General features: G+C 70.1%; 66 protein-coding genes (1 of these 66 only partly in view). 57 read left to right on the top strand and 9 right to left on the bottom strand.

The genetic code is table 11. The features are described from left to right. Positions 1-456: 456 nt before the first annotated feature. The gene (locus tag ABT122_RS09590; protein WP_351547894.1) at positions 457-756 is read right to left on the bottom strand and encodes a WhiB family transcriptional regulator; all 300 of its coding nucleotides are present in this window, start codon (positions 754-756) and stop codon (positions 457-459) included. Positions 757-938: 182 nt separating this feature from the next. Between ABT122_RS09590 and ABT122_RS09585 the strand changes: the two genes are divergently transcribed. From ABT122_RS09585 to tuf, 6 genes are all read left to right on the top strand, one after another. After that, positions 939-1,388 carry a helix-turn-helix domain-containing protein gene (locus ABT122_RS09585; protein ID WP_351547891.1) on the top strand — a complete coding sequence of 150 codons (450 nt, stop codon included), beginning with the start codon at positions 939-941 and terminating at the stop codon, positions 1,386-1,388. Positions 1,389-1,541: 153 nt separating this feature from the next. Continuing rightward, on the top strand, positions 1,542-2,420 hold the full coding sequence (locus ABT122_RS09580; protein ID WP_351547888.1) for a hypothetical protein: 879 nt from the start codon (positions 1,542-1,544) through the stop codon (positions 2,418-2,420). Between the two features lie 382 nt (positions 2,421-2,802). Continuing rightward, positions 2,803-3,174 (top strand): 30S ribosomal protein S12, encoded by a 372-nt coding sequence (gene rpsL / locus ABT122_RS09575; RefSeq protein WP_003948652.1) that lies wholly within the window; start codon positions 2,803-2,805, stop codon positions 3,172-3,174. Between the two features lie 2 nt (positions 3,175-3,176). Continuing rightward, complete coding sequence (gene rpsG, locus ABT122_RS09570) at positions 3,177-3,647, top strand: 30S ribosomal protein S7 (RefSeq protein WP_351547885.1); 471 nt, start codon at positions 3,177-3,179, stop codon at positions 3,645-3,647. Between the two features lie 38 nt (positions 3,648-3,685). Next, the gene (gene fusA / locus ABT122_RS09565; protein ID WP_351547882.1) at positions 3,686-5,812 is read left to right on the top strand and encodes an elongation factor G; all 2,127 of its coding nucleotides are present in this window, start codon (positions 3,686-3,688) and stop codon (positions 5,810-5,812) included. 163 nt (positions 5,813-5,975) lie between these two features. Further along, positions 5,976-7,169, top strand: a complete 1,194-nt coding sequence (tuf, locus tag ABT122_RS09560; RefSeq protein WP_190121711.1) for an elongation factor Tu — start codon at positions 5,976-5,978, stop codon at positions 7,167-7,169. 137 nt (positions 7,170-7,306) lie between these two features. Here tuf and ABT122_RS09555 read toward each other — a convergent pair whose 3' ends face one another. Next, a complete protein-coding gene (locus ABT122_RS09555; RefSeq protein ID WP_502976123.1) occupies positions 7,307-9,448 on the bottom strand; it encodes a PIG-L family deacetylase in 2,142 nt (713 codons plus the stop codon). A 204-nt stretch (positions 9,449-9,652) separates the two neighbouring features. Then, the gene (locus tag ABT122_RS09550; RefSeq protein WP_351547914.1) at positions 9,653-10,117 is read right to left on the bottom strand and encodes an ATP-binding protein; all 465 of its coding nucleotides are present in this window, start codon (positions 10,115-10,117) and stop codon (positions 9,653-9,655) included. A 149-nt stretch (positions 10,118-10,266) separates the two neighbouring features. On the opposite strand from ABT122_RS09550, the gene ABT122_RS09545 reads away from it, so the two are divergent. From ABT122_RS09545 to truA, 37 genes are all read left to right on the top strand, one after another. After that, complete coding sequence (locus tag ABT122_RS09545) at positions 10,267-11,112, top strand: helix-turn-helix domain-containing protein (protein WP_351547879.1); 846 nt, start codon at positions 10,267-10,269, stop codon at positions 11,110-11,112. Continuing rightward, on the top strand, positions 11,109-11,381 hold the full coding sequence (locus ABT122_RS09540; RefSeq protein WP_351547875.1) for a DUF397 domain-containing protein: 273 nt from the start codon (positions 11,109-11,111) through the stop codon (positions 11,379-11,381). Before ABT122_RS09545 ends, ABT122_RS09540 begins: the two co-directional genes overlap by 4 nt. Before the next feature lie 103 nt (positions 11,382-11,484). Then, entirely contained in the window at positions 11,485-11,916 is a 432-nt protein-coding gene (locus ABT122_RS09535; RefSeq protein ID WP_351547872.1) for a hypothetical protein, read from the top strand. A 7-nt stretch (positions 11,917-11,923) separates the two neighbouring features. Further along, on the top strand, positions 11,924-13,711 hold the full coding sequence (locus ABT122_RS09530; RefSeq protein ID WP_351547869.1) for an alpha/beta hydrolase: 1,788 nt from the start codon (positions 11,924-11,926) through the stop codon (positions 13,709-13,711). A gap of 58 nt (positions 13,712-13,769) precedes the next feature. Further along, positions 13,770-14,240 carry a hypothetical protein gene (locus ABT122_RS09525; protein ID WP_351547866.1) on the top strand — a complete coding sequence of 157 codons (471 nt, stop codon included), beginning with the start codon at positions 13,770-13,772 and terminating at the stop codon, positions 14,238-14,240. 42 nt (positions 14,241-14,282) lie between these two features. Further along, the gene (locus tag ABT122_RS09520) at positions 14,283-14,804 is read left to right on the top strand and encodes a hypothetical protein (protein WP_351547863.1); all 522 of its coding nucleotides are present in this window, start codon (positions 14,283-14,285) and stop codon (positions 14,802-14,804) included. A gap of 471 nt (positions 14,805-15,275) precedes the next feature. Beyond that, positions 15,276-15,584 carry a 30S ribosomal protein S10 gene (rpsJ, locus tag ABT122_RS09515; RefSeq protein WP_003948644.1) on the top strand — a complete coding sequence of 103 codons (309 nt, stop codon included), beginning with the start codon at positions 15,276-15,278 and terminating at the stop codon, positions 15,582-15,584. Positions 15,585-15,598: 14 nt separating this feature from the next. Beyond that, positions 15,599-16,243, top strand: a complete 645-nt coding sequence (rplC, locus tag ABT122_RS09510) for a 50S ribosomal protein L3 (protein ID WP_351547860.1) — start codon at positions 15,599-15,601, stop codon at positions 16,241-16,243. A gap of 5 nt (positions 16,244-16,248) precedes the next feature. Continuing rightward, positions 16,249-16,899 carry a 50S ribosomal protein L4 gene (gene rplD / locus ABT122_RS09505; RefSeq protein ID WP_351547857.1) on the top strand — a complete coding sequence of 217 codons (651 nt, stop codon included), beginning with the start codon at positions 16,249-16,251 and terminating at the stop codon, positions 16,897-16,899. Further along, positions 16,899-17,219, top strand: a complete 321-nt coding sequence (gene rplW, locus ABT122_RS09500; protein ID WP_351547854.1) for a 50S ribosomal protein L23 — start codon at positions 16,899-16,901, stop codon at positions 17,217-17,219. Before rplD ends, rplW begins: the two co-directional genes overlap by 1 nt. A 37-nt stretch (positions 17,220-17,256) precedes the next feature. Further along, positions 17,257-18,093, top strand: a complete 837-nt coding sequence (gene rplB / locus ABT122_RS09495; protein ID WP_351547851.1) for a 50S ribosomal protein L2 — start codon at positions 17,257-17,259, stop codon at positions 18,091-18,093. 12 nt (positions 18,094-18,105) lie between these two features. Continuing rightward, on the top strand, positions 18,106-18,387 hold the full coding sequence (gene rpsS, locus ABT122_RS09490; protein ID WP_030351437.1) for a 30S ribosomal protein S19: 282 nt from the start codon (positions 18,106-18,108) through the stop codon (positions 18,385-18,387). Positions 18,388-18,429: 42 nt separating this feature from the next. After that, positions 18,430-18,777, top strand: a complete 348-nt coding sequence (gene rplV, locus ABT122_RS09485; RefSeq protein WP_351547911.1) for a 50S ribosomal protein L22 — start codon at positions 18,430-18,432, stop codon at positions 18,775-18,777. Beyond that, entirely contained in the window at positions 18,777-19,607 is an 831-nt protein-coding gene (gene rpsC / locus ABT122_RS09480; RefSeq protein ID WP_351547847.1) for a 30S ribosomal protein S3, read from the top strand. The genes rplV and rpsC overlap by 1 nt, the downstream gene beginning before the upstream one ends. Positions 19,608-19,612: 5 nt before the next feature. Continuing rightward, a complete protein-coding gene (gene rplP, locus ABT122_RS09475; RefSeq protein WP_072485538.1) occupies positions 19,613-20,032 on the top strand; it encodes a 50S ribosomal protein L16 in 420 nt (139 codons plus the stop codon). Then, a complete protein-coding gene (gene rpmC, locus ABT122_RS09470) occupies positions 20,032-20,256 on the top strand; it encodes a 50S ribosomal protein L29 (protein ID WP_153486748.1) in 225 nt (74 codons plus the stop codon). The genes rplP and rpmC overlap by 1 nt, the downstream gene beginning before the upstream one ends. Continuing rightward, positions 20,256-20,540 carry a 30S ribosomal protein S17 gene (rpsQ, locus tag ABT122_RS09465; protein ID WP_067283945.1) on the top strand — a complete coding sequence of 95 codons (285 nt, stop codon included), beginning with the start codon at positions 20,256-20,258 and terminating at the stop codon, positions 20,538-20,540. The genes rpmC and rpsQ overlap by 1 nt, the downstream gene beginning before the upstream one ends. Positions 20,541-20,643: 103 nt before the next feature. After that, complete coding sequence (gene rplN, locus ABT122_RS09460) at positions 20,644-21,012, top strand: 50S ribosomal protein L14 (protein WP_003956455.1); 369 nt, start codon at positions 20,644-20,646, stop codon at positions 21,010-21,012. Positions 21,013-21,014: 2 nt separating this feature from the next. Beyond that, positions 21,015-21,338, top strand: a complete 324-nt coding sequence (rplX, locus tag ABT122_RS09455; RefSeq protein WP_351547841.1) for a 50S ribosomal protein L24 — start codon at positions 21,015-21,017, stop codon at positions 21,336-21,338. Then, positions 21,338-21,895, top strand: a complete 558-nt coding sequence (gene rplE / locus ABT122_RS09450; RefSeq protein WP_323449569.1) for a 50S ribosomal protein L5 — start codon at positions 21,338-21,340, stop codon at positions 21,893-21,895. Before rplX ends, rplE begins: the two co-directional genes overlap by 1 nt. A gap of 3 nt (positions 21,896-21,898) precedes the next feature. Further along, positions 21,899-22,084 (top strand): type Z 30S ribosomal protein S14, encoded by a 186-nt coding sequence (locus ABT122_RS09445; protein WP_003956452.1) that lies wholly within the window; start codon positions 21,899-21,901, stop codon positions 22,082-22,084. A gap of 207 nt (positions 22,085-22,291) precedes the next feature. After that, positions 22,292-22,690: a 30S ribosomal protein S8 gene (gene rpsH / locus ABT122_RS09440; RefSeq protein ID WP_005313538.1), complete on the top strand. Its 399-nt coding sequence runs from the start codon at positions 22,292-22,294 to the stop codon at positions 22,688-22,690. Between the two features lie 21 nt (positions 22,691-22,711). Continuing rightward, positions 22,712-23,251, top strand: coding sequence for a 50S ribosomal protein L6 (gene rplF / locus ABT122_RS09435; RefSeq protein WP_351547836.1), 540 nt, complete (start codon positions 22,712-22,714; stop codon positions 23,249-23,251). 3 nt (positions 23,252-23,254) lie between these two features. After that, positions 23,255-23,638 (top strand): 50S ribosomal protein L18, encoded by a 384-nt coding sequence (gene rplR, locus ABT122_RS09430; protein ID WP_153486742.1) that lies wholly within the window; start codon positions 23,255-23,257, stop codon positions 23,636-23,638. 46 nt (positions 23,639-23,684) lie between these two features. Next, a complete protein-coding gene (gene rpsE / locus ABT122_RS09425) occupies positions 23,685-24,290 on the top strand; it encodes a 30S ribosomal protein S5 (RefSeq protein ID WP_005313527.1) in 606 nt (201 codons plus the stop codon). After that, positions 24,290-24,472 (top strand): 50S ribosomal protein L30, encoded by a 183-nt coding sequence (gene rpmD, locus ABT122_RS09420; protein ID WP_005313525.1) that lies wholly within the window; start codon positions 24,290-24,292, stop codon positions 24,470-24,472. The genes rpsE and rpmD overlap by 1 nt, the downstream gene beginning before the upstream one ends. Position 24,473: 1 nt before the next feature. Continuing rightward, on the top strand, positions 24,474-24,929 hold the full coding sequence (rplO, locus tag ABT122_RS09415) for a 50S ribosomal protein L15 (protein WP_351547833.1): 456 nt from the start codon (positions 24,474-24,476) through the stop codon (positions 24,927-24,929). 257 nt (positions 24,930-25,186) lie between these two features. Next, complete coding sequence (secY, locus tag ABT122_RS09410; protein WP_351547831.1) at positions 25,187-26,506, top strand: preprotein translocase subunit SecY; 1,320 nt, start codon at positions 25,187-25,189, stop codon at positions 26,504-26,506. Next, positions 26,506-27,165: an adenylate kinase gene (locus ABT122_RS09405; protein WP_351547829.1), complete on the top strand. Its 660-nt coding sequence runs from the start codon at positions 26,506-26,508 to the stop codon at positions 27,163-27,165. Before secY ends, ABT122_RS09405 begins: the two co-directional genes overlap by 1 nt. 194 nt (positions 27,166-27,359) lie before the next feature. Then, positions 27,360-28,196, top strand: coding sequence for a type I methionyl aminopeptidase (gene map, locus ABT122_RS09400; protein ID WP_351547826.1), 837 nt, complete (start codon positions 27,360-27,362; stop codon positions 28,194-28,196). A gap of 209 nt (positions 28,197-28,405) precedes the next feature. Continuing rightward, entirely contained in the window at positions 28,406-28,627 is a 222-nt protein-coding gene (infA, locus tag ABT122_RS09395) for a translation initiation factor IF-1 (RefSeq protein WP_003956442.1), read from the top strand. A 66-nt stretch (positions 28,628-28,693) separates the two neighbouring features. Then, on the top strand, positions 28,694-28,807 hold the full coding sequence (gene rpmJ, locus ABT122_RS09390; protein WP_003956441.1) for a 50S ribosomal protein L36: 114 nt from the start codon (positions 28,694-28,696) through the stop codon (positions 28,805-28,807). A gap of 194 nt (positions 28,808-29,001) precedes the next feature. After that, positions 29,002-29,382 (top strand): 30S ribosomal protein S13, encoded by a 381-nt coding sequence (gene rpsM / locus ABT122_RS09385; protein WP_266659690.1) that lies wholly within the window; start codon positions 29,002-29,004, stop codon positions 29,380-29,382. A 99-nt stretch (positions 29,383-29,481) separates the two neighbouring features. Next, positions 29,482-29,886 carry a 30S ribosomal protein S11 gene (rpsK, locus tag ABT122_RS09380; protein WP_003956432.1) on the top strand — a complete coding sequence of 135 codons (405 nt, stop codon included), beginning with the start codon at positions 29,482-29,484 and terminating at the stop codon, positions 29,884-29,886. A 226-nt stretch (positions 29,887-30,112) separates the two neighbouring features. After that, complete coding sequence (locus tag ABT122_RS09375; RefSeq protein ID WP_003956430.1) at positions 30,113-31,135, top strand: DNA-directed RNA polymerase subunit alpha; 1,023 nt, start codon at positions 30,113-30,115, stop codon at positions 31,133-31,135. A 128-nt stretch (positions 31,136-31,263) separates the two neighbouring features. Further along, positions 31,264-31,770, top strand: coding sequence for a 50S ribosomal protein L17 (gene rplQ / locus ABT122_RS09370; RefSeq protein ID WP_351547822.1), 507 nt, complete (start codon positions 31,264-31,266; stop codon positions 31,768-31,770). A 110-nt stretch (positions 31,771-31,880) separates the two neighbouring features. Continuing rightward, the gene (truA, locus tag ABT122_RS09365; RefSeq protein WP_351547820.1) at positions 31,881-32,768 is read left to right on the top strand and encodes a tRNA pseudouridine(38-40) synthase TruA; all 888 of its coding nucleotides are present in this window, start codon (positions 31,881-31,883) and stop codon (positions 32,766-32,768) included. On the opposite strand, the gene ABT122_RS09360 is transcribed toward truA, so the two are convergent. Continuing rightward, positions 32,739-33,677, bottom strand: coding sequence for a hypothetical protein (locus ABT122_RS09360; RefSeq protein WP_351547817.1), 939 nt, complete (start codon positions 33,675-33,677; stop codon positions 32,739-32,741). The two genes, truA and ABT122_RS09360, sit on opposite strands and share 30 nt — an antisense overlap. Positions 33,678-33,732: 55 nt before the next feature. Here ABT122_RS09360 and ABT122_RS09355 point away from each other — a divergent pair, with 55 nt between their 5' ends. From ABT122_RS09355 to glmM, 4 genes are all read left to right on the top strand, one after another. Next, positions 33,733-35,355: an ABC-F family ATP-binding cassette domain-containing protein gene (locus ABT122_RS09355; protein ID WP_351547814.1), complete on the top strand. Its 1,623-nt coding sequence runs from the start codon at positions 33,733-33,735 to the stop codon at positions 35,353-35,355. A gap of 330 nt (positions 35,356-35,685) precedes the next feature. After that, positions 35,686-36,129 (top strand): 50S ribosomal protein L13, encoded by a 444-nt coding sequence (gene rplM, locus ABT122_RS09350; protein WP_351547811.1) that lies wholly within the window; start codon positions 35,686-35,688, stop codon positions 36,127-36,129. Positions 36,130-36,170: 41 nt separating this feature from the next. Continuing rightward, positions 36,171-36,692, top strand: a complete 522-nt coding sequence (rpsI, locus tag ABT122_RS09345; protein ID WP_351547808.1) for a 30S ribosomal protein S9 — start codon at positions 36,171-36,173, stop codon at positions 36,690-36,692. 204 nt (positions 36,693-36,896) lie between these two features. Beyond that, positions 36,897-38,255: a phosphoglucosamine mutase gene (gene glmM, locus ABT122_RS09340; protein ID WP_351547805.1), complete on the top strand. Its 1,359-nt coding sequence runs from the start codon at positions 36,897-36,899 to the stop codon at positions 38,253-38,255. A 369-nt stretch (positions 38,256-38,624) separates the two neighbouring features. Here glmM and ABT122_RS09335 read toward each other — a convergent pair whose 3' ends face one another. Continuing rightward, positions 38,625-38,993: a holo-ACP synthase gene (locus tag ABT122_RS09335; protein WP_351547802.1), complete on the bottom strand. Its 369-nt coding sequence runs from the start codon at positions 38,991-38,993 to the stop codon at positions 38,625-38,627. 4 nt (positions 38,994-38,997) lie between these two features. Then, positions 38,998-40,845, bottom strand: a complete 1,848-nt coding sequence (gene glmS, locus ABT122_RS09330) for a glutamine--fructose-6-phosphate transaminase (isomerizing) (protein WP_351547799.1) — start codon at positions 40,843-40,845, stop codon at positions 38,998-39,000. A gap of 90 nt (positions 40,846-40,935) precedes the next feature. Here glmS and coaA point away from each other — a divergent pair, with 90 nt between their 5' ends. Further along, complete coding sequence (gene coaA / locus ABT122_RS09325; protein ID WP_451066874.1) at positions 40,936-41,967, top strand: type I pantothenate kinase; 1,032 nt, start codon at positions 40,936-40,938, stop codon at positions 41,965-41,967. A gap of 13 nt (positions 41,968-41,980) precedes the next feature. Next, entirely contained in the window at positions 41,981-42,943 is a 963-nt protein-coding gene (locus ABT122_RS09320) for a DUF389 domain-containing protein (RefSeq protein ID WP_351547796.1), read from the top strand. Positions 42,944-42,973: 30 nt separating this feature from the next. Here the strand turns inward: ABT122_RS09320 and ABT122_RS09315 are convergent, their stop codons facing one another. Both ABT122_RS09315 and ABT122_RS09310 read right to left on the bottom strand, forming a co-directional pair. Next, entirely contained in the window at positions 42,974-45,133 is a 2,160-nt protein-coding gene (locus tag ABT122_RS09315) for an endoglucanase (protein ID WP_351547794.1), read from the bottom strand. Positions 45,134-45,135: 2 nt separating this feature from the next. Then, positions 45,136-45,708, bottom strand: a complete 573-nt coding sequence (locus ABT122_RS09310; RefSeq protein ID WP_351547792.1) for a hypothetical protein — start codon at positions 45,706-45,708, stop codon at positions 45,136-45,138. A gap of 270 nt (positions 45,709-45,978) precedes the next feature. On the opposite strand from ABT122_RS09310, the gene ABT122_RS09305 reads away from it, so the two are divergent. The 5 genes from ABT122_RS09305 (at position 45,979) to ABT122_RS09285 (ending at position 51,684) form a co-directional block, all read left to right on the top strand. Next, positions 45,979-47,421 (top strand): NAD(P)H-hydrate dehydratase, encoded by a 1,443-nt coding sequence (locus tag ABT122_RS09305; protein WP_351547789.1) that lies wholly within the window; start codon positions 45,979-45,981, stop codon positions 47,419-47,421. Positions 47,422-48,078: 657 nt separating this feature from the next. Next, on the top strand, positions 48,079-49,239 hold the full coding sequence (gene alr / locus ABT122_RS09300) for an alanine racemase (protein WP_351547786.1): 1,161 nt from the start codon (positions 48,079-48,081) through the stop codon (positions 49,237-49,239). Between the two features lie 55 nt (positions 49,240-49,294). Continuing rightward, the gene (locus tag ABT122_RS09295; protein WP_351547783.1) at positions 49,295-50,509 is read left to right on the top strand and encodes an alpha/beta fold hydrolase; all 1,215 of its coding nucleotides are present in this window, start codon (positions 49,295-49,297) and stop codon (positions 50,507-50,509) included. Beyond that, positions 50,481-50,990, top strand: a complete 510-nt coding sequence (tsaE, locus tag ABT122_RS09290) for a tRNA (adenosine(37)-N6)-threonylcarbamoyltransferase complex ATPase subunit type 1 TsaE (RefSeq protein ID WP_351547780.1) — start codon at positions 50,481-50,483, stop codon at positions 50,988-50,990. The genes ABT122_RS09295 and tsaE overlap by 29 nt, the downstream gene beginning before the upstream one ends. A gap of 520 nt (positions 50,991-51,510) precedes the next feature. Continuing rightward, positions 51,511-51,684 (top strand): hypothetical protein, encoded by a 174-nt coding sequence (locus ABT122_RS09285; protein ID WP_351547777.1) that lies wholly within the window; start codon positions 51,511-51,513, stop codon positions 51,682-51,684. Positions 51,685-51,766: 82 nt separating this feature from the next. On the opposite strand, the gene ABT122_RS09280 is transcribed toward ABT122_RS09285, so the two are convergent. After that, positions 51,767-52,315: a hypothetical protein gene (locus tag ABT122_RS09280; RefSeq protein ID WP_351547774.1), complete on the bottom strand. Its 549-nt coding sequence runs from the start codon at positions 52,313-52,315 to the stop codon at positions 51,767-51,769. 112 nt (positions 52,316-52,427) lie between these two features. Here ABT122_RS09280 and tsaB point away from each other — a divergent pair, with 112 nt between their 5' ends. The 3 genes in view from tsaB to tsaD are tightly spaced (at most 29 nt apart) and all read left to right on the top strand, a layout consistent with a single transcriptional unit that may run on beyond the window. After that, entirely contained in the window at positions 52,428-53,087 is a 660-nt protein-coding gene (tsaB, locus tag ABT122_RS09275) for a tRNA (adenosine(37)-N6)-threonylcarbamoyltransferase complex dimerization subunit type 1 TsaB (protein WP_351547771.1), read from the top strand. Between the two features lie 29 nt (positions 53,088-53,116). Continuing rightward, complete coding sequence (gene rimI / locus ABT122_RS09270) at positions 53,117-53,569, top strand: ribosomal protein S18-alanine N-acetyltransferase (RefSeq protein ID WP_351547905.1); 453 nt, start codon at positions 53,117-53,119, stop codon at positions 53,567-53,569. Beyond that, a protein-coding gene (gene tsaD, locus ABT122_RS09265; RefSeq protein WP_351547768.1) for a tRNA (adenosine(37)-N6)-threonylcarbamoyltransferase complex transferase subunit TsaD crosses the window boundary here: on the top strand, positions 53,569-53,774 show its 5' portion. Its footprint extends 910 nt past the window's final position; only the first 206 of its 1,116 coding nucleotides appear in the window; its start codon is at positions 53,569-53,571; the stop codon falls past the right edge of the window. The genes rimI and tsaD overlap by 1 nt, the downstream gene beginning before the upstream one ends.

Below are 53,774 nucleotides of genomic sequence, written 5' to 3'. Positions count from 1 at the left end.
ACGGACCTTGGTCCACGGGTGGCCCGGGCGAACTCAGCCCGTCCGGCGATTGAGGACGGACCCTGGGCCGCAGGTGCCCGCACGGTGCGGGCTGCGGTCGGGGGCCAGCCCCCGAGCCCCCGCGCCTCAATCGCCGGCGGGGCTGGGTTTGCTCGGGTTTCCCGGCGGGGCCGGGTGGGTGCGTCTCGATCGGCGGTGGGGGCGGGTTTGCTCGGGTTTCCCGGCGGGGCCGGGTGGGTGCGTCTCGATCGGCGGCGGGACCGGGTTTGCTCGGGTTCGCTGGCGGGTCTGGACGGGTGCGCCTCGATCGGCGGCGGGGCGGAAGGTGCTCGGGTTCGCCGGCGGGGCCGGGTTTGCCGGGACCCGGGGTGCGCGAGGGCGCTCGGAGGGCCGTACGCGCCACGCAGGGCCCCGCAGCCGCCCCCGGCGTAGGGCGAATACTCGCCGCGCGGGGGTTTACATCCCGCCGTCCCCGTACGCCCCCACCCCACTAGCGCGCGAGCCCGCAACACCCCCACCCCGCAACCTCACCACCCGCCCATTGCGCCAGAGCCGCCCCGCGCTCACCCCGTCGAAGAAGCTCGCGGCCGGTGCCACGCTCTCCTCGCAGCGCCGGGTCACCGGACACCGTTCGCAGGCCTTCAGCGCAGGTCGGGCCTCCGACTCTCGCCGTGCGAAGACAATGTGCGGGGGCAGTCCCGCACACGCCGCGGCGGCGCGCCAGCCGGCGGACTCCAGGGAATCGGGGAGGGGCATAACGGCAACTCCTGACTCTGCGGGGGTCGTTGCGGTTCCGCACACTGACACGTTGCGCGCGCACGCGCAACCAAAGCAAGGGGCATCTCCGCAGAATCCCCACTGTGCGCGCGCGGAATCACGTAATTCCGTGCGCGCAAGCGCGATAGTCTGAGGTCCGCTTCGGAGGGAGGCGACCACCCGTGACCGCCAATGATCTGGATCAGTTCGCCGCCTGGGTCGAGGAGCTCATCCGTGCCCGCGGCTTCGACATCGACAGCCCGCGGGGTGGCGGCAAGTCGCGGCTCGCCGACGAGGCCGGGGTCCACCGCGCCGCCATCACCCGGCTGCTCCAGCGGCAGAGCATGCCCGACCTGGAGACGACCCGGCGGCTGGCCCATGTCCTCGACGTGCCGGTGCGCGACATGCTCATCCGCTCCGGCCGGCTCACCGAGGACGATCTGCCCCTGCCCCTGGAGGCCGACTCGGCCGCCGGGGCGGCGCCGGCCGCCCCGGGAGGCCGCAGACTCACCCTGGAGGAGGCCGCCGCCGGGCTCGGCATCCCCGATGACCAGCGGGAGATGTTCATCCGGGTCGCCGGCCAGTTCCTGCCCCCGGCCCCGGCCCGCCGCGCCCCCCTCGCCAAGGACTGACCGGGCGGCGGAACGGGCCCCCGCACTCGTTTTCGGCCCCCAGTAAGCTGTCACGGCCTGTACTTCACCTTCACACAGGCCGTACGTACGCCCCCAAGGATCAGAGGTGTTGCCGAGGCCTGCTCTCCGATCGCGTGGGCGGGATGGGCAGCGATGGGACGCGAGCGAGAGATGCGGCGAGAGATACGGATGGCCGAGGGCGACGAGGCACGGCACGGCGCGTCACAGGTCCCTGCCCGTCCCGCCGCGTCCCCGGAGGACCTTCCGGGGCTGCTCGCCCTGCTCGGCCGGCTGCTGGAGGACCGTGCACCCGCCGAGGTCGCGGTGCTGCTGCGGGAGGAGCTGGACCGGCGCGAGATAGCGGCGTACGCCAGTGGGTGGCGGGACGCGGTGGCCGAGTACGGCCCCGCGCTGGAGGAGGCCCGCGCCGCCGCCGCTGCCGCCAGGCCCCTCCGGCTGGTGGGCCGCACCCCCGGTCAGGCGGCGGTCATCCCCTTCCCGCAGGACGAGCGCGGGCGGTACCCGGCGGACGGCGGCGCCGGGGACGACCCGGCCGGCCGGCACCCTCCGGACCCCCGCACGGCCGCCGGCGGCCCGGAGCGCGACCACCCGGCCCGCGACAGCCCCCGGCACCCGCACCCCCGGTCCGACATCAAGGACATGAAGGACGGCATGGACGGCGAGGACGCGATACGCGAGGCCCGGCACGACCAGCACGACCAGCACGACCAGCGGGCCCGGCAGAACCGCGAGAACCGCGAGAACCGCGAGGACCACCAGCACCGCCAGGACCAGGACACCGGAACCCCCACCACCCCGCCCCCCTCCCTCGCCCCCAAGAGCCGCAAGTCCAAGGTCCCCACCATCCCCCGGCTCGACTCCCCCTCCACCCCCGCCGCACGGTCCCGCCGCCCCCGCCGCGAACCCCCCGACGCACCGGACGCACACGCCCCACCGGAGGCCCCGGTCCCCCCGGTCCCCCCGGACCCCCCTGCGGCCCCGCCCACCCCGCCCGACGGTGACCCGGCGTAACGGTGTAGCCTTCGCCCTCTCCGGCCCGTGCGGCCCCCGGTGCCGCACCCCCGGAGCCGCCCGCCCCGGGGCTCCCCTCCCAGGCCCCCCGGCGCCCCGCCCCCCGAACGGGCCCTTCCCCGGGGAACGGCCCCCTCTCCCGTGCGTGGGCATTTGTTTTGACCGCAGCCCATGCGGTAGGTACGCTCTGACCTTGTGCCTGGGGTGTGCCTGGGCTCCTGTGCGTGTCCTCAACCGCACAGCGAGTCCGATCACTGGCCACCGTATTCTGCGCCTTCTCTCGTCGTACGGCGAGAGCCTCGCAGCTTCGACACACCCGACCGCGTGGGTCGGTGGCGTTCCAGGTTAGTTTCACGAACGGCACACAGAAACCGGAGAAGTAGTGCCTACGATCCAGCAGCTGGTCCGGAAGGGCCGGCAGGACAAGGTCGAGAAGAACAAGACGCCCGCACTTGAGGGTTCCCCTCAGCGCCGTGGCGTCTGCACGCGTGTGTTCACGACCACCCCGAAGAAGCCGAACTCGGCCCTGCGCAAGGTCGCGCGTGTGCGTCTGACCTCTGGCATCGAGGTCACGGCCTACATCCCGGGTGAGGGACACAACCTGCAGGAGCACTCGATCGTGCTCGTGCGTGGCGGCCGTGTGAAGGACCTGCCGGGTGTTCGCTACAAGATCATCCGCGGTTCCCTGGACACCCAGGGCGTCAAGAACCGCAAGCAGGCCCGTAGCCGCTACGGCGCCAAGAAGGAGAAGTAAGAATGCCTCGTAAGGGCCCCGCCCCGAAGCGCCCGGTCATCATCGACCCGGTCTACAGCTCTCCTCTTGTCACCTCGCTGATCAACAAGCTTCTGCTTGACGGCAAGCGTTCCACCGCCGAGCGGATCGTCTACGGCGCCATGGAAGGCCTCCGCGAGAAGACCGGCGCCGACCCGGTCATCACGCTGAAGCGCGCGCTGGAGAACGTCAAGCCCTCCCTCGAGGTCAAGTCCCGCCGTGTCGGTGGTGCGACCTACCAGGTGCCGATCGAGGTCAAGCCCGGTCGCGCCGCCACCCTCGCGCTGCGCTGGGTCGTGGGTTACTCCCGCGCCCGCCGCGAGAAGACCATGACCGAGCGCCTCATGAACGAACTGCTCGACGCCTCCAACGGCCTCGGCGCTTCGGTCAAGAAGCGTGAGGACACGCACAAGATGGCCGAGTCCAACAAGGCCTTCGCGCACTACCGCTGGTAGTCGCTTACCCCATCGAGACCGAGAGAAGACTGAGCCATATGGCCACCACTTCGCTTGACCTGGCCAAGGTCCGCAACATTGGGATCATGGCCCACATCGACGCGGGCAAGACGACGACCACCGAGCGCATCCTGTTCTACACCGGTGTGAGCTACAAGATCGGTGAGGTCCACGACGGCGCTGCCACGATGGACTGGATGGAGCAGGAGCAGGAGCGCGGCATCACGATCACGTCCGCCGCGACGACCTGTCACTGGCCGCTCGACGACGTCGATCACACGATCAACATCATCGACACCCCGGGTCACGTCGACTTCACCGTCGAGGTGGAGCGTTCGCTCCGCGTCCTCGACGGCGCCGTCACCGTGTTCGACGGTGTCGCCGGTGTTGAGCCGCAGTCCGAGACCGTCTGGCGTCAGGCGGACCGCTACGGCGTCCCGCGCATCTGCTTCGTCAACAAGCTCGACCGCACCGGTGCCGAGTTCCACCGCTGTGTCGACATGATCAGCGACCGCCTCGGCGCGACGCCGATCGTGATGCAGCTCCCCATCGGCGCCGAGATGGACTTCAAGGGTGTCGTCGACCTCGTCACCATGAAGGCCTTCGTCTGGTCCGCCGAGGCGTCCAAGGGCGAGATGTACGACGTCGTCGACATCCCGGCCACGCACACCGAGGCTGCCGAGGAGTACCGCGGCAAGCTGCTGGAGACCGTCGCCGAGAACGACGAAGAGCTGATGGAGCTGTACCTGGAGGGCGTCGAGCCCACCGAGGAGCAGCTGTACGCGGCGATCCGCCGTATCACCATCGCCTCCGGCAAGTCCGAGGGCGTCACGGTCACCCCCGTCTTCTGCGGCACCGCGTTCAAGAACAAGGGCGTCCAGCCCCTGCTCGACGCGGTCGTGCGCTACCTCCCCTCCCCCCTGGACGTCGAGGCCATCGAGGGCCACGACGTCAAGGACCCGGAGGTCGTGGTCAAGCGCAAGCCGTCGGACGACGAGCCCCTGTCGGCCCTCGCGTTCAAGATCGCGAGCGACCCGCACCTGGGCAAGCTGACCTTCATCCGGATCTACTCCGGGCGCCTGAACTCGGGCACCGCGGTCCTGAACTCCGTGAAGGGCCGCAAGGAGCGCATCGGCAAGATCTACCGTATGCACGCGAACAAGCGTGAGGAGATCGAGTCGGTGGGCGCCGGCGACATCGTCGCCGTCATGGGCCTCAAGCAGACCACCACCGGTGAGACGCTGAGCGACGAGAAGAACCCGGTCATCCTGGAGTCCATGGACTTCCCGGCGCCGGTCATCCAGGTCGCCATCGAGCCCAAGTCCAAGGGCGACCAGGAGAAGCTGGGTGTCGCCATCCAGCGTCTCGCGGAGGAGGACCCCTCCTTCCAGGTGCACACCAACGAGGAGACCGGCCAGACCATCATCGGTGGTATGGGCGAGCTTCACCTCGAGGTGCTGGTCGACCGGATGCGCCGTGAGTTCCGCGTTGAGGCCAACGTGGGCAAGCCGCAGGTCGCGTACCGTGAGACGATCCGCAAGGCCGTCGAGCGCGTGGACTACACCCACAAGAAGCAGACCGGTGGTACCGGTCAGTTCGCGAAGGTGCAGATCGCGATCGAGCCCATCGAGGGCGGCGACTCGGCGTACGAGTTCGTGAACAAGGTCACCGGTGGCCGCATCCCCAAGGAGTACATCCCCTCGGTGGACGCGGGCGCGCAGGAGGCCATGCAGTTCGGCATCCTGGCCGGCTACGAGATGACGGGCGTCCGTCTGACGCTCCTCGACGGTGGCTACCACGAGGTCGACTCCTCCGAGCTCGCCTTCAAGATCGCCGGTTCGCAGGCGTTCAAGGAGGCCGCGCGCAAGGCGAGCCCCGTGCTCCTGGAGCCGATGATGTCGGTCGAGGTGACCACGCCCGAGGACTACATGGGCGATGTCATCGGTGACATCAACTCCCGCCGTGGCCAGATCCAGGCCATGGAGGACCGGGCCGGCGCCAAGGTCGTCAAGGGCCTGGTGCCGCTCTCGGAGATGTTCGGCTACGTCGGAGACCTCCGCAGCAAGACCTCGGGTCGCGCAAGCTACTCGATGCAGTTCGACTCCTACGCCGAGGTTCCGCGGAACGTCGCCGAGGAGATCATCGCGAAGGCCAAGGGCGAGTAACTCACCCGAGTACACGCTTTAGGCTTGTCACCGGAGCCTGCCGCGGACATTCCAGTCGAATACCTACGTATACGGTTGGGGTGTCCCGGGCCCCGGCATTCCAGCAAAGATCACCTGGCGCCGATGAAGCAAGGCGTACAGAACCACTCCACAGGAGGACCCAGTGGCGAAGGCGAAGTTCGAGCGGACTAAGCCGCACGTCAACATCGGCACCATCGGTCACATCGACCACGGTAAGACGACCCTCACGGCCGCCATTACCAAGGTGCTGCATGACGCGTACCCGGACCTGAACGAGGCCTCGGCCTTCGACCAGATCGACAAGGCTCCCGAGGAGCGCCAGCGCGGTATCACGATCTCGATCGCGCACGTCGAGTACCAGACGGAGTCGCGTCACTACGCGCACGTCGACTGCCCGGGTCACGCCGACTACATCAAGAACATGATCACGGGTGCCGCGCAGATGGACGGCGCCATCCTCGTGGTCGCCGCCACCGACGGCCCGATGCCGCAGACCAAGGAGCACGTGCTCCTGGCCCGCCAGGTCGGCGTTCCGTACATCGTTGTCGCGCTGAACAAGGCCGACATGGTGGACGACGAGGAGATCCTGGAGCTCGTCGAGCTCGAGGTCCGTGAGCTCCTCTCCGAGTACGAGTTCCCGGGCGACGACCTGCCGGTCGTCAAGGTCTCGGCGCTCAAGGCGCTCGAGGGCGACAAGGAGTGGGGCCAGTCGGTCCTGAACCTGATGGCCGCCGTCGACGAGTCCATCCCGCAGCCCGAGCGCGACGTGGACAAGCCGTTCCTGATGCCGATCGAGGACGTCTTCACGATCACCGGTCGTGGCACCGTCGTCACCGGCCGTATCGAGCGTGGTGTCCTCAAGGTCAACGAGACCGTCGACATCGTCGGTATCAAGACCGAGAAGACCACCACCACGGTCACCGGCATCGAGATGTTCCGCAAGCTGCTCGACGAGGGCCAGGCCGGTGAGAACGTCGGTCTGCTCCTCCGTGGCATCAAGCGCGAGGACGTCGAGCGCGGCCAGGTCATCATCAAGCCCGGTTCGGTCACGCCGCACACCGAGTTCGAGGCCCAGGCCTACATCCTGTCGAAGGACGAGGGTGGCCGTCACACCCCGTTCTTCAACAACTACCGCCCGCAGTTCTACTTCCGTACCACGGACGTGACCGGCGTGGTGACCCTCCCCGAGGGCACCGAGATGGTCATGCCGGGTGACAACACCGTCATGACGGTGAACCTCATCCAGCCCGTCGCCATGGAAGAGGGCCTGAAGTTCGCCATCCGTGAGGGTGGCCGGACCGTCGGCGCCGGCCAGGTCACCAAGATCCTTGCCTGATTCTCCGGCAGATCCGACCTGGTAGCTCCGTAACAGGGCACCAAGCGAGAGGCCCCGCACCGTACGGTGCGGGGCCTCTTCGCGTTCCGCTTCAGCAGATCTCGCGGACGGGCCCGCCCCGCCCGCCCCGATGACCGTCAGATCTTGCGGGCGGGTCTGACCCGCTCGCCGCGCCGCTCCGGACGCCAGATCCACGGCCGGGCGTCCGCTCCCATCCCGACGGCCGTGGCCCCGTGCGGACCGGCCAGCAGCGCGGGGGAGGCCAGGGCGGGGGCGCCGCCCTCGCGGGCCGGCACCCCGCCCCCGGTGCGCAGCCGGACCCGCCCGTCCTCGCCGAGCGAGAGCAGCGCCGTCGCCCCGCGCGGACCGGCGGCGGCCGACACCGGCCCGTACCCGGGCATTCCGTCCGGCCGTGCGGTCACCTCACCGGACCCCGTCACCGACACGGCGGTGACGGTCGAGGTCGCCGGTGTGCGGTAGTGCAGCCGTACGCCGCCGTCGCGGCCGGGCAGCGCGGCGACGGGCCCGCCGGGCACCGGCCCGATGCCCTCCGGCCGGAAGGACACCTCGCCGCCGGGCACGCTCTGCGCCCAGTGGCGCACGGAGTCCCGGCCCGCGCCGAAGACATGGACCAGGCCCGCGGTGTCGGCCACGGCCGACAGACCGTCCTGGACCGGGGCGCCGCCCAGGTCCCGCCAGGGGCTCCAGCGCCCGCTGACCGCCCGTACCCGGGTGGCCACCTGCCGGTCCGCGGTGCGCACGAAGAGATGGACCCGGCCGTCCGGCGCGGTCACCGCCACCGGGACGCCCATCCGCCGGCTCCGGTCGTCGGTGTGCTCCGGGGTGCCGAGCCCGGTCCAGGGGAGGAACCGGCCGCCCGGAGTGGACTGCTCCAGCAGCACGATCTCCCGCCGGTTGGCCGCGCCCCGGCCGCCGAGCGCGGCGATCCGCAGCCCGAACAGCAGCTGCCGGCCGTCCCTGAGCGCCGCCGCCCCCAGCGCGGGCGCCAGCGGCCCGCCGCCCAGGTCGTCGGGGAGCCCCCACTGCCCGCTGCCGGCCTCGGTCTCCCGCCACCGGACCGCGCGCAGCCCCAGCACCCCGTACGCCGCGAGCCGGTCGCCCGGGTCCACCGAGACGGCCGGCCGGGCCCCGGGGAAGCGGTGGTGGGTGGAGCGCACCCACCCCTTCTTGTTCTGGAGCGGGCGCCCGCCGCCGACGCCGTAGTCGCCGCAGCCGGCGTCGTTGCCGCACTGCCAGGCGGGGTCGCCGCCGTAGGGGACGAGGTGCCCCGCCTTCTCCTGGAGGACCCGGGGAGGGAGGTTCTTCGGCCAGTGCCGGCCGTAGTAGCCCCGGAAGGCATGGGTGACGAAGCCGGGCACCTGGCCGCCGTTCTCGGTGGCCTCCGCGACCCAGCGCACCATCGCGGCCCAGCCGAAGCAGGCGGCGGCGGTGTGGTCGCCGTGGTCGGAGTAGCCGCGCTGCTCGCTGTCCCTGCGGCGGGTGGACTCGTCGCTGAGCTGGATGTCCGGGTCGGGGTCCAGGGTGTGGACGACGGTGGGGCGGTACTGCTGCATCAGCCCGACGAGCACGCCGAGAAGTCCCTCGTAGTCGTACGCCACCGTCTCGCGCACCGGGGAGTCCTGGGCGAGCACGGTGTGGACGCTCAGCGAGCGGTCGTTCCAGAGGCTGGGGAGGGCCGCCCAGCGGCGCCGGGTGTGCTCGGGGAGGTTGAGGAAGATCAGCTCGACCCGGCGGCTGCCCTGGGTGAGGGTGTTGATCTCGGCGACCCGGTCGCCCCGGAGGGTGGCGATGCCCTTGCTCCACGGGGTGAACTTGTCGAGCCCGAGCAGGGTCGCGTACGCCTGCCGCAGGCCCTGGTGCCGGGCCGAGGAGTACGCCCGGGTGTCGGCGCGGACCTCGCCGCGCTGCCCCGGGACGCGGTTGACACCGGTGTGCTCGCCGGCCGTGACATAGACGCAGACCAGCGGGACCCCGGCGTCCAGCATCCGCTGGGTGTCCGGGTTCATGAAGTAGAGGTCGTCGTCCGGGTGGGCCAGGATCTGCATCAACTGGGCCCGTCCGGAGGTGGCGATACGCAGCCCGGGCGCGGGGTCGGCGGCCGGGACGGGCCGCTGCGGCTCGGGCACCGAACACCCGCCGACGGCGGTGGCGGTCGCCCCGAGTGCGCCGAGTGCCCCGATGGCACCGAGAACGGCGCGGCGGCGCGGGGTCGGGCGTGCGCCGCCCTCGGGTATTCGGGCAGCGCTGATCGTCTTCACTTGTCTGGGTGCTCCGTCCGCTTTCCCCCGCAGCGGACGTTCTGTCGCTGAGGTGTGAGGGTGCGAACGGGCTGGTCAGACCCGTTCGCGTTCAACTAGACGGATTATCGTCCCGCCGGGTTGCCTCGGTTCGCCCGGGTGCGGGCACCACCCGGTGATAGTGCGGATGGTCCCCGCCGGGTGGTGCCGGCGCCTCGGCCGCCCTCAGCCGTGGGGGGCCGGCACGACCGCATTCCGTGCGGCGGGTTCTTCAGGCTGATCCAGTTCGGCCCAGACCCGCTTCCCGGGCGCGGGCCCGGAGGCCACCCCCCACCGGTCGGCGAACGCCTCCACGAGCAGCAGCCCCCGCCCGCCCTCGTCCTCCTCCCCGGCGGCCCGCCGCCCGGGAAAGCTGTCCCCCCGGGTGTCGGTGACCTCGATACGGAGGGTCCGCGCGGTCTCGGTGAGGGTCAGCCGGAAGTCCCGCCCGGCGACCCGCCCGTGGGTGGCGGCGTTGGCGGCCAGCTCGGCGACGATGTGCGCCGCCGCCTCGAAGTCGTGCCCCCAGGACTGGAGCTGCTGCACGGCGAGCAGCCGGGCGAGCCGGGCGCCACGGCGGGTGGAGGAGAGCCGCACGCTGAACTGGCGTGTGGGGACGGTGGTTTGGGTGGTGTGGTTCACATCACTCAGCGTGGCGAGATGTGTGCTGCCTGAATAGTGGCTCGCGGAGTACGCGGGGGTTTTGTCTCGCGCTTGTCTCGTCTTGTCCCGGCTGTCTCGCGTGACGGCCGGGTACGGCGGGCGTTGAACATGGCCAACGCGTCGAAGGTGGGTGCGGCATGGACGATACGACGGATGAGCCCGGGTGGGACGTCGATCCGCAGGACGAGATCGCGCCGGCGGTGGAGATGGCGGGCGCGCAGCTCAAGGCGTGGAGGGAGGGTGCGGAACTGTCGGTGGCGGAGCTGGGCCGGCTGATCGGCTACAGCGAGGACCTGATCCGGAAGGTGGAGCGGGGGGCGAGGATTCCGCGCCCGGAGTACCTGGACAAGGCGGACAGGGTGCTGGAGGCCGGGGGCAGGATCGCGGCGATGAAGAAGGTGATGGCGGAGGCGAGGTACCCGAAGAAGATTCGCGAGCTGAAGAAGATGGAGTCGCAGGCGGTCGAGCTCCAGATGTACAACAACCACAACATCCACGGTTTACTCCAGACGCGGGCGTACGCCCGAGCGCTGCTCGGCACTCAGCGCCCCGCGTACACGCAGGACGAGGCGCAGCGGATGGTGGACGCTCGAATGGACCGACAGTCGATTTTCGACCGGTCACCCGCACCCGAGTTGAGCTTCATCCAGGAAGAGGTAACGCTTCGGCGCCCGATCGGGGGCAGAATGGTGTTGCGTCGACAGCTCGAACGCCTGCTTGAGGTGGGTCAGTTGCGGAACGTCGAGATCCAGGTGATGCCGACCGACCGTGAGGACCACGCCGGTATGAAGGGGCTGATGGAGGTGCTGAAGTTCGGGGACGGTAGGGCGCTGGGCCGCTGTGAGGGCGACTTCAACGGACGTCCGGTCTCTGATCCGAAACAGCTCCAGATCATCGAGCTGCGGTATGGCATCATCCGGGGCCAGGCTCTCACGCCTCGGGAGTCGATGGCCTTCATCGAGCAAGCGCTGGGAGAGACATGACCCGTAAGCCCTCTGCCGGGAACGGTTCCGAGCCGGAGTGGTTCAAGAGCAGCTACAGCAGCAGCAGCGACGGCAACGACTGCGTCGAGGTCGCCTGGTTCAAGAGCAGCTACAGCGACAGCAGTGACGGCAATGACTGCGTCGAGGTAGCGGCCACCCCCTCCTGCGCCACCGTCCACGTCCGCGACTCCAAGAACCTCCAGGGCCCCCAGCTCGGCTTCACCTCCGGAGCCTGGTCCGACTTCATCGCGTACGCCCCCATCAACTGACCTCAACTCCCCTCGCCCCGCACCCGTTTCCGGTTGCGGGGCGCTCTGCTGCGGGCGATAGGGTCCGGAGTCGTCGAGGTGGACACGGGGAGGAAGAACGCGCATGGCGTGGGACGAGTGGGAGCAGCTCAAGGCGGGTGTGGCCGAGCGTCAGTCCGCCGGGATGCGGCTGAACAGCAGCGGGGGGACGGACCGGCTGAAGTCCAGCAGGCAGGGGTGGTTATCGGCGGGCGAGGGGGTGGGGTCCTTACGCGGAAGGATCGGTACGGCGCTGGGCCGGCTGGAGGACGGACAGGCGGGGCTCGGGGACACGGACGGGTGTCTCAGCGCGGCGGCGCAGAAGGACCTGTACGCCTCCTGGAGGACGTACGCCGAGAACGTGAGCAAGCGGTGCGGAAGCCTCCAGAAGATCATGGAGCGGGTGGGGCACGAGCAGCTCAGGACCGATGAGAGTGTCGAGGCGGAGATCGCCTCGGTGAAGTCGGCGTACGCGGACACGGCGGCCGTCGGCGGCGCCCCGCAGCGGGGCCGGTGACGGGGGAGTGGATCTCAAGACGCTCCAGGCCCTGAAGCCCACGGAGTACGAGGGTGCGGCGGACGGCTACCGCGCGCTGGCGGACATGGCGCAGGCGGCCAAGGACCATCTGGGGAACACCGTCGTCGCCGGGATGCGGAAGTCACTGGAGGGGAACGCGGCGGACGCGGCCCACGCCGAGATCCAGGAGCTGGCCCAGAACTTCCAGTACACGCAGACCGAGTGCGGTGTGATCAGTACGGCTCTGAACGGCTTCGCCTTCGACATGGCGGCGGCCAAGCGGAAGCTGGAAGCGGCCATCGCCGATGCCCGGGCCGACCGGATGACGGTGAACCCGGACGGGACGGTGACGTACCCACCGGGCCCGGACAAGGTGGATGGCGCCATCCCCGACGGCGGTATGACCGGCGGCTACAGCTCCCCCCAGGCCCAGGCGGTCGGCCGCCAGGCGGCGGGCCTGAACCCGAATCCGTACGCGCTCCGTGCGCAGGCGATAGCGGACCGCGTGTCCACCGCGCTGGCGGAGGCGACGGCCGCCGACGAGAAGTGGGCCCCGAAGCTGCGCGCCCTGAAGGCGGACGACGACCTCACGGTCTCGGCCGCCGACTGGTCGGACACCGCCTCCGACACGGCCGGCGCCCGCGAGGCGGCCACCCCGTACCTCGCCACGATCGACGGCCCGCCCAAGGAGGCGTCGCCGGCCCAGAACGCCGAGTGGTGGAAGGGCCTCACCGAGGAGGAGCGCGCCGCCCAGCTCACGATGAACCCGGCGAGCGTCGGTGCGATGAACGGTCTCCCGGCGGACATCCGCGACGAGGCGAACCGTACGGTGCTCTGGCAGAAGCAGGGGCAGCACCAGGTGGCCCTGGACGCGATACCGCAGCCGCCGGCGAACAAGTACACCTGGGTCACCACCGGAAGGGTGCCGTCCAAGGTGTTCACGGGTGAGTACATGGAGTGGCACCGGAAGCACGGCGCTGAGTACGAGCGCCTCACCCATTCCCTCAAGGGCATGCAGAGCATTGAGGACCGCTTCAACGCCACCGGGTCCCAGGGGCTGCCGGAGGCGTATCTCCTCGGCTTCGACACCGAGGGGACCGGCCGGGTGATCCTGGCCAACGGAAACCCCGACACTGCGGATCACACGGCCGTGTATGTCCCGGGCACGACCACGAACCTTGGTGGCATTGGCGGGGACATCAACCGCATGACGAACCTGTGGCAGGAAGCCCATGGCGCTGCGGAGGGTGGTTCGGTCTCCACGATCACCTGGCTCGGTTATGACGCACCCCAGAGCATCGTGAAGGACGCGCCCTTCAGCCACTACGCCGATGACGGGGCACCGGCGTTCAATCAGTTCCTCGACGGACTCGACGAGTCGCGGACGGTTGATACGCCGAGCCACACCACTGCCATCGGCCACTCGTACGGCTCGACCCTGATCGGCTCGGCTGCCCGACAGGGCGAGCTGAACGCGGACGATGTGATTTTCGCGGGAAGCCCTGGAGTCCAGGTCGGTACCGCTGAGCAGATGGATGTTCCCAAGGGGCATGTCTGGAATCAGGAGGCCGATTGGGATGTCGTGCCGGAGGCAGGGGCCTTGGGGCACGGCGGGCATGACATCCGGGTAGGCGGCGGTGCGTGGCTTATTCCGAGCGATGAGCCGTTCGGTGCGAACCAGATGCAGACAGACACCACGGGACACAGCGACTACTGGAAACTCGACACCACCAGCCTGTGGAATCAGGGCCAGGTCGTGGCGGGACAACACGGGAACGTGGAGCTTGAAGACTAAACATCGTGCTGCGGCCTTTTCTCTCGCGCTGGCACTCACCTTGACCACGGGATGCGGTATGGACGATTCGGGTAAGTCGGACGGCCCTGTTCCCTCGGCGGGGACGAAGAGTATTGACGATGCCACCCGTGCCACGGAAGAGATCTCCAGCGAGATCATGGACCTCATTGGGCTCAAGGGAAAGGCGACTGAACCCGGTCCCAGGGTCAGTGAGTGTGGCGACGGAAAGGACCGGGAGAAGTACTACCAGATGTATCACCCCTGGAGTCTCACTCCGGCCTCCGGTAGCGAGCTCAATGGCGTCATGGAACGGCTCAAGGAAGAGCTTCCCAAACACGGCTGGAAGATCGTTCAGTACGAGCAAGACAACAGCGCCAACAAGAACCTCCGTCTGACCGCCGACAATGACGACCGGAAGTTCAGCCTGAGGATCGTCCACCTCGCGAAGAACAAGCGTCCCCAACTGTCCGTGGGCGTGGTCTCCGGCTGCTACCAGGTCCCGGACGGCGAGAGGGTTGACCGGTTCTGAGGACGAGGCCATACCACTGCTCGGCACCCACTGGTGAAGCGGATGCCCGCGGCTTGGGTGCGGCGCGCCGCCGCGCTCGTGATCGCTTCTGCGGTCGCGGCGCCGCTCGCTTCCTGCTCGTCGGCGGACCACGGCCGTGACACGGCCGGCCGTGACGTCTACCCGTACTGGGAGAAGGGTGCGGGTGCCGAGCAGGCTGCCGCCTTCATGGATGTTCCGATCCCCGACGGTGCGAAGGAGATCAAGGGCGCGGTGCGGGTCCAGCCCCGGGAGCGGGTCCATCTGCTGTCCTTCGTCACCGAAGGGAAGCTGGCGGATCTTGTGGTCGAGGATCTCCACCCCGAGAAGCCGCTGAAGGAGGCGAAGGCTGTCTCGTCCCTGAGTGGTGACGGATTCGAGCACCTGGGGCTCACCGCGCCCCAGGAAGTGCCGGGCATCCGTACGACGAGCACCTGCCCGCCGTGCGCCGGCGATCCGCGTCGGGGCGGCCGGGTGCAGGCGATCGAGGTGCACGTGGACGACCTCGCGGGTGGTCGTGCCCGGGTGTATCTGGCCGGCTACTGAAGGCGCCGGGGGTCCGGGCGGGGGTCCGGCGCCCGGGGTGCTCGGGCGGGCCGGGGCGCTCGCCGCTTCACCCAGCCCCACCTGGGGTACTCTCTTCGCCCCGATTGGCCAGGCCCCGCCCCCGTATGGCAGACTGTCGGGGTTGCTCGGTTGAGTGCCGATGCTGCGCGCCTCCCGCCGGGAGGACCGGAAGCGAGTCCCACAGTACTCGTCGCCCCATCTGCCCCCGGGCAGCGCTGGAGCGGACGTACGGGAATCTTTCGGGAAGTGTCAGCGGGGTACCGGCCAGGCACTCGGTGGGAGCTCTTCCCCCGATGCGCGGGCCAGGCCCGCACCCCCTTGGTTGGGAAATCCTTCGGGATTCTTCCGTAGAGGGAGTGCGACACGCCCGACCGCGTGGGTCGGAGAAGAGATCGTCACTCACCGAGTTCCAGAGCGTTTTCCCCAGACAGACAGGACTACGAAGTAGCCATGGCGGGACAGAAGATCCGCATCCGGCTCAAGGCCTACGACCACGAGGTCATCGACTCTTCGGCGAAGAAGATCGTCGAGACGGTGACGCGTACTGGTGCGTCGGTCGCAGGCCCGGTGCCGCTGCCCACTGAGAAGAACGTGTACTGCGTCATCAAGTCGCCGCACAAGTACAAGGACTCGCGCGAGCACTTCGAGATGCGCACGCACAAGCGCCTGATCGACATCCTCGACCCGACGCCCAAGACCGTTGACTCGCTGATGCGCCTGGACCTTCCGGCCGGCGTTGACATCGAGATCAAGCTCTGAGAGGCACGGAAGAGATGGCAAAGCAGATCAAGGGCGTCCTGGGCGAGAAGCTCGGCATGACCCAGGTCTGGGACGAGAACAACCGTGTCGTCCCGGTCACTGTCGTCAAGGCCGGGCCCTGCGTCGTTACCCAGGTCCGTACGAATGACTCCGACGGCTACGAGTCGGTCCAGATCGCCTTCGGCGAGATCGACCCTCGCAAGGTGAACAAGCCCCTCAAGGGTCACTTCGCCAAGGCCGACGTGACCCCCCGCCGCCACCTGGTGGAGCTCCGCACCTCCGACGCCAGCGAGTACACGCTCGGCCAGGAGATCACTGCCGAGGTGTTCGAGTCCGGCGTCAAGGTTGACGTCACGGGCAAGAGCAAGGGCAAGGGCTTCGCCGGTGTCATGAAGCGTCACAACTTCAAGGGCCTCGGCGCCGGTCACGGCACCCAGCGCAAGCACCGCTCTCCCGGCTCCATCGGTGGCTGTGCCACCCCGGGCCGCGTGTTCAAGGGCCTCCGCATGGCGGGCCGCATGGGCAACGAGCGGGTCACCACCCAGAACCTGACCGTTCACGCTGTTGACGCGGAGAAGGGCCTGCTCCTGATCAAGGGTGCGGTTCCTGGCCCCAACGGCGGCCTGGTCCTGGTCCGCACTGCGGCCAAGGGGGCCTGAGGACTATGAGCACCATTGACATTCTGTCGCCCGCGGGCGACAAGACCGGGACCCTTGAGCTCCCGGCCGAGATCTTCGACGCCAAGGTCAGCATCCCGCTGATCCACCAGGTCGTCGTCGCGCAGCTGGCCGCCGCCCGTCAGGGCACGCACAAGGTCAAGCGTCGTGGCGAGGTCCGCGGTGGTGGCAAGAAGCCTTACCGCCAGAAGGGCACCGGCCGCGCCCGTCAGGGTTCGACCCGCGCTCCGCAGTTCGCCGGCGGTGGCGTCGTGCACGGCCCCACGCCGCGCGACTACTCGCAGCGGACCCCGAAGAAGATGAAGGCCGCCGCCCTGCGCGGTGCCCTCACCGACCGGGCACGCAACTCGCGCATCCACGTCGTCACCGGCGTGCTTGAGGGTGGCGTCTCCACCAAGTCCGTCCGGACGCTGATCGGCAAGATCTCGGAGCGCAAGAACACGCTCCTGATCGTCGAGCGCTCCGACGAGGCCGCGTGGCTGTCCGCCCGCAACCTGCCCCAGGTGCACATCCTGGAGCCGGGCCAGCTGAACACGTACGACGTGATCCGCTCCGAGGACGTGGTCTTCACCCAGGCCGCCTTCGAGACCTTCGTGTCTGGCCCCCAGGCCAACGAGACCGAAGGGAGCGACGCCTGATGGCTGAGGCAACCGTCACCAGCAAGACCTTCACGGACCCGCACGACATCCTCGTCAAGCCGGTTGTTTCCGAGAAGAGCTACGCGCTGCTCGACGAGAACAAGTACACGTTCGTCGTCGACCCGCGTGCCAACAAGACTCAGATCAAGCAGGCCATTGAAACGGTCTTCTCGGTCAAGGTCACCGGGGTCAACACGATCAACCGGCAGGGCAAGCGCAAGCGCACCCGCACCGGTTTCGGCAAGCGCGCCAACACCAAGCGCGCCATCGTGACCCTTGCCGAGGGCAACCGTATCGACATCTTCGGCCAGGTCTCCTAACGGAGACCTCGGTCCGATATCGGACGAGGACTGAGAAATGGGTATCCGCAAGTACAAGCCGACGACTCCGGGCCGTCGTGGCTCCAGCGTCGCCGACTTCGTCGAGATCACGCGGTCCACGCCGGAGAAGTCGCTGGTCCGCCCTCTGCACAGCAAGGGTGGCCGTAACAACACCGGTCGTGTGACCGTCCGTCACCAGGGCGGTGGCCACAAGCGCGCCTACCGAGTGATCGACTTCCGTCGTCACGACAAGGACGGCGTGCCGGCGAAGGTCGCTCACATCGAGTACGACCCCAACCGCACCGCGCGCATCGCGCTCCTGCACTACGCGGACGGCGAGAAGCGCTACATCATCGCCCCGCGTGGCCTGTCGCAGGGCGACCGTGTCGAGAACGGCCCGGCCGCCGACATCAAGCCCGGCAACAACCTGGCGCTGCGCAACATCCCGGTCGGTACGACCATCCACGCCATCGAGCTGCGGCCCGGCGGCGGCGCGAAGTTCGCCCGCTCCGCGGGTGCCTCCGTGCAGCTGCTGGCGAAGGAGGGGGCCATGGCCCACCTCCGCATGCCGTCCGGCGAGATCCGTCTGGTCGACGTCCGCTGCCGCGCCACCATCGGCGAGGTCGGCAACGCCGAGCAGTCGAACATCAACTGGGGCAAGGCCGGCCGCCTGCGCTGGAAGGGCGTCCGCCCGACCGTCCGCGGTGTCGCGATGAACCCGGTTGACCACCCGCACGGTGGTGGTGAGGGCAAGACCTCCGGTGGTCGCCACCCGGTCAGCCCGTGGGGTCAGAAGGAGGGTCGTACTCGTTCTCCCAAGAAGGCGAGCAACAAGTACATCGTCCGCCGCCGCAAGACGAACAAGAAGCGCTAGGAGCGGGTTTAGATGCCGCGCAGTCTCAAGAAGGGGCCCTTCGTCGACGACCACCTGATCAAGAAGGTGGACGTACAGAACGAAGCAGGCACCAAGAACGTCATCAAGACCTGGTCCCGTCGCTCGATGATCGTCCCGGCCATGCTGGGCCACACGATCGCGGTGCACAACGGCAAGATCCACGTCCCGGTGTTCGTCACCGAGTCGATGGTCGGCCACAAGCTCGGCGAGTTCTCGCCGACGCGCACCTTCCGCGGCCACGTCAAGGACGACCGGAAGTCGAAGCGCCGCTAAGGCGGGGTGTGACCGATCATGACAGACACTGAAGGGACAACCATGGAAGCCAGGGCCCAGGCGCGGTACATCCGCGTCACGCCCATGAAGGCCCGCCGCGTGGTGGACCTCATCCGTGGCATGGATGCCACGGAGGCTCAGGCGGTCCTGCGTTTCGCCCCGCAGGCCGCGAGCGTGCCGGTGGGCAAGGTGCTGGACAGCGCCATTGCCAACGCCGCGCACAACTACGACCACAGTGACGCCAATTCGCTGTTCATCAGCGAGGCGTATGTGGATGAGGGTCCGACCCTGAAGCGGTTCCGGCCGCGTGCCCAGGGTCGCGCCTACCGCATCCGCAAGCGGACCAGCCACATCACCGTGGTCGTGAGCAGCAAGGAAGGAACCCGGTAATGGGCCAGAAGGTTAACCCGCATGGGTTCCGGCTCGGTATCACCACGGACTTCAAGTCCCGCTGGTACGCCGACAAGCTGTACAAGGACTACGTCAAGGAAGACGTCGCCATCCGCAGGATGCTGACGTCCGGCATGGAGCGCGCCGGCATCTCGAAGGTGGAGATCGAGCGCACCCGTGACCGTGTCCGTGTGGACATCCACACCGCTCGTCCGGGCATTGTCATCGGTCGCCGCGGCGCCGAGGCCGACAAGATCCGCGGCAAGCTGGAGAAGCTGACCGGCAAGCAGGTCCAGCTGAACATCCTCGAGGTCAAGAACCCCGAGGTGGACGCTCAGCTGGTGGCCCAGGCCGTCGCCGAGCAGCTCTCCTCCCGTGTCTCCTTCCGCCGTGCCATGCGCAAGAGCATGCAGTCGGCGATGAAGGCGGGCGCCAAGGGCATCAAGATCCAGTGCGGTGGCCGTCTCGGCGGCGCCGAGATGTCCCGCTCGGAGTTCTACCGCGAGGGCCGTGTGCCGCTGCACACGCTCCGCGCGAACGTCGAGTACGGCTTCTTCGAGGCCAAGACGACCTTCGGCCGTATCGGTGTGAAGGTCTGGATCTACAAGGGCGACGTCAAGAACATCGCCGAGGTCCGCGCCGAGAACGCCGCTGCCCGCGCCGGCAACCGTCCGGCCCGTGGTGGTTCCGACCGCCCGGCCGGCCGTGGTGGCCGCGGTGGCGAGCGTGGCGGTCGCGGTCGTAAGCCGCAGCAGAACGCCGGAGCCGAGGCCCCCAAGGCCGACGCCCCCGCCGCTGCTCCGGCTGAGAGCACCGGAACGGAGGCCTGACCGAAATGCTGATCCCCCGTAGGGTCAAGCACCGCAAGCAGCACCACCCCAAGCGCAGCGGTATGTCCAAGGGTGGTACGCAGGTTGCGTTCGGCGAGTACGGCATTCAGGCCCTCACTCCGGCGTACGTGACCAACCGCCAGATCGAGGCGGCCCGTATCGCGATGACCCGCCACATCAAGCGTGGCGGCAAGGTCTGGATCAACATCTACCCGGACCGCCCGCTGACCAAGAAGCCCGCCGAGACCCGCATGGGTTCCGGTAAGGGTTCCCCTGAGTGGTGGATCGCGAACGTCAAGCCCGGTCGGGTGATGTTCGAGCTGTCCTACCCGAACGAGAAGATTGCTCGTGAGGCGCTCACCCGCGCTGCTCACAAGCTTCCGATGAAGTGCCGCATCGTTCGGCGCGAGGCAGGTGAGGCGTGATGTCGGCCGGAACCAAGGCGTCCGAGCTGCGCGAGCTGGGCGGAGAGGAGCTTGTCAACAAGCTCCGCGAGGCCAAGGAAGAGCTGTTCAACCTCCGCTTCCAGGCGGCGACCGGGCAGCTCGAGAACCACGGCCGGCTGAAGGCCGTCCGCAAGGACATCGCCCGGATCTACACCCTGATGCGTGAGCGCGAGCTCGGCATCGAGACGGTGGAGAGCGCCTGATGAGCGAGAGCAACGTGACTGAAGAGAAGACCGCGCGCGGTTTCCGCAAGACCCGTGAGGGTCTGGTCGTCAGCGACAAGATGGACAAGACCGTCGTCGTCGCCGTTGAGGACCGTGTGAAGCACGCGCTGTACGGCAAGGTCATCCGCCGTACGAACAAGCTCAAGGCCCACGACGAGCAGAACGCTGCGGGCGTCGGCGACCGTGTCCTCCTCATGGAGACCCGGCCGCTGTCCGCGACGAAGCGCTGGCGCGTCGTCGAGATCCTTGAGAAGGCCAAGTAATTACCTGAGGGGTTTTCCTCAGGTCAGTTCCGCCAGGCTCGGCGAGGGGCTCCGCTAATCCGGACCCCTCGCCGGGAACCGGCAGACAAATCAGGAGATAGACGTGATCCAGCAGGAGTCGCGACTGCGTGTCGCCGACAACACTGGTGCCAAGGAGATCCTTTGCATCCGTGTTCTCGGTGGTTCCGGTCGCCGCTACGCGGGCATCGGTGACGTCATTGTCGCCACCGTCAAGGACGCGATCCCCGGTGGCAACGTGAAGAAGGGTGACGTCGTCAAGGCGGTCATCGTTCGCACCGTCAAGGAGCGCCGCCGCCAGGACGGCTCGTACATCCGCTTCGACGAGAACGCCGCCGTCATTCTGAAGAACGACGGCGACCCTCGCGGCACCCGTATCTTCGGCCCGGTCGGCCGTGAGCTGCGCGAGAAGAAGTTCATGAAGATCATCTCGCTCGCGCCGGAGGTGCTGTAAGCATGAAGATCAAGAAGGGCGACCTGGTCCAGGTCATCACCGGTAAGGACAAGGGCAAGCAGGGCAAGGTCATTCAGGCCATGCCCCGCGAGGACCGTGTCCTGGTCGAGGGTGTCAACCGGGTCAAGAAGCACACCAAGGCCGGTCAGACCGCTCGCGGTTCCCAGACCGGTGGGATCATCACCACCGAGGCCCCCATCCACGTGAGCAATGTTCAGCTCGTCGTGGAGAAGGACGGCAACAAGGTCGTGACCCGTGTCGGTTACCGCTTCGACGAAGAGGGCAACAAGATCCGCGTTGCCAAGCGGACGGGTGAGGACATCTGATGGCTACCACCACCACTCCGCGTCTCAAGACGAAGTACCGCGAGGAGATCAAGGGCAAGCTGCTTGAGGAGTTCTCGTACGAGAACGTCATGCAGGTTCCCGGCCTCGTCAAGATCGTGGTCAACATGGGTGTGGGCGACGCCGCCCGCGACTCCAAGCTGATCGACGGTGCCATCAAGGACCTCACCACGATCACCGGTCAGAAGCCGGCCGTCACCAAGGCCCGCAAGTCCATCGCGCAGTTCAAGCTGCGTGAGGGTCAGCCGATCGGTGCCCACGTCACGCTCCGTGGCGACCGCATGTGGGAGTTCCTGGACCGCACCCTGTCGCTCGCGCTTCCGCGCATCCGCGACTTCCGTGGTCTGTCCCCCAAGCAGTTCGACGGCCGTGGCAACTACACCTTCGGTCTCACGGAGCAGGTCATGTTCCACGAGATCGACCAGGACAAGATCGACCGCGTCCGGGGTATGGACATCACCGTGGTCACCACGGCGACCAACGACGCCGAGGGCCGCGCGCTCCTCCGTCACCTCGGCTTCCCGTTCAAGGAGGCGTGAGCCGTGGCGAAGAAGGCTCTCATTGCCAAGGCCGCCCGCAAGCCCAAGTTCGGCGTGCGTGCGTACACGCGCTGCCAGCGTTGCGGTCGTCCCCATTCCGTGTACCGCAAGTTCGGCCTCTGCCGTGTGTGCCTTCGTGAGATGGCGCACCGCGGCGAGCTGCCGGGCGTGACCAAGAGCTCCTGGTAATCCCCTAACAGGGAAGCAGGAGTCTCTCGGTAAGCAGAGGGCTGGCGGAAGCCCCGCACTTCATGCCGTAGGCTTGGAGGGTTGGGCGTCCGCCGCCCGTACGACTTACTACGCCGTAGGTCCCCGCGCCGCACCCGTCCCGCCCCTGTGTGGGGAGAGGGATGGCGCATACAGGAAACCCCGGCGAGAGAGGCCGAAGGCCAATTCATGACCATGACTGATCCCATCGCAGACATGCTGACGCGTCTGCGTAACGCGAACTCGGCGTACCACGACTCCGTCGTGATGCCGCACAGCAAGATCAAGTCGCACATCGCGGAGATCCTCCAGCAGGAGGGCTTCATCACGGGCTGGAAGGTCGAGGACGCCGAGGTCGGCAAGAACCTCGTCCTCGAGCTCAAGTTCGGCCCGAACCGTGAGCGCTCCATCGCGGGCATCAAGCGGATCTCGAAGCCGGGTCTCCGGGTGTACGCGAAGTCCACCAACCTGCCCAAGGTTCTCGGTGGCCTCGGCGTGGCGATCATCTCCACGTCGCACGGCCTCCTGACCGGCCAGCAGGCACAGAAGAAGGGCGTGGGTGGGGAAGTCCTCGCCTACGTCTGGTAGTCGGGAACGGAGGAATAGCCAATGTCGCGAATCGGCAAGCTCCCCATTCAGGTTCCCGCCGGTGTGGACGTCACCATCGATGGCCGTACGGTCGCGGTGAAGGGCCCCAAGGGGACCCTGAGCCACACCGTCGCCGCGCCGATCGAGATCGTTAAGGGTGAGGACGGCGTTCTCAGCGTCACCCGCCCGAACGACGAGCGTCAGAACAAGGCCCTTCACGGCCTGTCCCGCACGCTGGTGGCGAACATGATCACCGGTGTGACCACGGGGTACACGAAGGCGCTCGAAATCAGCGGTGTCGGTTACCGCGTCGCCGCGAAGGGCTCCAACCTGGAGTTCCAGCTCGGTTACAGCCACTCGATCCTGGTGGAGGCGCCCGAGGGCATCTCCTTCAAGGTCGAGTCGCCGACCAAGTTCTCGGTCGAGGGCATCGACAAGCAGAAGGTCGGCGAGGTCGCCGCGAACATCCGCAAGCTGCGGAAGCCCGACCCGTACAAGGCCAAGGGCGTCAAGTACGCGGGCGAGGTCATCCGCCGCAAGGTCGGAAAGGCGGGTAAGTAAGCCATGGCATACGGTGTCAAGATTGCTAAGGGCGACGCGTACAAGCGCGCCGCCATCAAGCGACGCCATATCCGCGTCCGCAAGCACGTCTCCGGTACGCCGGAGCGTCCGCGCCTGGTCGTGACGCGTTCCAACCGCAACATCGTGGCTCAGGTCATCGACGACATCGCGGGCCACACGCTCGCGTCGGCGTCGACCCTGGACGTCTCGATCCGCGGTGGCGAGGGCGACAAGAGCGCCCAGGCCAAGCAGGTCGGTGCCCTGGTCGCTGAGCGCGCCAAGGCCGCCGGCGTCGAGGCCGTCGTGTTCGACCGTGGTGGCAACAGGTACGCCGGGCGCATTGCCGCTCTGGCTGACGCCGCCCGCGAAGCCGGGCTGAAGTTCTAAGCCCCGGTTCCGGGACTAACGGACGTAACAGAGAGAGGTAAATCCAATGGCTGGACCCCAGCGCCGCGGAAGCGGTGCCGGTGGCGGCGAGCGGCGGGACCGGAAGGGCCGTGACGGCGGCGCAGCTGCCGCCGAGAAGACCGCGTACGTTGAGCGCGTTGTCGCGATCAACCGCGTCGCCAAGGTTGTCAAGGGTGGTCGTCGCTTCAGCTTCACCGCGCTCGTCGTGGTGGGCGATGGTGACGGCACCGTCGGTGTCGGTTACGGCAAGGCCAAGGAGGTGCCGGCCGCCATCGCCAAGGGTGTTGAGGAGGCCAAGAAGCACTTCTTCAAGGTCCCCCGTATCCAGGGCACCATCCCGCACCCCATCCAGGGTGAGAAGGCCGCGGGCGTCGTCCTGCTGAAGCCTGCTTCCCCCGGTACCGGTGTTATCGCCGGTGGCCCGGTGCGCGCCGTTCTGGAGTGCGCCGGCGTTCACGACATCCTGTCGAAGTCGCTCGGCTCCGACAACGCGATCAACATCGTGCACGCGACCGTGGCGGCCCTCAAGGGCCTGCAGCGTCCCGAGGAGATCGCGGCTCGCCGTGGTCTGCCCCTCGAGGACGTCGCCCCCGCGGCTCTCCTGCGGGCACGTGCGGGAGCGGGTGCGTAATGGCCCGCCTCAAGATCACGCAGACGAAGTCGTACATCGGCAGCAAGCAGAACCACCGCGACACGCTGCGCTCGCTGGGCCTCAAGCGGCTCAACGACGTGGTTGTCAAGGAGGACCGCCCCGAGTTCCGCGGAATGGTGCACACCGTCCGCCACCTCGTGACGGTTGAGGAGGTCGACTGACATGGCGGAGAACAACCCGCTGAGGGTCCACAACCTCCGTCCTGCCCCGGGCGCCAAGACCGCCAAGACCCGTGTGGGTCGTGGTGAGGCGTCCAAGGGTAAGACCGCTGGTCGTGGAACCAAGGGCACCAAGGCCCGTTACCAGGTTCCGGAGCGCTTCGAGGGCGGGCAGATGCCCCTCCACATGCGTCTCCCGAAGCTCAAGGGCTTCAAGAACCCGTTCCGCACCGAGTACCAGGTTGTCAACCTGGAGAAGCTCGCCGTTCTCTACCCCGAGGGTGGAGAGGTCACGGTGGCCGATCTGGTCGCCAAGGGTGCGGTTCGCAAGAACCAGCTCGTCAAGGTCCTGGGCCAGGGCGAGATCTCCGTGGCGCTGACGGTGACGGTTGACTCCGTTTCCGGCTCCGCCAAGGAGAAGATCGCTGCCGCTGGCGGCAGCGTCACCGAGCTCGTCTGAGACCAGTTCGGTGGCTAAAGGCTGAAACATCCGACCGGGGATGCCCTCTCAAATGGGGCATCCCCGGTTGGTCGTTCCTAGGGGGGCACCGTCGCCGGTAAGGTGGCGTGCACTGTTGCTGTAAAGATGCGGGGGCTCTGCCCTCGTGCCCGTAAGGTCCGCTTCCGCAGGGGCCGTATGGGATTGCCTGATTCGTATTCGTCGATCCTCAAGACCGTCACCTCTGACGCAGTAGCGCGGGGGTCGCAGGAGGCACCGTGCTCACCGCGTTCGCCCGGGCGTTCAAGACGCCCGACCTGCGCAAGAAGCTGCTCTTCACGCTCGGCATCATCGTGCTGTACAGGATCGGGTCACACATCCCGGTTCCCGGCATCGATTACCAGAACGTACAGATCTGTGTCAAACAGGCTTCAGAGAGCAACAACAGCCTGTTCGGCCTGGTGAATATGTTCAGTGGCGGCGCGCTGCTGCAGATCACCATCTTCGCGCTGGGCATCATGCCGTACATCACGGCGAGCATCATCCTGCAGCTGCTGACCGTGGTCATTCCGCGGCTGGAGGCCCTCAAGAAGGAGGGCCAGTCCGGCACCGCGAAGATTACCCAGTACACCCGCTATCTCACGGTCGCCCTCGCCGTGCTCCAGGGCACCGGCCTGGTGGCGACGGCCCGCAGCGGTGCGCTGTTCAGCGGCTGCCAAGTGGCCAATCAGATCGTGCCGGACCGATCAATCTTCACAACGATCATCATGGTGACCACCATGACCGCCGGTACCGCCGCCACCATGTGGCTCGGTGAGCTGATCACCGACCGCGGTATCGGCAACGGAATGTCGATCCTGATGTTCATCTCGATCGCCGCCGGCTTCCCCGGCGCGCTGTGGGCCATCAAGGAGAGCGGCAAGCTCGCCCAGGGCTGGATCGAGTTCGGCACCGTCATCCTGATCGGCTTTGTGATGGTGGGCCTGGTCGTCTTTGTGGAACAGGCCCAGCGCCGAATCCCGGTCCAGTACGCCAAGCGCATGATCGGCCGCCGGTCCTACGGCGGTACGTCCACCTACATCCCGCTCAAGGTGAACCAGGCGGGTGTCATTCCCGTCATCTTCGCCTCGTCGCTGCTGTACATTCCGGCGCTGGTCGCCCAGTTCTCCAGCGGTACGTCCGGCTGGAAGACCTTCATCGAGTCGTACTTCGTCAAGGGCGACCACCCCTACTACATCACCGCGTACTTCCTCCTGATCGTGTTCTTCGCGTTCTTCTATGTCGCGATCTCGTTCAACCCCGAGGAAGTCGCGGACAACATGAAGAAGTATGGTGGCTTCATCCCGGGAATCCGGGCAGGTCGACCTACTGCCGAGTATCTGAGCTACGTGCTCAACAGGATCACTTGGCCGGGCTCGCTGTACCTGGGTCTGATTGCTCTCGTCCCGACGATGGCGTTGGCAGGCTTCGGAGGCGCTAACCAGAACTTCCCGTTCGGCGGGACGAGCATCCTCATCATCGTGGGTGTGGGTCTGGAGACCGTGAAGCAGATCGAGAGCCAGCTCCAGCAGCGCAATTACGAAGGGTTCCTCCGCTGATGCGAATCGTCCTCGTCGGGCCACCCGGTGCCGGCAAGGGAACGCAGGCTGCGTACCTTGCCGAGAACCTGTCGATCCCGCACATCTCAACGGGCGACCTCTTCCGTGCCAATATCAGCAAAGGCACCGACCTCGGTCGGCAGGCCAAGTCCTACATGGACGCGGGAGAGCTGGTGCCCGATGAGGTCACCATCGGCATGGCCAAGGACCGGATGGAACAGCCGGACGCCGGGAACGGCTTCCTGCTCGACGGCTTCCCTCGCAATGTCTCGCAGGCCGAGGCGCTCGACGCGATGCTGAAGTCCGAGGGCATGACGCTCGACGCGGTGCTGGACCTGGAGGTCCCCGAGGACGAGGTCGTGAAGCGGATCGCGGGCCGCCGCATCTGCCGCAACGACTCCAGCCATGTCTTCCATGTCACCTACTCGCCCCCGCGGCAGGACGGTGTCTGCGACACCTGCGGTGGCGCTCTGTATCAGCGCGACGACGACTCCGAGGAGACCGTCCGCAAGCGCCTGGAGGTCTACCACACCCAGACCGAGCCGATCATCGACTACTACCGGGGCCAGGGCCTCGTGGTGACGATCTCGGCGCTGGGGAAGGTCACCGATGTGACCGGCCGGGCGATGGAAGCACTGAACAAGCCCGAGAGCGCCTGACCAGGGCGCGCGGGATCAGCTGAACGACGTGAACGGCCGTGGTGTCCGAGCGACACCGCGGCCGTCCGCGTGGGGCGGGGCCCTCGGCCTTCGCCGATAATTGAGGCGACCCGGCACACGGGGAACCGAAGCGGAGCGCGATCACCTCCGCGAGACGGCGGCCGTCCGGCCGCACAGAGGGAGAAGGCAAGGCCATGGTGCAGATCAAGACCCCGGAGCAGATCGCGAAGATGCGCGAGGCGGGGCTGGTCGTCGCCGCGATCCATGCCGCGACCCGCGAAGCCGCCGTCCCCGGCGCCACCACCCGCGACCTGGACGAGGTGGCCCGCAAGGTCATCGCCGACCACGGCGCGAAGTCGAACTTCCTGGGGTACGGCGGGTTCCCCGCCACCATCTGCACCTCGGTCAACGAGGTCGTGGTCCACGGCATCCCCGACGACAAGACCGTCCTCAAGGACGGCGACCTCCTCTCCATCGACGCCGGCGCGATCATCGACGGCTGGCACGGGGACGCCGCCTTCACCGTCTTCGTCGGCACCGGTCACGCCCCGGAGCTGGTCGAGCTGTCCCGGGTGACCGAGGAGTCCATGTGGGCCGGGATCGCCGCCATGAAGCCCGGCAACCGGCTGGTGGACGTCTCCCGCGCCATCGAGACGTACATCCGCCGCCAGCCGAAGCCCGGCGGCGGCCGGTACGGGATCGTCGAGGACTACGGCGGCCACGGCATCGGCACCGAGATGCACATGGACCCGCATCTGCTGAACTATGTCGCCCGCAAGCGCGGCAAGGGCCCCAAGCTGGTCCCCGGCTTCTGTCTGGCGATCGAGCCGATGGTCTCGCTGGGCACGCCGCTGACCGAGGTGCTCTCCGACGACTGGACCGTGATCACCACGGACGGGACCTGGTCCTCCCACTGGGAGCACTCCGTCGCCGTCACCGAGGAGGGCCCCCTCGTGCTCACCTCGCCCGACTGCGGCCGGGCCAAGCTCGCCGAGCTGGGGATCACGGCGGCGCCCGACCCCCTCGGCTGAGACGCTCCCCGGCTCTCCCCCCCGCCGGGATTTCTCCGGCGGGGGTTCTTTCCGGACCGGATGGCGTAAGGATCACCCCGGATGGGCAGACATCCCTGATTCGTCTTTTCGGATGGCCTGACGTAGACTGATGCGTCGGCTCTCGTGTACCCGTGTGTCTGCACACGGCGGCGGGAGTCGATCAAGGTAGCCGATTCGAAGGGCGAAGCGTGGCCAAGAAGCAAGGTGCCATCGAGATCGAGGGCACCGTGATCGAGTCCCTCCCGAACGCGATGTTCAAGGTGGAGCTTCAGAACGGTCACAAGGTCCTCGCGCACATCTCCGGCAAGATGCGGATGCACTACATCCGTATCCTCCCGGACGACAGGGTCGTGGTGGAGCTGTCTCCGTACGACCTGACGCGTGGCCGGATCGTCTACCGGTACAAGTAGATCTTGTCGCGCCCTTCCCGGGTTCCGGGGCGGGTGTCGGCACTGACCCGGAGAACCTGACATCCCATGAAGGTCAAGCCGAGCGTCAAGAAGATCTGCGACAAGTGCAAGGTGATCCGCCGTCACGGCCGGGTCATGGTCATCTGCGACAACCTGCGCCACAAGCAGCGCCAGGGCTGACGCACGCCAACCTGCACTACCGCAGTTCTTCGCGCGACGCGAGCAAACGTACATACGCAGAACCCGCCCAGCCCGCAAGGGCCGGCGACACCTCCGGCGGGGGCCGGGGACCCGGACGTACCACTCCACTTTCCGTGGGGTCGGCGGTCGGGACAGGTTCTGTGGAAGACCCCCGAAAACACAGGAGCCGTTGAATGGCACGCGTTTCCGGTGTCGACATCCCGCGCGAAAAGCGCGTGGAGATCGCACTCACCTACGTCTTCGGTATCGGGCGCACCCGGTCCAAGGAGATCCTCGCCTCGACCGGCGTGAACCCGAACACCCGCGTTCGTGACCTGGCCGAAGAGGACCTGGTCAAGATCCGCGAGTACGTGGACGCCAACCTCCGCACCGAGGGTGACCTCCGGCGTGAGGTGCAGGCCGACATCCGCCGCAAGGTCGAGATCGGCTGCTACCAGGGTCTCCGTCACCGTCGCGGCCTGCCCGTCCACGGTCAGCGCACCAGCACGAACGCCCGTACCCGCAAGGGCCCGCGTCGCGCCATCGCCGGCAAGAAGAAGCCGGGCAAGAAGTAGTCCTCAGCGGACGCTGCGGATGCCGGGGGGCGACCCCCGGGCCCCGCACAGCCAAGCGGTCTTCGCTGTAGGACCGACCACCTCCCGTAGGAGATATAGATGCCCCCCAAGGGTCGTCAGGGCGCTGCCAAGAAGGTGCGCCGCAAGGAAAAGAAGAACGTCGCTCACGGCCACGCGCACATCAAGAGCACGTTCAACAACACCATCGTCTCGATCACGGACCCCTCGGGCAACGTGATCTCCTGGGCCTCCGCCGGCCACGTCGGCTTCAAGGGCTCGCGCAAGTCCACCCCCTTCGCCGCGCAGATGGCCGCCGAGTCGGCCGCCCGCCGCGCGCAGGAGCACGGCATGCGCAAGGTCGACGTCTTCGTCAAGGGTCCCGGCTCCGGCCGTGAGACCGCGATCCGCTCGCTCCAGGCCACGGGCCTGGAGGTCGGCTCGATCCAGGACGTCACCCCCACGCCGCACAACGGCTGCCGTCCGCCGAAGCGCCGCCGCGTCTGAGGCAGGCCAAGGCCGGGACGGTGTTCGCTGCCGGGGGTGTGGGGGTTGCCCCCCTCATACCGCGGCACGGCTGCCGTCCGCCGAAGCGCCGCCGCGTCTGACGCGTTCGCGTTTCGCTGGAGTGTCCGGGCGGTACGGCCCCCTTTCGGGGCGTACCGCCCGTACCCTTGTCACACATATGTCGGGCGTCAAATAGCGGGCGCCCCCGACTGAAGGACCGATACACATGCTGATCGCTCAGCGCCCCTCGCTGACCGAAGAGGTCGTGGACGAGTACCGCTCCCGGTTCGTTATCGAGCCGCTCGAGCCGGGCTTCGGCTACACCCTCGGCAACTCCCTCCGCCGCACCCTCCTCTCCTCGATCCCGGGTGCGGCCGTCACGTCCATCCGTATCGACGGTGTCCTGCACGAGTTCACCACCGTGCCGGGTGTCAAGGAGGACGTGACCGACCTCATTCTCAACATCAAGCAGCTGGTCGTCTCCTCGGAGCACGACGAGCCCGTCGTGATGTACCTGCGCAAGCAGGGCCCCGGGCTGGTCACCGCCGCCGACATCGCGCCCCCGGCCGGTGTCGAGGTGCACAACCCCGACCTGGTGCTCGCCACGCTGAACGGCAAGGGCAAGCTGGAGATGGAGCTGACCGTCGAGCGCGGTCGCGGCTATGTCTCCGCCGTCCAGAACAAGCAGGTGGGCCAGGAGATCGGCCGTATCCCGGTCGACTCCATCTACTCCCCGGTCCTCAAGGTCACCTACAAGGTCGAGGCGACCCGAGTCGAGCAGCGCACCGACTTCGACAAGCTGATCGTCGACGTCGAGACCAAGCAGGCGATGCGTCCCCGTGACGCCATGGCCTCCGCCGGCAAGACCCTGGTCGAGCTGTTCGGTCTCGCCCGCGAGCTGAACATCGACGCCGAGGGCATCGACATGGGCCCGTCCCCCACGGACGCCGCCCTCGCCGCCGATCTGGCGCTGCCGATCGAGGAGCTGGAGCTGACGGTCCGCTCCTACAACTGCCTCAAGCGTGAGGGCATCCACTCGGTGGGCGAGCTCGTCGCCCGCTCCGAGGCGGACCTGCTCGACATCCGCAACTTCGGCGCCAAGTCGATCGACGAGGTCAAGGCGAAGCTGGCCGGCATGGGCCTGGCGCTCAAGGACAGCCCGCCCGGATTCGACCCGACCGCCGCCGCCGACGCCTTCGGCGCCGACGACGACGCGGACGCCGGTTTCGTGGAGACCGAGCAGTACTGATCCACCTCCGGCGGGGTGCGCGGGATCTCCCGGGCGCCCCGCCCGGAAAGCCTTCCCACGGGCAGCCGCCCGCGGGGAACTGACACCGGTACCTGACACGGCCGGTGCAGCACACAAGGAGAAACACCATGCCGAAGCCCGCCAAGGGTGCCCGTCTGGGCGGCAGCGCCGCGCACGAGCGTCTGCTCCTCGCGAACCTCGCGAAGCAGCTGTTCGAGCACGGCCGCATCAGGACGACCGAGGCCAAGGCCCGCCGCCTGCGTCCGGTCGCCGAGCGCCTGATCACCAAGGCGAAGAAGGGCGACATCCACAACCGTCGCCTGGTCCTCGCGACGATCACGGACAAGAGCATCGTGCACACGCTCTTCACCGAGATCGCCCCGCGTTACGCCGAGCGCCCGGGTGGCTACACCCGTATCACCAAGGTCGGCAACCGCCGTGGTGACAACGCGCGCATGGCCGTGATCGAGCTGGTCGAGGGCGAGATCGCCAAGAAGGCCACCGTCGCCGAGGCCGAGGCCGCCGCCAAGCGCGCGGTCAAGGAGGACGCCCTCAAGAAGGAGGACGCGCCCGTCGAGGACGCGCCCGCCGAGACCGCCGAGGACGCCAAGCCGGCCGAGGAGCCCAAGGCCTGACCTTGGCTCGCGCAGTCGGTGAACGGGTCCGCTCCCTCCGGGGAGCGGGCCCGTTCCGCTTGTCGGGAGGCCGGTCCGGGGCTCTCCGGGGCTCTGAGAGGATCTGTGGCGTGAGTGATGATGTGGAGCCCGGTGCGGTCAGGGTCCGGCTGGATCTGTCGTACGACGGGAAGGACTTCTCCGGGTGGGCCAAGCAGGCCGGCGGGCGGCGCACCGTCCAGGGGGAGATCGAGGACGCGCTGCGGACCGTGACCCGGTCCTCCCGGACGTATGAGCTGACCGTCGCCGGACGCACCGACGCGGGGGTGCACGCGCGCGGGCAGGTGGCCCATGTCGATCTTCCGGCCGAGGTGTGGGACGAGCACCGCGAGAAGCTGCTGAAGCGGCTCTCCGGGCGGCTGGCGCGCGATGTGCGGATCTGGCGGGTCGCCGAGGCGCCCGCGGGCTTCAACGCCCGGTTCTCGGCCGTCTGGCGGCGGTACGCCTACCGGGTGACCGACCACCCCGGAGGGGTCGACCCGCTGCTGCGCGGCCATGTGCTCTGGCACGACTGGCCGCTGGACGTGGACGCCATGAACGAGGCGGCGGCCGGCCTGGTGGGCGAGCACGACTTCGCCGCGTACTGCAAGAGGCGCGAGGGCGCGACCACCATCCGCACCCTCCAGCGGCTCTCCTGGGAGCGGGACGCCGACGGGATCGTCACCGCGACCGTGCGGGCCGACGCCTTCTGCCACAACATGGTGCGGTCGCTGGTCGGCGCGCTGCTCTTCGTCGGCGACGGGCACCGGCCGGCGAGCTGGCCCGCGAAGGTGCTGGCCGCCGGGGTGCGGGACTCGGCGGTGCATGTGGTGCGGCCCCACGGGCTCACCCTGGAGGAGGTCGGCTACCCGGCCGACGAGCTGCTGGCGGCCCGGAATCTGGAAGCCCGCAACCGGCGCTCGCTCCCGGGCGCGGCCGGCGGCCCCGGCTCAGCCGGCGGGCTCGGCGACTGCTGCTGAGGCCTGGGCGTTCCCCCGGCGGACGATCTGGCGGAAGACGAACTCCGTCAGATCCTCCTTGGCGCGGTAGGCCCGCTTGTCGCCGGTGGTGACGGAGGTGCCGGTGGTGTACCCGGTGGCCGTGAAGTAGGCGTACCGCCCGTAGGAGTTGGACGTGAAGAGGCAGGCCGGGCCGCCCTTGCAGAAGACGGGGACGCCGGAGCCGCTCAGCGGGGCGATGTTGCCGGTGGACTGGCGGGCGGCCTTCTTCGCCTCGGCCTCCCGGCCGAAGACCGCGACACCGACCGTGACCGCGACGCCGTCCTTGGTGTAGGTGGCGCGGAAGACCTGGTCGCAGCCGTTGCGCGCCAGGACGGTGCCCAGTCCGCCCTGGGTGGCCGCGGCACAGCTCCCGGCCCGGCCGGCCGGACCCTTCGCGTACGCCCGGTCGCCCATGGTCAGCTTCCGGCCGGGGAAGAGGGTGTCCGCGGTCAGCGGCGCGGTGTCCTTCTCCTCGCTGGAGATGAAGTCCTTGGGGTCGGGTGCCTCGGGCGGGGCGACGGAGGAGAACTCCGGCTCGGGCCGGGAGGAGTCGCTCGGCAGCTCCTGCGGGCCGGGCAGCTCACTGGCGCCGGCCCGCGGCGACTTCCCGTCGCTGCCGCTGGAGCGGACGATCGCGGTGGCGACCAGGGAGACGATCGCGATGGTCGCGAGCGCCCCGCCGCCCAGCAGCAGCATCCGCCTGCGGCGGCTGCGGGCCGCCGAGGCGTCGGCGAGCGCGGCCCAGTCGGGGGTGGAGCCGGCCCCCTGGTGCGGCGGCCCTCCCGTGCCCGAGGGGCCAGAGGACCCGGGTGCGCCCTGCCGGGAGTGGTACGGATTCTCGTCCTGCCCGCCGGAGCCCCACTGGGGTCCCCCCTGCCCAAAGCTCATGCCGCGCATCCTAAACCGGTTGGGCGCCGGGGGGCCCGGAGGACAGAATCGGGGTATGGGACATCTGGAAGCGGCACATCTTGAGTACTACCTCCCCGACGGGCGGGTGCTGCTCGGCGACGCCTCGTTCCGGGTGGGTGAGGGCGCGGTGGTCGCGCTCGTCGGGGCGAACGGGGCCGGCAAGACGACCCTGCTGCGGCTGATCGCGGGCGAGCTGCGGCCGCACGGCGGCTCGGTGACGGTCAGCGGCGGTCTCGGGGTGATGCGCCAGTTCATCGGCTCGGTGCGGGACGAGCGGACCGTGCGCGATCTGCTGGTGTCCCTGGCCCAGCCCCGGGTGCGCGACGCGGCGAAGGCGGTCGACGAGGCCGAGCATCTGATCATGACGGTGGACGACGAGTCCGCGCAGATGCGGTACGCGCAGGCGCTGAGCGACTGGGCGGAGGCGCGGGGGTACGAGTCGGAGACCGTCTGGGACATGTGCACGATGGCCGCGCTGGGCGTCCCGTACGAGCGGGCGCAGTGGCGGGAGCTGCGGACCCTCAGCGGCGGCGAGCAGAAGCGGCTGGCGCTGGAGGCGCTGCTGCGGGGGCCCGAGGAGGTGCTGCTGCTGGACGAGCCGGACAACTATCTGGACGTGCCCGGCAAGCGCTGGCTGGAGGAGCGGCTGAAGGAGACCCGCAAGACCGTGCTCTTCGTCTCCCACGACCGGGAGCTGCTGGCGCGCACGGCGGAGAAGATCGTCTCGGTGGAGCCCAGCCCGGCGGGGTCGGACGTCTGGGTGCACGGCGGCGGATTCGGTACGTACCACGAGGCGCGCGCGGAGCGGTTCGCCCGGTTCGAGGAGCTGGGGCGCCGCTGGGAGGAGAAGCGGGCGCAGCTCAAGCGGCTGGTCCTGGACATGCAGCAGTACGCGGCGCGCAGTGACGAAATGGCCTCGCGCTACCAGGCGGCGAAGACCCGGCTGCGGAAGTTCGAGGAGGCGGGGCCGCCGCCCGAGCCGCCGCGCAAGCAGGAGATCACGATGCGGCTGCGCGGCGGGCGCACCGGGGTGCGGGCGGTGACCTGTGAGCGGCTGGAGCTGACCGGTCTGATGAAACCGTTCGATCTGGAGGTCTTCTACGGCGAGCGGGTCGCGGTGCTGGGGTCGAACGGCTCGGGGAAGTCGCACTTCCTGCGGCTGCTCGCGGGTGAGGGCACGGTGGCGCACACGGGTGCGTGGAAGCTGGGAGCCCGGGTGACGCCGGGCCATTTCGCGCAGACGCACGCCCATCCGGAGCTGCTGGGCCGGCCCCTGGTCGAGATCCTCTGGGCCGAGTACGCCAAGGACCGGGGCGGCGCGATGTCGGTGCTGCGGCGGTACGAGCTGGAGCGGCAGGGGGACCAGCCCTTCGACAAGCTCTCCGGCGGGCAGCAGGCGCGCTTCCAGATCCTGCTCCTGGAGCTCCAGGGCACCACCGCGCTGCTGCTGGACGAGCCGACGGACAACCTCGACCTGGAGTCGGCGGAGGCGCTCCAGGAGGGCCTGGAGGCCTATGAGGGGACGGTGCTGGCGGTGACCCACGATCGCTGGTTCGCGCGCAGTTTCGACCGCTATCTGGTCTTCGGCTCGGACGGGGTGGTGCGGGAGACCGAGGGGCCCGTCTGGGACGAGCGGCGGGTGGAGCGGGCCCGCTGACCGGGCTTCCCGGGCCCCCGGCGCGCGGGCTCGCGGAGCGGCTCCGGGGGGTGTCCGCGCAGGTGCGGGGAGTGGGGGCGCGGCCGGCGTTTTGACCCGTCCGGCGGTGCGCGGGTAAGCTGCTGCTTCGTTATGCGTATTGGCTTGCTCTATCTCACGTGAGGGGCCCTTACGCCGGTCCACCGGCCGATGACCAGCGGCGGTGCTCGGGTTGCGTCCCCGAAGTGCTGCCAGTGCTGTTGTGATTGTCCGGCTGGCCTTGTCAGGACCCGCTCCCCGTGCCTCCGGGCCCAGGGAGACCCACTCACTGAAGAAGCGAAGGCTACGACCGTGCGTACGTACAGCCCCAAGCCCGGCGATGTCACGCGCCAGTGGCACATCATCGACGCGCAGGACATCGTCCTGGGCCGTCTGGCGACTACGGCAGCGAACCTCCTCCGGGGCAAGCACAAGCCGATCTACGCCCCCCACATGGACATGGGCGACTTCGTCATCATCATCAACGCCGAGAAGGTTCACCTCTCCGGCAACAAGAAGACCCAGAAGATGGCGTACCGCCACTCCGGCTACCCGGGCGGTCTGCGCTCCGTCCGCTACGACGAGCTGCTGGCCAAGAGCCCCGAGAAGGCCGTGGAGAAGGCCATCAAGGGCATGATCCCCAAGAACACCCTGGGCCGTCAGATGCTCTCGAAGCTGAAGGTCTACGCGGGTGAGAACCACCCGCACGCTGCTCAGCAGCCGGTCCCGTTCGAGATCACCCAGGTCGCGCAGTAGTTCCGGCCATCCCCTAAGACGAAAAGAATCTGAGGAATATCGTGGCCGAGACCACCGCTGAAGCCCCCGTCGTCGAGGGCGAAGAGACCTACGCCGAGGTCACCACCTTCGAGTCGGAGGTGCCCGTCGAGGGCGAGTACACCTCCGAGTCCCTGGCCTCCCGGTTCGGCGACCCGCAGCCGGCCGCCGGCCTGGGCCGCCGCAAGAACGCCATCGCCCGTGTCCGGATCGTTCCGGGCACCGGCAAGTGGAAGATCAACGGCCGCACCCTTGAGGACTACTTCCCCAACAAGGTGCACCAGCAGGAAGTCAACGAGCCCTTCAAGGTGCTGGAGCTCGACGACCGCTACGACGTCATCGCCCGTATCTCGGGTGGCGGTGTCTCCGGTCAGGCCGGTGCCCTGCGCCTCGGCGTGGCCCGTGCGCTGAACGAGGCGGACGTGGACAACAACCGCGCGCCGCTGAAGAAGGCCGGCTTCCTGAGCCGCGACGACCGTGCGGTCGAGCGCAAGAAGGCCGGTCTGAAGAAGGCCCGTAAGGCTCCGCAGTACAGCAAGCGTTAATCGCCTGCTCGGTCTGCACTGTACGTACGCCCCGGCAGCACTCCGTGCTGCCGGGGCGTACGTCTTTCCCTGCCCGGGCGGTGATCGCGCCCATTTACCACGGCCCGGAGCACGCGTTTTCCACCACCTCGGGCGTAGAACGGGCATGAAGCGTTCATAGGCTTGCTTTTTCGGAGCATCACGGACCAATTTCGGAGGACAGCTGTGGGACGACTCTTCGGCACGGACGGTGTGCGCGGTGTCGCCAACGCGGATCTGACGGCGGAGCTGGCACTCGGCCTCTCGGTCGCCGCCGCGCATGTGCTCGCCGAGGCGGGAACCTTCGCGGGACACCGGCCGACCGCCGTGGTCGGGCGTGATCCACGGGCGTCGGGGGAGTTCCTGGAGGCCGCCGTGGTGGCGGGTCTGGCGAGCGCCGGGGTGGATGTGCTGCGCGTCGGCGTGCTGCCGACGCCCGCGGTGGCGTATCTGACCGGCGCGCTCGGCGCCGACTTCGGCGTGATGCTCTCCGCCAGCCACAACGCCATGCCGGACAACGGCATCAAGCTTCTCGCGCGCGGCGGGCACAAGCTCGCCGACGAGCTGGAGGAGCGCATCGAGACGGTGTACGAGCAGCACCGGACGGGTGCTCCCTGGGACCGGCCCACCGGGGCGGGCGTGGGGCGGGTCACCGACTACGACGAGGGTGTCGAGCGGTACGTGACCCACCTCGCCGCTGTGGTGCCCAACCGGCTCGACGGGCTGAAGGTCGTCCTGGACGAGGCGCACGGCGCGGCCTCCCGGGTCTCGCCCGAGGCGTTCACCCGGGCCGGGGCCGAGGTCGTGACCATCGGCGCGGAGCCGGACGGGCTCAACATCAACGACGGCTGCGGCTCGACCCACCTGGACCAGCTGAAGGCGGCGGTGCTGGTGCACGGCGCGGACCTCGGCATCGCGCACGACGGGGACGCGGACCGCTGCCTCGCGGTCGACGGCGCGGGCGAGGAGGTCGACGGCGACCAGATCCTCGCGGTGCTGGCGCTGGCGATGCGCGAGGCGGGGACGCTCCGGGGGAACACCGTGGTCGGGACCGTGATGTCCAACCTCGGGTTCAAGATCGCGATGGAGCGGGAGGGGGTGGAGCTGGTGCAGACGGCGGTGGGGGACCGGTACGTCCTGGAGTCGATGAAGCAGCACGGGTACGCGCTCGGGGGCGAGCAGTCCGGGCATGTGATCATCCTGGACCACGCGACCACCGGCGACGGCACCCTCACCGGTCTGCTGCTGGCGGCCCGGGTGGCGGCGACCGGGCGCTCCCTGGCGGAGCTGGCCTCGGTGATGGACCGGCTGCCGCAGGTGCTGATCAATGTGCCGGACGTGGACAAGTCGCGGGTGCACACGTCGGCGGAGCTGGCGAACGCGGTGGCGGAGGCGGAGCGGGAGCTGGGGGCGACGGGGCGGGTGCTGCTGCGCCCGTCGGGGACGGAGCCGCTGGTCCGCGTGATGGTGGAGGCGGCCGACATCGAACAGGCCCGCGCGGTGGCGGGGCGCTTGGCGGACGCGGTGAAGTCCGCCCTGGGGTAGCCCTCCGGGGGGCGCGGTGAGGGCGCCTGTGCCCCGGGGGCCTCGCATGGTGCGGGGTCCTGTGGCACGGGGTCCGTCCTCAAGCGCCGGGCGGGCTGGGAAACCTCAGCCTCGCCGGCGTTTGAGGCGCGGGGTTCGGGGCGGAGCCCTGACCGGGGCTTGTATGGTGCGGGGTTCTGTGGCACGGGGTCCGTCCTCAAGCGCCGGACGGGCTGGGTTTTGGGTGCTCGGGCACTTGTGCGGCGGAAGCCGTCCTCAATCGCCGGACGGGCTGGGTTTTGGGTGCTCGGGCACCTGTGCGGCGGAAGCTGTCCTCAATCGCCGGGCGGGTCGGGAAACTCAGCCTCGCCGGCGTTTGAGGCGCGAGGGTCAGGACTCGGCGATGACCACCGCCGAGGCCACCCCGGCGTCATGGCTCAGCGAGATGTGCCACGACCTCACCCCCAGCGCCTCCGCCCTCGCCGCCACCGTCCCCGACACCCGCAGCCTCGGCCTCCCGCTCTCCTCCACGTACACCTCCGCGTCCGTCCAGTGCAGCCCCGCCGGCGCGCCCAGCGCCTTCGCCACCGCTTCCTTCGCGGCGAAACGCGCCGCCAGCGAGGCATAGCCGCGCCGCTCCCCGCTGGGCAGCAGCAGCTCCCGCTCCAGGAAGAGCCGGGCCGCCAGCCCGGGTGTCCGTCTCAGCGACGCCGCGAACCGGTCGATCTCCGCGACATCGATCCCCACCCCAATGATCATCCGCTCACTCCACCGTCACCGACTTGGCCAGATTCCTCGGCTGGTCGACCTCATTGCCGCGCGCGGTCGCCAGCTCGCACGCGAAGACCTGCAGGGGCACGGTCGCCACCAGCGGCTGGAGCAGCGCCGGCACCGCCGGCACCCGGACCAGATGGTCCGCGTACGGCACCACCTCCTCGTCCCCCTCCTCCGCGATCACGATCGTCCGCGCGCCCCGCGCCCGGATCTCCTGGATGTTGGAGATCAGTTTGTCGTGCAGCACCGGCCCTCCGCACGGCGACGGCATCACCACCACCACCGGCAGATCCTCCTCGATCAGCGCGATCGGCCCGTGCTTCAGCTCTCCCGCCGCGAACCCCTCCGCGTGCATGTACGCCAGCTCCTTCAGCTTCAGCGCCCCCTCCAGCGCCACCGGATGGCCCACATGGCGCCCGAGGAAGAGCACCGTGTCCTTCCCGGCCAGCGAACGCGCCAGCTCCCGCACCGGCTCCATGGTGCCCAGCAGCCGCGCCACCGCCTCCGGGACCTCCGCCAGTTCGCGGATGACGGCCCGGACCTCGGCCGGGGTCCGGGCGCCGCGCGTCTGCCCCAGATACAGCGCCACCAGATAGCAGGCCACGAGCTGGGTCAGAAACGCCTTGGTGGACGCGACGGCGACCTCGGGCCCCGCGTGCGTGTAGAGCACCGCGTCCGACTCCCGGGGGATCGTGGACCCGTTGGTGTTGCAGACCGCGAGCACCCGGGCGCCCTGCTCCCGCGCGTGGCGCAGCGCCATCAGGGTGTCCATGGTCTCCCCGGACTGGGAGATCGCGATCACCAGCGTCCGCCGGTCCAGGATGGGGTCCCGGTAGCGGAACTCGCTCGCCAGCTCCACCTCGCACGGGACCCGGGCCCAGTGCTCGACGGCGTACTTCGCGATCAGTCCGGCGTGGAAGGCGGTCCCGCACGCCACGACGACGACCTTGGTGGCCTCCCGCAGCGCGGAGACCGGGATGCGCACCTCGTCGAGCGTCAGCGACCCCGTGTCGTCGACCCGGCCGAGGAGCGTATCGGCCATGGCCCGGGGCTGCTCGGCGATCTCCTTGAGCATGAAGTGATCATGACCCCCCTTCTCCGCGGCCGATGCGTCCCAGTCCACGTGGTACGACCGCACATCCGCCGGAGCGCCGTCGAAGCCGGTGACCCGCACGCCGTCCCGCCGCAGCTCCACCACCTGGTCCTGACCCAGCTCGATCGCGGACCTCGTATGGGCGATGAACGCGGCCACATCCGACGCGAGAAAGGACTCACCCTCCCCAACGCCCACCACCAGCGGCGAGTTCCGGCGCGCGCCGACCACCACACCCGGCTCGTCCGCGTGCACCGCGACCAGCGTGAAGGCGCCCTCCAGCCGCCGGCACACCTGCCGCATCGCCTCCGCCAGATCCCCGCACGCCGAGAACGCCTCGGCCAGCAGATGCGAGACCGCCTCCGTGTCCGTCTCGGAGCGCAGCCGGTGCCCGCGCCCGGCCAGCTCGGCGCGGAGCCGTGCGAAGTTCTCGATGATGCCGTTGTGGACGACGGCGACCCGGCCCGCGTTGTCCAGATGCGGATGGGCGTTGGCGTCGGTGGGGGCGCCGTGGGTGGCCCAGCGCGTGTGCCCGATGCCGGTGGAGCCGGCGGGCAGCGGCCGGTCCTTCAGCTCCTTCTCCAGATTGACGAGCTTCCCGGCCTTCCTGGCCGAGGCCAGCCCGCCGTCGGAGAGCACGGCCGCACCGGCCGAGTCGTACCCCCGGTACTCCAGCCGCCGCAGGCCCGCCATCACCACATCGAGCGCCGACTGCCCACCGACGTATCCCACAATTCCGCACATGTCGGCAGCCTACGGCGGCGGCGCCGCGTGACCGAGCACACCACCCGGAACGGGTGCGCCCCCGGCGGCACCCCCGACAATGTGAAGGTGATCTCTTCGCCGCCACAGAGCACACCGGGCACGCAGGGCACGCCGAGCGCCTCGCACGGCACCCCGCGCCGCGCGGAACACGGGCCGACGCCCTATGTCGACCTCACCCGCGCTCAGTGGAGCGCCCTGCGCGACAAGACCCCGCTCCCCCTCACCGCCGAGGAGGTCGAGCGGCTGCGCGGGCTCGGGGACGTGATCGACCTGGACGAGGTGCGGGATGTCTATCTGCCGCTCTCCCGGCTGCTCAACCTCTATGTCCAGGCCACCGGGGAGCTGCGGGGCGCGCTGAACACCTTCCTCGGGGACGCCGGGAGCGGCCAGGGCGAGCAGCGCGGCACGCCCTTCGTCATAGGGGTCGCCGGGTCGGTGGCCGTCGGCAAGTCGACGGTCGCCCGCATCCTCCAGGCCCTGCTGGCGCGGTGGCCGGAGCACCCCCGGGTGGAGCTGGTCACCACGGACGGCTTTCTGCTGCCGATGAAGGAGCTGAAGGCGCGGGGGCTGATGTCCCGGAAGGGTTTCCCCGAGTCCTTCGACCGGCGCGCGCTGACCCGCTTCGTCGCGGACATCAAGGCGGGCAAGGACGAGGTCACCGCGCCGGTCTACTCGCATCTGCTCTACGACATCGTGCCCGGTGAGCGGCTCACGGTGCGGCGGCCCGACATCCTGATCGTGGAGGGCCTCAATGTCCTCCAGCCGGCGCTGCCGGGGAGCGACGGGCGCACCAGGGTCGCCCTCGCGGACTACTTCGACTTCTCCGTGTACGTGGACGCGCGGGCCGAGGACATCGAGCGGTGGTATCTGAGCCGGTTCCGGCAGCTGCGGGAGACGGCGTTCCAGAACCCGTTCTCGTACTTCCGGAAGTACACGCAGGTGTCGGAGGCGGAGGCGATGGAGTACGCGCGGACCATGTGGCGCACCATCAACAAGCCGAACCTCCTGGAGAACGTGGCCCCCACCCGGGGCCGCGCCACACTGGTCCTCCGCAAGGGCCCGGACCACACGGTCCAGCGGCTGTCGCTGCGCAAGCTCTGAAGGGGACCGCCGAGTGCTGCATCTGCGTCTGATCACCCCGGCCGACCGCACCGCCGAGGTGCTGCGCCTGGTGGAGGAGACCGTGGGCACCGCCCATGTGGCCGTGGTGCCCGGGGCCGCCCGCGATCCGCTGGGCGATCTGGTGATGTGCGATGTGGCGCGGGAGGCGGGCGACGAGCTGATCGGCGCGCTGCGCGAGCTGGGGATCGACGACTGCGGCTCGATCGCCGTCGAGAACATCGATCTGTCGCTGTCGAAGCGCGCGGACCGGGCGGAGGAGGAGGCTCCGGGGGAGGGCGCGGACGCGGTGCTCTGGGAGCACCTGGAGGACGCGACCCATGAGGAGTCCACGCTCTCCGTCACCTATATCGCCTTCCTGGCGCTGGCGACGATGATCGCGGCGTGCGGGGTGGTGCTGGACAACGCGATCCTGATCGTCGGCGCCATGGCGGTCGGCCCGGAGTTCGGCCCGCTGGCCGGGTTCTGCACGGGGGTGGTGCGGCGCGCTCCCCGGCTGGTGTGGCGGTCGCTGGTGGCGGTGGTGGCGGGGTTCCTGCTGGCCATGCTGATCACGGTGGGGTTCAGCCAGGTGATGGAGTGGTGGGGGCTGTTCGAGGCGTCGATGCTGGAGGCGGACCGGCCCAACACCAGCTTCATCTGGCAGCCGGATCTGTTCTCGTTCGTGGTGGCGGTGCTGGCCGGGGTGGCGGGGACGCTCTCGCTGACATCGGCGAAGTCGGGGGCGCTGGTGGGGGTGGCGATCTCGGTGACGACGGTGCCGGCGGCGGCGAACGCGGCGGTGGCCTTCAGTTTCGAGGAGTACCGGCAGGCCTGGGGGTCGGTGGAGCAGCTGCTGCTGAACCTTCTGGGGATCGTCCTGGCGGGGACGCTCACCCTGCTGGTCCAGAAGCTCCTGTGGTCCCGCACCTCGGGGACGAGGTCCCCGGACGCGACTCGGCCCCCTCCCGGCCGATGAGCGGGAGGGGGCCGAGCCGGTCGGGAGGCCCTACACCGGGGCGGCCCTGCGGCGCAGGATCACGGCCGCGGTGCCCAGGGCCATGAGGACGGCCGCCGCGATGCCGTACCTCAGCAGATCCGTCCCGGTGGCGGCCAGGCTGCCGCCGCCCTGGGCGGAGGTGCCGTCCCCGGCGCCGGGCCCGCCTCCGGTTCCGGCCGGGGACGTGATCGGGTCACCGCTCCTGCCGGCGCCCGTCTCCGTCGCTGTCTCCGTCTCCGTCTCCGGCGCGCTGGACCCGGGGTCCGGCTCCGCTTCCGTGCCGCTCGGCGAGGGCTCCGGTGACGGCTCCGGGCCGGTCCCGGGGCCCGGGTCCGGGCCGCTCGGCGAGGGTTCGGGGGCCGGCGTCACGGTCAGCTCCACACCCGCCGTGCGGGTGCTCCCGACCGGGTTGGAGAAGACCGCCCGGTAACGGTTCCCGCTGTGCTCCACCGTCGCCCGGAAGCTCAGCTCCGTCCCGATCGACCACGCGATCGGCTGCCAGCTCCGCCCCTCGTCGGTGCTCACCTCCCAGCTCGCGCCGGGCGCCGGCGTCCCCTCGCCCGCGGCCTTGAGCACCGCCTGCTGCCCGGCCCGCACCGTGACGGGCGCGGGCTCCCCGGTCACCCCCGGCGAGACCTGGCGCTGGGTCTGGACGATCTTCCCGATGCCCTCGGCGACCGTGAACAGGGTGTGGTTCCGCTGGTCCAGGGCCAGCGCGTTCGGCCGCTTCCCGGTCTCCAGCACTTGGACGACCCGGTCTCGCGCGAGGTCCACGACGGCGACCGTGCCGGCCGTGGTCTGGGCCGCGTAGAGCGTGCCGGTCCCGGAGTCGTACGCCAGGGACTTCGGGTTGCCGCCCACCACCACCGAACCCGTCACCCTGTTCGCCTCCAGATCCACGGTGAGGACGGAGCCGGCCGCGATATTGGCGACGTACCCCGTCCCGGTCTCCGGGTCCACGGCCACGCCCTGGCTGCCCAGCGCGGTGGTGCCGAGGCTGAGGGTCGTGGCGAGTCTCCCGGTGGAGCCGTCGATCCCGTCGAGGGTGTTGCTGAAGGTGAACTGCCCGGTCTCCGGGTTCCGGACGTTGCCGACGTGGACCGCGTACCCGATGTGCCTCTTGGTGTCGACGGCCAGGCCGAACGCGGGGAAGGCGAGCCGGGCGGGTTCGCCGACCGGCTTCCACTTCCCGGTGTCCCAGACGGTGACCGCCGGTTCCGCGCGGTTCTGGTTGGCGACATAGAGCCGGCCGGTGCCCGGGTCGACCGCCACGTGGCCGACGCTCTGCGCCACCCGGGGCGTCCGGTCGTCGGTGAGTACACCGGTCCTGGTGTCGTAGGTCGCGATCCGGTCGGAGAACCCGAGGTGCAGCGTGCCGGATGCCGTGTCGAGCGCCATCACCCCGGCGTGGGAGGGCAGCTCGACCGGCTCGCCGACCATCGCGCCGGTCCCGGTGTCGTAGGACGTCAGCCAGTACGCGGAGGTGTCGGCACTGCTGACCCAGACCCGGCGCGCCACCGGGTCCACCTCGGCGTCCTGCACCCCTCCGCTCGGCGGGGCGATCCGGCGCACCTCGGCGTGCCGGACGGTCCCGGGCGGGACCTCGGGCCGGGGCGGGGCCATGGCGCCGAAGGTGATGGGGATGATCACGTCCTGCCGGCGGTCGGAGCTGTCCGTGTGGTCGGAGCGGGTGACGATCGCGCAGTTCTTCTCCGTGCAGTCGGCGCCGCTGTCCTTGATCTTGACGGTCAGATCGAAGGTGAACCCGCCCTTGCCGTCCTTGACGGTGAAGGGCCGGACCAGGTCCTTGGCGTACTCCGGCGGGTTGTTGGAGATCCAGATGGAGGAGCCGGACGCCCCGGAGAGATCCATGCCGCCGAGGCAGGGGCTCGGCGCCTCCCCGGCCTTCCCGATCACACAGACCGCGAGATAGACGCCCTGGCCCGGGTCGTATCCCGAGCCGGTCACGGTCACCCGGTGGCCGGTCGGATCGAGGTCCTTGGTCGCGTCGGCGGAGAGCTTCTGCCCGGTGGGGCCGGTGGCCTCGCCGGCGCCGGCCGCGCGCGCCGGGCCCGCGGCGGTCAGTCCCGCCACGAGCAGCAGCGCGGCGGCCACGGCTCCTCGTCCCCGCAGGGCTCCGCGCAGGGTTCTGCTGATGAGCGTGGACATGGTCAGGAGAAGGTCACCGGGACATAGACGTCGTACTTGCGGTCGTTGCTGTCGAAGTGGTCGGCGCGGGTGACGACGGCGCAGGTGACGCCCGCCTGGCCGCAGGTGACCGAGGCGCTGATCCTGGCCTTGACGTGGATGTTCACCGAGAAGGCGCCGGTGTTGCCGGCGCCCGGGGAGTAGGGGGAGGAGTTGTTCGGGGACATCCAGTACCACTGGTTGTTGATCCAGTGGGAGGCGCCGGTGGAGCCGCTCTCGTCCTGGCCGCCCAGACAGGGGGTGGGCTTGCTGTTCCAGGTGGCCTGGTTGGTGACGTCGACGCCCGCGGGCACCGCGCACAGGCCGACGTAGATGCCCTGCGCCTGGTTGTAACCGGTGCCGCTGACCGTGACATTGGCGCCGGCGGCCGGGGCCGTGGACGGCGCGGTCACCGAGAGGCTGTAGGTGGCGCCGCCGTCGGTGACCGTGCGGTTCACGGTGGCGGCGGACGCGGAGGAGGCCAGGCCCAGGGTGAGGGCTCCGGCTCCGGCCAGGGCGACAGCGGCGCGGGAGACGGTGCGGACGGCAGGGCGCATGAAGAGGACACCTTTCGGTAGGCGGACACACACCGAGTGTCCGCTTAGGTAAGGCAAACCTAAGTTCGATCTGAGGTCGCGTCAACCCTGGCGCCGGCCCCGCCGTCCGGCCTCGCGGCGGTCCCGGCCGCCCCGCCGGACCCGGGGCAACTCCGCCTCCGGACCGCCCCGTTGCCCGGCCCCGCCCCGCCGGCGCGCCTCCGCCCGTCCCGCCGGCGCGCTTCCGCGCCCCCGGAGCGGGAAGCCCGCTCCTGCGGCAGACTCGGCACCATGCGTACCGCTTACCGCGTGGAGACCGTCAGGACCGCCGAGGCCGAGCTGATGGCACGGCTGCCGGAGGGCGCGCTGATGCGGCGCGCCGCCGCCGGGCTCGCCGCCGCCTGCGCCGGAGTGCTCGGCCGGGTGTACGGGGCGAGAGTCGTCCTCCTCGTCGGCGCCGGGGCCAACGGCGGTGACGCGCTCATCGCCGGGGCCCTGCTGGCCCGCCGGGGCGCCGGTGTCAGCGCGGTGCTGCTCGCCCCCGACCGCACCCACCCCGGCGGGCTCACCGCCCTCACCACCGCCGGCGGACGGGTCGCCGACGACCCCTTCGAGGTCCTGGCCTCGGCCGATCTGGTCCTCGACGGGATCACCGGCATCGGCGGCCGGGGCGGGCTGCGCCCCGAGGCGGTGCCGGTCGCCCGCGCCGCCCGGGGCTCCGACGCCGTTGTCGTCGCCGTCGACCTGCCCAGCGGCGTCGAGGCCGACAGTGGCGAGGTGCGCGGCGAGGCGCTGCGCGCGGATCTGACGGTCACCTTCGGCGCCCACAAACCGGCCCTGATGATCGACCCCGCGCGGGAGTGCGCCGGGACCGTACGGCTGACCCCCATCGGCCTCGAACCGCATCTGCCGTCCGTGCCCGAGCTGGAGGCGCTCCAGCACGAGGACGTCGCCCACCTCCTGCCCGAACCCACCGGCGGGAGCGACAAGTACCGGCGCGGGGTCGTCGGGGTCGTCGCCGGGTCCGCCCGCTACCCGGGCGCGGCGGTCCTCGCCGTCGCGGGCGCCCTGCGCGGCGGCGCCGGCGCGGTGCGGTACGTCGGCCACGCGGCCGACGCGGTGATCGCCCGCTTCCCCGAGACCCTGGTGCACCAGGGCCCGCCCGCGAAGGCGGGCCGGGTCCAGGCCTGGGTCGCCGGCCCCGGCCTCGGCGAGGACGCCGCCGCCCTCGCCGATGTCCTCGCCTCCGGCGTCCCGGTCCTGGTCGACGCGGACGGACTGCGGCTGCTGGAGCCCGGGGCGGTACGGGACCGGGCCGCGCCCACGCTGCTGACCCCGCACGCCGGGGAGGCCGCGGCCCTCCTCGGTGTCGCCCGCGAGGAGGTGGAGGCGTCGCGGCTGGACTCCGTGCGCGAACTGGCCGCGCGCTACGGGGCGACGGTGCTGCTCAAGGGCTCGACCACGCTGGTCGCCGCGCCCGCAGCCGGAGTCCCGGTGCGGGTGAACCCGATGGGCACCCCCTGGCTCGCGACCGCGGGCAGCGGGGATGTCCTCTCCGGGCTCGCGGGCTCCCTCCTCGCCGCCGGCCTGCACCCCCTCGACGCCGGCTCGGCCGCCGCCTACCTCCACGGACTCGCCGCCCGCCATGTCTCCGCGACGGGCGTCCCTATCACGTCGTACGAGGTGGCGGAGGCGCTGTCCGGCGCGTGGAGGGACGTACGCGGAGGGGGGTGACGCCTCCGGCCGGTGCCGGGCCGGGGTCCCCGCCGTGCGGGGAACACTCCTCGGAGCGGACACGGCCGCCCCCTGGGACCGGGCCCCGCCCGGGCCCGCCCGGCCCCTGGGGCGCGGGTGCCCCGGCTGCGGGGGCCCTCAAGCGCCGGGCGGGCTGGGTGTATCGGGCGGGGGTTCCTCCGCGGAGGTGCCCCTGGGTCCGGAGGCCGCTGGTGTCCCGGCCGGGCCCCGCCCGGGCCCGCCCGGCCCCTGGGGCGCGGGTGCCCCGGCTGCGGGGGCCCTCAGGCGCCGGGCGGGCTGGGTGTGTCGGGCCGGGGCCCTTCCGCGGAGGTGCCCCTGGGGGCCGGAGGCCGCTGGTGCACCGGCCGCGAGGGGTCGTTCCTGAGCTGTGGGCGGGCTGGACACGTCCCGGCCGGCTTTCTCCGTGGACGTGCCCCTGGGGAGGTGCGGCCCTGGGTCCGGAGGCCGCTGCTGTGCCGGCTGCGAGGGGCCCCAGCGCCGGGCGGGCTGGACACGTCCGGCTGCCCGGGTCCTTCCGCCGAGGCCGCGCCGGGGCACGCCCGGGGGAGGAGCGGGCCGGCCCCGGCACACCCCTGGCCCGGGGAAACGGGACCTGTCGCGGCGGAGCTGTCCGAGGGCTCTGAGAGACTGGGGCCGATGACCAGGACACCACCGCCCATCCGAGTCCGTGCCGAGATCGATCTCGCCGCGCTGCGCGCCAATGTGCGCTCACTGCGCGCCCGCGCGCCCCAGGCCGCCCTGATGGCCGTGGTGAAGTCGGACGGATACGGGCACGGCGCGCTGCCCTGCGCCCTCGCGGCCATCGAGGCCGGGGCCCAGTGGGTCGGCACCGCCACCCCGCAGGAGGCGCTGGCGCTCCGCGCGGCCGGGGTCCCGGGGCGGATCATGTGCTGGCTGTGGACACCGGGGGACCCCTGGCGCGAGGGCATCGAGGCCGGTCTCGACATGTCGGTGAGCGGGATGTGGGCGCTCGCCGAGGTCACCGCCGCCGCGCGGGAGGCCGGCCGGCCCGCCCGTATCCAGCTCAAGGCCGACACCGGTCTCGGGCGCAACGGCTGCCAGCCCGCCGACTGGCCCGAGCTGGTGGCCGCCGCCCGCGCCGCCGAGGCCGAGGGGACCGCCGTCGTCACCGGCCTCTGGTCCCACTTCGCCTGCGCCGACGAACCCGGCCACCCCTCGATCGACCGTCAGCTCACCGCCTTCCGCGCGATGGTGGCGTACGCGGAGGGGGAGGGCATCGACCCCGAGGTGCGCCATCTGGCCAACTCGGCGGCCACCCTCACCCTCCCCGAGACCCACTTCGACCTGATCCGCCCCGGTATCGCGATGTACGGCATCGCGCCCAGCCCCGAGCTGGGCACCCATCAGGAGCTGGGGCTGCGCCCCGTCATGACGCTCGCCGCCTCCGTCGCCCTGGTGAAGGGCGTCCCGGCGGGCCACGGCGTCAGCTACGGCCACCGCTACATCACCCCCGAGGAGACCACCCTCGGCCTCATCCCCGTGGGGTACGGGGACGGCCTCCCGCGTCACGCCTCGGGCCGGGGCCCGGTCCTGGTCGGCGGCGAGTGGCACCGGGCCGCCGGCCGGATCGCCATGGACCAGTTCGTCGTCGATCTCGGCGGGCAGAAGATCGAGGAGGGGGCCGAGGCCCTGATCTTCGGTCCGGGGACCCGGGGGGAGCCGACCGCCGAGGACTGGGCGCAGGCCGCCGACACCATCGCGTACGAGATCGTCACCCGGATCGGGTCCCGGGTCCCCCGGGTCCATCTGCACCGGGACCGGGACCCCGCCCACTGACCGGCGGGGGTGCGGACGCGGACGGCCGGTTCACGACGACGAGGAGAGCGGCACGGTGAGCGAGACCACCACAGGGGGCATTCTCCCGGCGGGCAACTGGCGCCGGGCGGGCATCGCCGGGGCGGCCCTGGGCGTGATCGCCGCGGGCGCGGCGGCCGGGGTCGCGATCGAGCGGCTCACCGTCAGCCGGGGCGTACGGAGGAAGGCCCGGCTCGCCCTCGACGCCTCGGGGCCCTACGGCGCCCTGCGCGGCACCCCCGGGAAGGCGTTCGCCGACGACGGCACCCAGCTCTACTACGAGGTCGACGAGATCGAGGAGGGCAACCCCGGGGCCGCTTCGCCGCGCCGCCGCAGGCTCTTCGGCCGCCGCGAGCCGGCACCGGTCACCGTCGTCTTCAGCCATGGCTACTGCCTCAACCAGGACGCGTGGCACTTCCAGCGCGCCGCCCTGCGCGGACTGGTCCGCACCGTCCACTGGGACCAGCGCAGCCATGGGCGCTCCGCCCGAGGGGTCTCCCAGTCCGGCCCCGACCGGGTGCCCGTCTCCATCGACCGGCTCGGCCAGGATCTGAGGGCCGTCATCGAGGCGGCGGCGCCCGAGGGGCCGCTGGTGCTCGTCGGGCACTCCATGGGAGGGATGACGGTGATGGCGCTGGCCGGCCGGTATCCCGAGCTGATACGGGACCGGGTGGCCGGGGTCGCCTTCGTCGGCACCTCCAGCGGCGGGCTCGGCGAGGTCGACTACGGGCTCCCGGCCGCCGGGGTCAACGCGGTGCGCCGGGTGCTCCCCGGGGTGCTGCGGGCGCTGGGCTCCCAGACCGAGCTGGTGGAGCGCGGGCGCCGGGCCACCGCGGATCTCTTCGCCGGGCTGATCAAGCGGTACTCCTTCTCCTCGAAGGAGGTGGACGCGGCGGTGGTGCGGTTCGCCGAGCGGATGATCGAGTCCACCCCCATCGACGTGGTCGCCGAGTTCTACCCCGCCTTCGACGAGCACGACAGCGCCGCCGCGCTCAGCGTCCTCGACGAGGTGCCGGTGCTGGTCCTCTCCGGGGACCGGGACCTGGTCACCCCCAGCTCCCACAGCGAGGCGATCGCCGATCTGCTGCCGGACGCCGAACTGGTGATCGTGCCCGACGCCGGGCACCTGGTGATGCTGGAGCACCCGGAGGCGGTCACCGACCGGCTGGCCGACCTGCTCGCGCGGGTCGGGGCCGTACCGTCAGCCGCTAACGTTGGCCCGTATGGAAGCACCGCACAGCCCGGCGGCTGAGACGTCCGCCGCTCATCTCTCCGTCGACTCCCCCGCCCGCATGCAGGAGCTGGGGCGACGGCTCGCGAAACTGCTGCGCCCCGGCGATCTGGTGATGCTCACCGGTGAGCTGGGCGCGGGGAAGACCACGCTGACCCGGGGCCTGGGGGAGGGCCTGGGGGTGCGCGGCGCGGTCACCTCGCCGACCTTCGTCATCGCCCGTGTCCACCCGTCACTGGTGGGCGGGCCCGCGCTGGTGCATGTGGACGCCTACCGGCTGGGCGGGGGGCTGGACGAGATGGAGGACCTCGACCTGGATGTCTCGCTGCCGGAGTCGGTGGTGGTGGTCGAGTGGGGGGACGGGAAGGTGGAGGGGCTGGCGGAGGAGCGGTTGCACGTGGTGATTCACCGGGTGGTGGGGGATACGGGGGACGACCGCCGTGAGGTCACTCTGCGGGGGTACGGCCCCCGCTGGTCCGCCACCCCCCTCTCCACCCTCTGACCCCACCACCCGGCGCGCCCTCCGGCCGGTGCTGCTCCGGAGGGTGTCCCCCCGGCGGGGTTGGGCAACCTCAGCCCGTCCGGTGTTTGAGGGCGGGACTCTGTGCGCCCCCGGGCTGGTGGCTCCCGGAGCCGTCTCGGGGGGCGTCCCCCGGTGGTGCTGGGCAACCTCAGCCCGTCCGGTGTTTGAGGACGTGACTCTGTGCGCGCCCCCGGGCCGGTGGCTCCCGGTGTTGCTTCGGGGGGGGGCGTCCCCGGCGGGGTTGGGCAACCTCAGCCCGTCCGGCGTTTGAGGACGGACCCCGCGCCACAGGGGCCCGCACGGTGCGCCCTCCGGCCGGCGGCCCGCCCCCCGCACCCCCGAACCCCGCTCCTCAATCCCCCTCCGGGAGGAGTATTCCGACACCATGTCGGGAAAATGTTGCGTGGGGGGTGCCGTGCGTGGTCCTATGGTAGGGAGAGACAGGTTAGGGCTGCCTAACCTAACGATGCCTTGCGCCCCCGCGCCCCAGGAGGCACCCATGTCAGCGCCCGAGCGCACCCCCAGGCCGCACCCCGCCACCCCCTCACCCGCCCCCGTCCTCCTCGTCCCCGGCCCCCCCTCCATGCAGGACCTCCTCGCCTCCTGCGCCGCCGCCACCGCGATCTCCACCCCGCCCCCGGCCGCGTCCGCCCAGCAGCGCGACGCCGCCTGAAACCCGGCACCCGGCAACCCGGGTAACCCGGCAAACCGGACAGCCCGCGTCATGCGTACGAGCGACTTCCGCGCGCCCGCGCCTACGGCACCACGACCACCTTGGTGCTGATCGTCGCGAACCTCCACATCGCGTCCCCGTCCGAGCGCAGCATCCGCACCCCGCCCGTCCGCTTCCTCGGGTCCGGTTCGGCCAGCGCCCCGTTCACCGCCGCGCTGAAGCCGATCACCACGTCGCCGGCGCTCGCGAACCGCACCACGTGCTCGATCGCGACCCCGTCCGACCCGGAGACCTGGCCCGACCGGGAGGTCACCGAGTAGGTGCCCGGCGCGGGGTGCACCGTCGAGGGCATCACCGCGAAGGTGCGGCCGACCGTCTTCCTCCCGGTCACCAGCCACACCCGCCGCTCGGCCAGCGCGTAGACGACCCGGGTCCCCGAGCCGGAGTCCGCGGGCAGCGCCAGCGGGTTCCTCGGCTTGGCGGGGCTCTTCGCCGAGGGGGACGCGCTCGGGGACCCGGCCTTGCCGAGGGCGGCGGGGGCGTTCGCCGACGCCTGATACGCGAGGAAACACACGGTGGCCAGCGCGGCTGCCGTGAGCCCGGCCACCAGTCCCGAACTGCTCCGTGCCACCGTGTCCACCTTTCGCAGTCTTTTGAATGTTTATGTCTTCGGCGACGTTAGCAGTCGGGCTCCCCCGCACCGGGGCGCCGTGCCCCGGGCGCCGGAGCCGTAGGCTGTTTGCGTGCTCTTGCTCGCAGTGGATACCGCCACCCCCGCCGTCACCGCCGCCCTCCACGACGGCAGCTCCGTCGTCGCCGAGTCCACCCGGGTGGACGCCCGCCGCCACGGCGAGCTCCTGCTGCCCGCCGTCGACCGGGTGCTCGCGGCGGCCGGGGTGAAACCGGACGCCGTCACCGCCGTGGTGACCGGCGTCGGCCCCGGCCCGTACACCGGACTGCGGGTCGGCCTGGTGACGGCCGCGACCTTCGGCTCGGCCCTGGGCGTACCGGTGTACGGGGTGTGCACGCTGGACGCTCTCGCGTACGCCTCGGGACTGGAGGGCCAGGGCCCCTTCGTGGTGGCGACGGACGCCCGCCGCAAGGAGGTCTACTGGGCGAGGTACGAATCCCCGCGCGAGCGCGCCGGCGACCCCTCCGTCGACCGGCCCGCCGACATCGCCGAGCGGGTCGCCCGGCTGCCCGCCGTCGGCGCGGGCGCCCTGCTCTACCCGGAGACCTTCCCCGACGCCCGGGACCCCGAGCATGTCTCGGCCGGCGCCCTGGCCTCGCTGGCCGTGGCGAAACTGGCCGCGGGGGAGGAGTTCCTGCCCCCGCTGCCCCTGTATCTGCGCAGGCCGGACGCGCAGGTGCCGAAGAACTACAAGGTGGTCACCCCGCAGTGACCGACGCTCCGGCCCCCGAGCTGCGCGAGATGCGCTGGTGGGACCTCGGACCCGTACTCGATCTCGAACACGCCCTCTTCCCCGAGGACGCCTGGTCGCCCGGGATGTTCTGGTCCGAACTCGCCCATGCCCGCGGCCCCCGCGCCACCCGCCGCTATGTCGTCGCCGAGTGCGAGGGGAAGACCGTCGGGTACGGCGGTCTCGCGGCGGCCGGCGGTCTGGGCGACATCCAGACGATCGCCGTCGCCCGGGAACAGTGGGGCACGGGACTCGGTGCCCGGCTCCTGACCGATCTGCTCCGGCACGCCACCGCCTTCGAGTGCGAGGACGTCTTCCTCGAAGTGCGGGTGGACAACCTCAGGGCCCAGAAGCTGTACGAGCGCTTCGGCTTCGAGCCCATGGGCTTCCGCCGCGGCTACTACCAGCCCGGCAATGTCGACGCGCTCGTGATGCGGCTCCATGTACAAGGGAATGTTTACTGATGGCTGACGAACCGCTGGTACTCGGTATCGAGACCTCCTGCGACGAGACCGGTGTCGGCATCGTGCGCGGTACGACACTGCTGGCCGACGCCGTCGCGTCCAGCGTGGACACGCACGCCCGCTTCGGCGGGGTGGTCCCCGAGATCGCCTCCCGGGCGCATCTGGAGGCGATGGTCCCCACCATCGAGCGCGCGCTGAAGGAGGC

It is taken from the genome of Streptomyces sp. NPDC001985, from assembly GCF_040296845.1.
Classification (GTDB): domain Bacteria; phylum Actinomycetota; class Actinomycetes; order Streptomycetales; family Streptomycetaceae; genus Streptomyces.
Note: the sequence above shows the minus strand (reverse complement) of the source record. Positions and strands in the feature narration are given on the sequence as shown.

Coding starts and splice junctions, on each gene's coding strand:
- ABT122_RS09590 (WP_351547894.1), bottom strand. CDS start 756: ATGCCCCTCCCCGATTCCCTGGAGTCCGCCGGCTGGCGCGCCGCCGCG.
- ABT122_RS09580 (WP_351547888.1), top strand. CDS start 1,542: ATGGGACGCGAGCGAGAGATGCGGCGAGAGATACGGATGGCCGAGGGC.
- rpsG (WP_351547885.1), top strand. CDS start 3,177: ATGCCTCGTAAGGGCCCCGCCCCGAAGCGCCCGGTCATCATCGACCCG.
- fusA (WP_351547882.1), top strand. CDS start 3,686: ATGGCCACCACTTCGCTTGACCTGGCCAAGGTCCGCAACATTGGGATC.
- ABT122_RS09545 (WP_351547879.1), top strand. CDS start 10,267: ATGGACGATACGACGGATGAGCCCGGGTGGGACGTCGATCCGCAGGAC.
- ABT122_RS09540 (WP_351547875.1), top strand. CDS start 11,109: ATGACCCGTAAGCCCTCTGCCGGGAACGGTTCCGAGCCGGAGTGGTTC.
- ABT122_RS09535 (WP_351547872.1), top strand. CDS start 11,485: ATGGCGTGGGACGAGTGGGAGCAGCTCAAGGCGGGTGTGGCCGAGCGT.
- ABT122_RS09525 (WP_351547866.1), top strand. CDS start 13,770: ATGGACGATTCGGGTAAGTCGGACGGCCCTGTTCCCTCGGCGGGGACG.
- ABT122_RS09520 (WP_351547863.1), top strand. CDS start 14,283: ATGCCCGCGGCTTGGGTGCGGCGCGCCGCCGCGCTCGTGATCGCTTCT.
- rpsJ (WP_003948644.1), top strand. CDS start 15,276: ATGGCGGGACAGAAGATCCGCATCCGGCTCAAGGCCTACGACCACGAG.
- rplC (WP_351547860.1), top strand. CDS start 15,599: ATGGCAAAGCAGATCAAGGGCGTCCTGGGCGAGAAGCTCGGCATGACC.
- rplD (WP_351547857.1), top strand. CDS start 16,249: ATGAGCACCATTGACATTCTGTCGCCCGCGGGCGACAAGACCGGGACC.
- rplW (WP_351547854.1), top strand. CDS start 16,899: ATGGCTGAGGCAACCGTCACCAGCAAGACCTTCACGGACCCGCACGAC.
- rplB (WP_351547851.1), top strand. CDS start 17,257: ATGGGTATCCGCAAGTACAAGCCGACGACTCCGGGCCGTCGTGGCTCC.
- rpsS (WP_030351437.1), top strand. CDS start 18,106: ATGCCGCGCAGTCTCAAGAAGGGGCCCTTCGTCGACGACCACCTGATC.
- rplV (WP_351547911.1), top strand. CDS start 18,430: ATGGAAGCCAGGGCCCAGGCGCGGTACATCCGCGTCACGCCCATGAAG.
- rpsC (WP_351547847.1), top strand. CDS start 18,777: ATGGGCCAGAAGGTTAACCCGCATGGGTTCCGGCTCGGTATCACCACG.
- rplP (WP_072485538.1), top strand. CDS start 19,613: ATGCTGATCCCCCGTAGGGTCAAGCACCGCAAGCAGCACCACCCCAAG.
- rpmC (WP_153486748.1), top strand. CDS start 20,032: ATGTCGGCCGGAACCAAGGCGTCCGAGCTGCGCGAGCTGGGCGGAGAG.
- rpsQ (WP_067283945.1), top strand. CDS start 20,256: ATGAGCGAGAGCAACGTGACTGAAGAGAAGACCGCGCGCGGTTTCCGC.
- rplX (WP_351547841.1), top strand. CDS start 21,015: ATGAAGATCAAGAAGGGCGACCTGGTCCAGGTCATCACCGGTAAGGAC.
- rplE (WP_323449569.1), top strand. CDS start 21,338: ATGGCTACCACCACCACTCCGCGTCTCAAGACGAAGTACCGCGAGGAG.
- rpsH (WP_005313538.1), top strand. CDS start 22,292: ATGACCATGACTGATCCCATCGCAGACATGCTGACGCGTCTGCGTAAC.
- rplF (WP_351547836.1), top strand. CDS start 22,712: ATGTCGCGAATCGGCAAGCTCCCCATTCAGGTTCCCGCCGGTGTGGAC.
- rplR (WP_153486742.1), top strand. CDS start 23,255: ATGGCATACGGTGTCAAGATTGCTAAGGGCGACGCGTACAAGCGCGCC.
- rpsE (WP_005313527.1), top strand. CDS start 23,685: ATGGCTGGACCCCAGCGCCGCGGAAGCGGTGCCGGTGGCGGCGAGCGG.
- rpmD (WP_005313525.1), top strand. CDS start 24,290: ATGGCCCGCCTCAAGATCACGCAGACGAAGTCGTACATCGGCAGCAAG.
- rplO (WP_351547833.1), top strand. CDS start 24,474: ATGGCGGAGAACAACCCGCTGAGGGTCCACAACCTCCGTCCTGCCCCG.
- ABT122_RS09405 (WP_351547829.1), top strand. CDS start 26,506: ATGCGAATCGTCCTCGTCGGGCCACCCGGTGCCGGCAAGGGAACGCAG.
- map (WP_351547826.1), top strand. CDS start 27,360: ATGGTGCAGATCAAGACCCCGGAGCAGATCGCGAAGATGCGCGAGGCG.
- rpmJ (WP_003956441.1), top strand. CDS start 28,694: ATGAAGGTCAAGCCGAGCGTCAAGAAGATCTGCGACAAGTGCAAGGTG.
- rpsM (WP_266659690.1), top strand. CDS start 29,002: ATGGCACGCGTTTCCGGTGTCGACATCCCGCGCGAAAAGCGCGTGGAG.
- rpsK (WP_003956432.1), top strand. CDS start 29,482: ATGCCCCCCAAGGGTCGTCAGGGCGCTGCCAAGAAGGTGCGCCGCAAG.
- ABT122_RS09375 (WP_003956430.1), top strand. CDS start 30,113: ATGCTGATCGCTCAGCGCCCCTCGCTGACCGAAGAGGTCGTGGACGAG.
- rplQ (WP_351547822.1), top strand. CDS start 31,264: ATGCCGAAGCCCGCCAAGGGTGCCCGTCTGGGCGGCAGCGCCGCGCAC.
- ABT122_RS09360 (WP_351547817.1), bottom strand. CDS start 33,677: ATGAGCTTTGGGCAGGGGGGACCCCAGTGGGGCTCCGGCGGGCAGGAC.
- ABT122_RS09355 (WP_351547814.1), top strand. CDS start 33,733: ATGGGACATCTGGAAGCGGCACATCTTGAGTACTACCTCCCCGACGGG.
- ABT122_RS09335 (WP_351547802.1), bottom strand. CDS start 38,993: ATGATCATTGGGGTGGGGATCGATGTCGCGGAGATCGACCGGTTCGCG.
- glmS (WP_351547799.1), bottom strand. CDS start 40,845: ATGTGCGGAATTGTGGGATACGTCGGTGGGCAGTCGGCGCTCGATGTG.
- ABT122_RS09315 (WP_351547794.1), bottom strand. CDS start 45,133: ATGTCCACGCTCATCAGCAGAACCCTGCGCGGAGCCCTGCGGGGACGA.
- ABT122_RS09310 (WP_351547792.1), bottom strand. CDS start 45,708: ATGCGCCCTGCCGTCCGCACCGTCTCCCGCGCCGCTGTCGCCCTGGCC.
- ABT122_RS09305 (WP_351547789.1), top strand. CDS start 45,979: ATGCGTACCGCTTACCGCGTGGAGACCGTCAGGACCGCCGAGGCCGAG.
- alr (WP_351547786.1), top strand. CDS start 48,079: ATGACCAGGACACCACCGCCCATCCGAGTCCGTGCCGAGATCGATCTC.
- tsaE (WP_351547780.1), top strand. CDS start 50,481: ATGGAAGCACCGCACAGCCCGGCGGCTGAGACGTCCGCCGCTCATCTC.
- ABT122_RS09285 (WP_351547777.1), top strand. CDS start 51,511: ATGTCAGCGCCCGAGCGCACCCCCAGGCCGCACCCCGCCACCCCCTCA.
- rimI (WP_351547905.1), top strand. CDS start 53,117: ATGCGCTGGTGGGACCTCGGACCCGTACTCGATCTCGAACACGCCCTC.